This is a genomic window from Hadarchaeum sp. (SeqCode) (genome assembly GCF_038871235.1).
GTDB lineage: Archaea > Hadarchaeota > Hadarchaeia > Hadarchaeales > Hadarchaeaceae > Hadarchaeum.
Genome location: NZ_JAVZIN010000005.1, coordinates 1 through 54,443, shown reverse-complemented (window position 1 = coordinate 54,443; position 54,443 = coordinate 1). Strand labels below are relative to the sequence as shown.

At 49.3% G+C, this 54,443-nt stretch carries 64 protein-coding genes (1 of these 64 running past the window's edge); 38 read left to right on the top strand and 26 right to left on the bottom strand.

Annotation, left to right across the window (positions count from 1 at the left end; all coding sequences use genetic code 11):
- Positions 1-250, bottom strand: partial view of a hypothetical protein gene (locus tag QXT02_RS03280; RefSeq protein WP_342811916.1) — the beginning only. Its footprint begins 332 nt before the window's first position; the window shows 250 of its 582 coding nt (coding positions 1-250); the start codon lies at positions 248-250; the stop codon falls past the left edge of the window.
- 90 nt (positions 251-340) lie between these two features.
- Here QXT02_RS03280 and QXT02_RS03275 point away from each other — a divergent pair, with 90 nt between their 5' ends.
- A complete protein-coding gene (locus QXT02_RS03275; protein WP_342811915.1) occupies positions 341-1,615 on the top strand; it encodes a threonine synthase in 1,275 nt (424 codons plus the stop codon).
- Positions 1,616-1,695: 80 nt separating this feature from the next.
- Here QXT02_RS03275 and QXT02_RS03270 read toward each other — a convergent pair whose 3' ends face one another.
- On the bottom strand, positions 1,696-4,533 hold the full coding sequence (locus QXT02_RS03270) for a DEAD/DEAH box helicase (protein WP_342811913.1): 2,838 nt from the start codon (positions 4,531-4,533) through the stop codon (positions 1,696-1,698).
- Between the two features lie 16 nt (positions 4,534-4,549).
- On the opposite strand from QXT02_RS03270, the gene QXT02_RS03265 reads away from it, so the two are divergent.
- From QXT02_RS03265 to QXT02_RS03255, 3 genes are all read left to right on the top strand, one after another.
- Positions 4,550-5,107: a GTP-dependent dephospho-CoA kinase family protein gene (locus QXT02_RS03265; RefSeq protein WP_342811912.1), complete on the top strand. Its 558-nt coding sequence runs from the start codon at positions 4,550-4,552 to the stop codon at positions 5,105-5,107.
- Between the two features lie 82 nt (positions 5,108-5,189).
- Entirely contained in the window at positions 5,190-5,546 is a 357-nt protein-coding gene (locus QXT02_RS03260) for a 30S ribosomal protein S24e (protein WP_342811911.1), read from the top strand.
- Positions 5,547-5,548: 2 nt separating this feature from the next.
- A complete protein-coding gene (locus QXT02_RS03255; protein ID WP_342811909.1) occupies positions 5,549-5,716 on the top strand; it encodes a 30S ribosomal protein S27ae in 168 nt (55 codons plus the stop codon).
- Here QXT02_RS03255 and QXT02_RS03250 read toward each other — a convergent pair.
- Positions 5,706-6,953: a hypothetical protein gene (locus tag QXT02_RS03250; RefSeq protein WP_342811908.1), complete on the bottom strand. Its 1,248-nt coding sequence runs from the start codon at positions 6,951-6,953 to the stop codon at positions 5,706-5,708. The genes QXT02_RS03255 and QXT02_RS03250 overlap by 11 nt on opposite strands.
- A 241-nt stretch (positions 6,954-7,194) precedes the next feature.
- On the opposite strand from QXT02_RS03250, the gene QXT02_RS03245 reads away from it, so the two are divergent.
- The 5 genes from QXT02_RS03245 (at position 7,195) to glp (QXT02_RS03225) (ending at position 10,191) form a co-directional block, all read left to right on the top strand.
- Positions 7,195-7,617 (top strand): YkgJ family cysteine cluster protein, encoded by a 423-nt coding sequence (locus QXT02_RS03245; RefSeq protein ID WP_342811907.1) that lies wholly within the window; start codon positions 7,195-7,197, stop codon positions 7,615-7,617.
- 19 nt (positions 7,618-7,636) lie between these two features.
- Positions 7,637-7,918: a hypothetical protein gene (locus tag QXT02_RS03240; RefSeq protein WP_342811906.1), complete on the top strand. Its 282-nt coding sequence runs from the start codon at positions 7,637-7,639 to the stop codon at positions 7,916-7,918.
- An 89-nt stretch (positions 7,919-8,007) separates the two neighbouring features.
- Entirely contained in the window at positions 8,008-8,442 is a 435-nt protein-coding gene (gene moaC / locus QXT02_RS03235) for a cyclic pyranopterin monophosphate synthase MoaC (protein ID WP_342811905.1), read from the top strand.
- Positions 8,439-8,954, top strand: coding sequence for a MogA/MoaB family molybdenum cofactor biosynthesis protein (locus tag QXT02_RS03230; RefSeq protein WP_342811903.1), 516 nt, complete (start codon positions 8,439-8,441; stop codon positions 8,952-8,954). Before moaC ends, QXT02_RS03230 begins: the two co-directional genes overlap by 4 nt.
- Position 8,955: 1 nt before the next feature.
- Positions 8,956-10,191: a gephyrin-like molybdotransferase Glp gene (gene glp / locus QXT02_RS03225; RefSeq protein WP_342811902.1), complete on the top strand. Its 1,236-nt coding sequence runs from the start codon at positions 8,956-8,958 to the stop codon at positions 10,189-10,191.
- 2 nt (positions 10,192-10,193) lie between these two features.
- Here glp (QXT02_RS03225) and QXT02_RS03220 read toward each other — a convergent pair whose 3' ends face one another.
- A complete protein-coding gene (locus QXT02_RS03220) occupies positions 10,194-11,240 on the bottom strand; it encodes a hypothetical protein (RefSeq protein ID WP_342811901.1) in 1,047 nt (348 codons plus the stop codon).
- Positions 11,224-11,589, bottom strand: coding sequence for a hypothetical protein (locus tag QXT02_RS03215; RefSeq protein WP_342811900.1), 366 nt, complete (start codon positions 11,587-11,589; stop codon positions 11,224-11,226). Before QXT02_RS03215 ends, QXT02_RS03220 begins: the two co-directional genes overlap by 17 nt.
- A 199-nt stretch (positions 11,590-11,788) precedes the next feature.
- Between QXT02_RS03215 and QXT02_RS03210 the strand changes: the two genes are divergently transcribed.
- On the top strand, positions 11,789-12,313 hold the full coding sequence (locus tag QXT02_RS03210) for a nitroreductase family protein (RefSeq protein WP_342811899.1): 525 nt from the start codon (positions 11,789-11,791) through the stop codon (positions 12,311-12,313).
- Between the two features lie 10 nt (positions 12,314-12,323).
- On the opposite strand, the gene QXT02_RS03205 is transcribed toward QXT02_RS03210, so the two are convergent.
- Positions 12,324-13,925, bottom strand: a complete 1,602-nt coding sequence (locus tag QXT02_RS03205) for a DNA topoisomerase I (RefSeq protein WP_342811898.1) — start codon at positions 13,923-13,925, stop codon at positions 12,324-12,326.
- A gap of 121 nt (positions 13,926-14,046) precedes the next feature.
- On the opposite strand from QXT02_RS03205, the gene QXT02_RS03200 reads away from it, so the two are divergent.
- Positions 14,047-14,502: a single-stranded DNA-binding protein gene (locus tag QXT02_RS03200; RefSeq protein WP_342811897.1), complete on the top strand. Its 456-nt coding sequence runs from the start codon at positions 14,047-14,049 to the stop codon at positions 14,500-14,502.
- Between the two features lie 52 nt (positions 14,503-14,554).
- Here QXT02_RS03200 and QXT02_RS03195 read toward each other — a convergent pair whose 3' ends face one another.
- Entirely contained in the window at positions 14,555-14,971 is a 417-nt protein-coding gene (locus QXT02_RS03195) for a Tfx family DNA-binding protein (protein ID WP_342811895.1), read from the bottom strand.
- Between the two features lie 99 nt (positions 14,972-15,070).
- Here QXT02_RS03195 and QXT02_RS03190 point away from each other — a divergent pair, with 99 nt between their 5' ends.
- Entirely contained in the window at positions 15,071-15,643 is a 573-nt protein-coding gene (locus QXT02_RS03190) for a nucleotidyltransferase family protein (protein WP_342811894.1), read from the top strand.
- On the opposite strand, the gene QXT02_RS03185 is transcribed toward QXT02_RS03190, so the two are convergent.
- Genes QXT02_RS03185 through QXT02_RS03170 form a run of 4 tightly spaced genes read right to left on the bottom strand, consistent with a single transcriptional unit; the run spans position 15,627 to position 19,453 of the window.
- Positions 15,627-16,424 carry an XdhC family protein gene (locus QXT02_RS03185; RefSeq protein WP_342811893.1) on the bottom strand — a complete coding sequence of 266 codons (798 nt, stop codon included), beginning with the start codon at positions 16,422-16,424 and terminating at the stop codon, positions 15,627-15,629. The two genes, QXT02_RS03190 and QXT02_RS03185, sit on opposite strands and share 17 nt — an antisense overlap.
- A gap of 33 nt (positions 16,425-16,457) precedes the next feature.
- Positions 16,458-16,988 carry a DUF2179 domain-containing protein gene (locus tag QXT02_RS03180; RefSeq protein WP_342811892.1) on the bottom strand — a complete coding sequence of 177 codons (531 nt, stop codon included), beginning with the start codon at positions 16,986-16,988 and terminating at the stop codon, positions 16,458-16,460.
- Between the two features lie 25 nt (positions 16,989-17,013).
- The gene (locus QXT02_RS03175; RefSeq protein WP_342811891.1) at positions 17,014-18,102 is read right to left on the bottom strand and encodes a 4Fe-4S binding protein; all 1,089 of its coding nucleotides are present in this window, start codon (positions 18,100-18,102) and stop codon (positions 17,014-17,016) included.
- Positions 18,103-18,106: 4 nt separating this feature from the next.
- On the bottom strand, positions 18,107-19,453 hold the full coding sequence (locus QXT02_RS03170) for an amidohydrolase family protein (protein WP_342811890.1): 1,347 nt from the start codon (positions 19,451-19,453) through the stop codon (positions 18,107-18,109).
- A gap of 93 nt (positions 19,454-19,546) precedes the next feature.
- Here QXT02_RS03170 and QXT02_RS03165 point away from each other — a divergent pair, with 93 nt between their 5' ends.
- Together QXT02_RS03165 and QXT02_RS03160 are read left to right on the top strand one after the other, a co-directional pair.
- The gene (locus tag QXT02_RS03165; RefSeq protein WP_342811889.1) at positions 19,547-19,759 is read left to right on the top strand and encodes a histone; all 213 of its coding nucleotides are present in this window, start codon (positions 19,547-19,549) and stop codon (positions 19,757-19,759) included.
- Between the two features lie 22 nt (positions 19,760-19,781).
- The gene (locus tag QXT02_RS03160) at positions 19,782-21,110 is read left to right on the top strand and encodes a dihydroorotase family protein (RefSeq protein WP_342811888.1); all 1,329 of its coding nucleotides are present in this window, start codon (positions 19,782-19,784) and stop codon (positions 21,108-21,110) included.
- On the opposite strand, the gene QXT02_RS03155 is transcribed toward QXT02_RS03160, so the two are convergent.
- Positions 21,099-22,412 (bottom strand): CoA-binding protein, encoded by a 1,314-nt coding sequence (locus QXT02_RS03155; RefSeq protein ID WP_342811887.1) that lies wholly within the window; start codon positions 22,410-22,412, stop codon positions 21,099-21,101. The genes QXT02_RS03160 and QXT02_RS03155 overlap by 12 nt on opposite strands.
- Entirely contained in the window at positions 22,412-23,131 is a 720-nt protein-coding gene (locus QXT02_RS03150; RefSeq protein ID WP_342811886.1) for an acetate--CoA ligase family protein, read from the bottom strand. The genes QXT02_RS03155 and QXT02_RS03150 overlap by 1 nt, the downstream gene beginning before the upstream one ends.
- A gap of 132 nt (positions 23,132-23,263) precedes the next feature.
- Between QXT02_RS03150 and QXT02_RS03145 the strand changes: the two genes are divergently transcribed.
- Together QXT02_RS03145 and QXT02_RS03140 are read left to right on the top strand one after the other, a co-directional pair.
- Positions 23,264-23,920, top strand: coding sequence for a metallophosphoesterase (locus tag QXT02_RS03145; protein ID WP_342811885.1), 657 nt, complete (start codon positions 23,264-23,266; stop codon positions 23,918-23,920).
- Positions 23,921-23,929: 9 nt separating this feature from the next.
- Entirely contained in the window at positions 23,930-24,121 is a 192-nt protein-coding gene (locus tag QXT02_RS03140; protein ID WP_342811884.1) for a hypothetical protein, read from the top strand.
- A gap of 16 nt (positions 24,122-24,137) precedes the next feature.
- Here QXT02_RS03140 and QXT02_RS03135 read toward each other — a convergent pair whose 3' ends face one another.
- Positions 24,138-24,983 (bottom strand): class I SAM-dependent methyltransferase family protein, encoded by an 846-nt coding sequence (locus tag QXT02_RS03135; RefSeq protein WP_342811883.1) that lies wholly within the window; start codon positions 24,981-24,983, stop codon positions 24,138-24,140.
- Positions 24,984-25,117: 134 nt separating this feature from the next.
- On the opposite strand from QXT02_RS03135, the gene QXT02_RS03130 reads away from it, so the two are divergent.
- The 8 genes from QXT02_RS03130 to QXT02_RS03095 are packed head-to-tail and all read left to right on the top strand — an operon-like array spanning position 25,118 to position 33,114.
- On the top strand, positions 25,118-27,340 hold the full coding sequence (locus QXT02_RS03130; RefSeq protein WP_342811882.1) for an ATPase, T2SS/T4P/T4SS family: 2,223 nt from the start codon (positions 25,118-25,120) through the stop codon (positions 27,338-27,340).
- The gene (locus QXT02_RS03125; protein WP_342811881.1) at positions 27,313-29,295 is read left to right on the top strand and encodes a hypothetical protein; all 1,983 of its coding nucleotides are present in this window, start codon (positions 27,313-27,315) and stop codon (positions 29,293-29,295) included. The genes QXT02_RS03130 and QXT02_RS03125 overlap by 28 nt, the downstream gene beginning before the upstream one ends.
- Positions 29,296-29,733, top strand: coding sequence for a hypothetical protein (locus QXT02_RS03120; RefSeq protein ID WP_342811880.1), 438 nt, complete (start codon positions 29,296-29,298; stop codon positions 29,731-29,733).
- Between the two features lie 6 nt (positions 29,734-29,739).
- A complete protein-coding gene (locus tag QXT02_RS03115; protein WP_342811879.1) occupies positions 29,740-30,102 on the top strand; it encodes a hypothetical protein in 363 nt (120 codons plus the stop codon).
- Positions 30,103-30,122: 20 nt separating this feature from the next.
- Positions 30,123-30,524, top strand: a complete 402-nt coding sequence (locus tag QXT02_RS03110; RefSeq protein ID WP_342811878.1) for a hypothetical protein — start codon at positions 30,123-30,125, stop codon at positions 30,522-30,524.
- On the top strand, positions 30,512-31,033 hold the full coding sequence (locus QXT02_RS03105; protein WP_342811877.1) for a hypothetical protein: 522 nt from the start codon (positions 30,512-30,514) through the stop codon (positions 31,031-31,033). The genes QXT02_RS03110 and QXT02_RS03105 overlap by 13 nt, the downstream gene beginning before the upstream one ends.
- A 7-nt stretch (positions 31,034-31,040) precedes the next feature.
- On the top strand, positions 31,041-31,718 hold the full coding sequence (locus QXT02_RS03100) for a hypothetical protein (protein WP_342811876.1): 678 nt from the start codon (positions 31,041-31,043) through the stop codon (positions 31,716-31,718).
- 55 nt (positions 31,719-31,773) lie between these two features.
- A complete protein-coding gene (locus tag QXT02_RS03095; RefSeq protein ID WP_404980427.1) occupies positions 31,774-33,114 on the top strand; it encodes a glutamine synthetase family protein in 1,341 nt (446 codons plus the stop codon).
- Between the two features lie 467 nt (positions 33,115-33,581).
- Here the strand turns inward: QXT02_RS03095 and QXT02_RS03090 are convergent, their stop codons facing one another.
- The 3 genes from QXT02_RS03090 to QXT02_RS03080 form a co-directional block, all read right to left on the bottom strand.
- On the bottom strand, positions 33,582-34,832 hold the full coding sequence (locus QXT02_RS03090) for a Glu/Leu/Phe/Val dehydrogenase (protein ID WP_342811875.1): 1,251 nt from the start codon (positions 34,830-34,832) through the stop codon (positions 33,582-33,584).
- A gap of 386 nt (positions 34,833-35,218) precedes the next feature.
- The gene (locus QXT02_RS03085; RefSeq protein ID WP_342811874.1) at positions 35,219-35,464 is read right to left on the bottom strand and encodes an Lrp/AsnC ligand binding domain-containing protein; all 246 of its coding nucleotides are present in this window, start codon (positions 35,462-35,464) and stop codon (positions 35,219-35,221) included.
- Between the two features lie 104 nt (positions 35,465-35,568).
- Positions 35,569-37,134, bottom strand: a complete 1,566-nt coding sequence (locus QXT02_RS03080) for a glutamate synthase-related protein (RefSeq protein WP_404980426.1) — start codon at positions 37,132-37,134, stop codon at positions 35,569-35,571.
- A gap of 167 nt (positions 37,135-37,301) precedes the next feature.
- Here QXT02_RS03080 and glp (QXT02_RS03075) point away from each other — a divergent pair, with 167 nt between their 5' ends.
- The 6 genes from glp (QXT02_RS03075) (at position 37,302) to QXT02_RS03050 (ending at position 43,052) form a co-directional block, all read left to right on the top strand.
- Positions 37,302-38,543, top strand: coding sequence for a gephyrin-like molybdotransferase Glp (gene glp, locus QXT02_RS03075; RefSeq protein WP_342811872.1), 1,242 nt, complete (start codon positions 37,302-37,304; stop codon positions 38,541-38,543).
- A complete protein-coding gene (gene mobB / locus QXT02_RS03070; protein ID WP_342811871.1) occupies positions 38,536-39,270 on the top strand; it encodes a molybdopterin-guanine dinucleotide biosynthesis protein B in 735 nt (244 codons plus the stop codon). The genes glp (QXT02_RS03075) and mobB overlap by 8 nt, the downstream gene beginning before the upstream one ends.
- Positions 39,260-40,186 (top strand): GTP 3',8-cyclase MoaA, encoded by a 927-nt coding sequence (moaA, locus tag QXT02_RS03065; RefSeq protein ID WP_342811870.1) that lies wholly within the window; start codon positions 39,260-39,262, stop codon positions 40,184-40,186. The genes mobB and moaA overlap by 11 nt, the downstream gene beginning before the upstream one ends.
- A 94-nt stretch (positions 40,187-40,280) precedes the next feature.
- Complete coding sequence (gene aroC, locus QXT02_RS03060; protein WP_342811869.1) at positions 40,281-41,378, top strand: chorismate synthase; 1,098 nt, start codon at positions 40,281-40,283, stop codon at positions 41,376-41,378.
- Between the two features lie 13 nt (positions 41,379-41,391).
- Positions 41,392-42,264: a shikimate kinase gene (locus QXT02_RS03055; RefSeq protein ID WP_342811868.1), complete on the top strand. Its 873-nt coding sequence runs from the start codon at positions 41,392-41,394 to the stop codon at positions 42,262-42,264.
- A complete protein-coding gene (locus tag QXT02_RS03050) occupies positions 42,264-43,052 on the top strand; it encodes a chorismate mutase (RefSeq protein ID WP_342811867.1) in 789 nt (262 codons plus the stop codon). Before QXT02_RS03055 ends, QXT02_RS03050 begins: the two co-directional genes overlap by 1 nt.
- A gap of 6 nt (positions 43,053-43,058) precedes the next feature.
- On the opposite strand, the gene QXT02_RS03045 is transcribed toward QXT02_RS03050, so the two are convergent.
- Genes QXT02_RS03045 through QXT02_RS03035 form a run of 3 tightly spaced genes read right to left on the bottom strand, consistent with a single transcriptional unit; the run spans position 43,059 to position 44,453 of the window.
- The gene (locus QXT02_RS03045; RefSeq protein ID WP_342811866.1) at positions 43,059-43,340 is read right to left on the bottom strand and encodes a DUF424 domain-containing protein; all 282 of its coding nucleotides are present in this window, start codon (positions 43,338-43,340) and stop codon (positions 43,059-43,061) included.
- A gap of 11 nt (positions 43,341-43,351) precedes the next feature.
- Complete coding sequence (locus tag QXT02_RS03040) at positions 43,352-43,762, bottom strand: translation initiation factor IF-2 subunit beta (RefSeq protein WP_342811864.1); 411 nt, start codon at positions 43,760-43,762, stop codon at positions 43,352-43,354.
- Positions 43,763-43,766: 4 nt separating this feature from the next.
- Positions 43,767-44,453, bottom strand: coding sequence for an OB-fold nucleic acid binding domain-containing protein (locus QXT02_RS03035; protein ID WP_342811863.1), 687 nt, complete (start codon positions 44,451-44,453; stop codon positions 43,767-43,769).
- Between the two features lie 53 nt (positions 44,454-44,506).
- On the opposite strand from QXT02_RS03035, the gene cgi121 reads away from it, so the two are divergent.
- Positions 44,507-45,073 carry a KEOPS complex subunit Cgi121 gene (gene cgi121, locus QXT02_RS03030; protein ID WP_342811862.1) on the top strand — a complete coding sequence of 189 codons (567 nt, stop codon included), beginning with the start codon at positions 44,507-44,509 and terminating at the stop codon, positions 45,071-45,073.
- Here the strand turns inward: cgi121 and QXT02_RS03025 are convergent, their stop codons facing one another.
- From QXT02_RS03025 to QXT02_RS03010, 4 genes are read right to left on the bottom strand one after another with little or no spacing between them, the layout of a single operon-like run.
- The gene (locus QXT02_RS03025; protein ID WP_342811861.1) at positions 45,074-45,376 is read right to left on the bottom strand and encodes a hypothetical protein; all 303 of its coding nucleotides are present in this window, start codon (positions 45,374-45,376) and stop codon (positions 45,074-45,076) included.
- Entirely contained in the window at positions 45,349-46,542 is a 1,194-nt protein-coding gene (locus QXT02_RS03020) for a potassium channel family protein (protein ID WP_342811860.1), read from the bottom strand. The genes QXT02_RS03025 and QXT02_RS03020 overlap by 28 nt, the downstream gene beginning before the upstream one ends.
- Before the next feature lie 3 nt (positions 46,543-46,545).
- Positions 46,546-47,106, bottom strand: coding sequence for a magnesium transporter (locus QXT02_RS03015; RefSeq protein WP_342811978.1), 561 nt, complete (start codon positions 47,104-47,106; stop codon positions 46,546-46,548).
- A 5-nt stretch (positions 47,107-47,111) separates the two neighbouring features.
- The gene (locus QXT02_RS03010) at positions 47,112-47,672 is read right to left on the bottom strand and encodes a magnesium transporter (RefSeq protein ID WP_342811859.1); all 561 of its coding nucleotides are present in this window, start codon (positions 47,670-47,672) and stop codon (positions 47,112-47,114) included.
- Between the two features lie 262 nt (positions 47,673-47,934).
- On the opposite strand from QXT02_RS03010, the gene QXT02_RS03005 reads away from it, so the two are divergent.
- Genes QXT02_RS03005 through QXT02_RS02985 form a run of 5 tightly spaced genes read left to right on the top strand, consistent with a single transcriptional unit; the run spans position 47,935 to position 50,253 of the window.
- Positions 47,935-48,174 (top strand): sulfurtransferase TusA family protein, encoded by a 240-nt coding sequence (locus QXT02_RS03005; protein ID WP_342811858.1) that lies wholly within the window; start codon positions 47,935-47,937, stop codon positions 48,172-48,174.
- A 12-nt stretch (positions 48,175-48,186) separates the two neighbouring features.
- Positions 48,187-48,552, top strand: coding sequence for a DsrE family protein (locus QXT02_RS03000; protein WP_342811856.1), 366 nt, complete (start codon positions 48,187-48,189; stop codon positions 48,550-48,552).
- A 12-nt stretch (positions 48,553-48,564) separates the two neighbouring features.
- A complete protein-coding gene (nifS, locus tag QXT02_RS02995) occupies positions 48,565-49,746 on the top strand; it encodes a cysteine desulfurase NifS (RefSeq protein WP_342811855.1) in 1,182 nt (393 codons plus the stop codon).
- Entirely contained in the window at positions 49,739-50,113 is a 375-nt protein-coding gene (nifU, locus tag QXT02_RS02990) for a Fe-S cluster assembly scaffold protein NifU (RefSeq protein ID WP_342811853.1), read from the top strand. The genes nifS and nifU overlap by 8 nt, the downstream gene beginning before the upstream one ends.
- Positions 50,110-50,253, top strand: a complete 144-nt coding sequence (locus QXT02_RS02985; protein ID WP_342811852.1) for a hypothetical protein — start codon at positions 50,110-50,112, stop codon at positions 50,251-50,253. The genes nifU and QXT02_RS02985 overlap by 4 nt, the downstream gene beginning before the upstream one ends.
- Positions 50,254-50,721: 468 nt before the next feature.
- Here QXT02_RS02985 and QXT02_RS02980 read toward each other — a convergent pair whose 3' ends face one another.
- The gene (locus tag QXT02_RS02980; RefSeq protein ID WP_342811851.1) at positions 50,722-51,666 is read right to left on the bottom strand and encodes a Gfo/Idh/MocA family oxidoreductase; all 945 of its coding nucleotides are present in this window, start codon (positions 51,664-51,666) and stop codon (positions 50,722-50,724) included.
- 146 nt (positions 51,667-51,812) lie between these two features.
- Between QXT02_RS02980 and QXT02_RS02975 the strand changes: the two genes are divergently transcribed.
- A complete protein-coding gene (locus QXT02_RS02975; protein WP_342811850.1) occupies positions 51,813-52,586 on the top strand; it encodes a DUF72 domain-containing protein in 774 nt (257 codons plus the stop codon).
- A 79-nt stretch (positions 52,587-52,665) separates the two neighbouring features.
- Here QXT02_RS02975 and QXT02_RS02970 read toward each other — a convergent pair whose 3' ends face one another.
- A complete protein-coding gene (locus QXT02_RS02970; RefSeq protein ID WP_342811849.1) occupies positions 52,666-53,184 on the bottom strand; it encodes a VOC family protein in 519 nt (172 codons plus the stop codon).
- A gap of 475 nt (positions 53,185-53,659) precedes the next feature.
- Between QXT02_RS02970 and QXT02_RS02965 the strand changes: the two genes are divergently transcribed.
- On the top strand, positions 53,660-54,403 hold the full coding sequence (locus tag QXT02_RS02965) for a matrixin family metalloprotease (RefSeq protein WP_342811848.1): 744 nt from the start codon (positions 53,660-53,662) through the stop codon (positions 54,401-54,403).
- The last annotated feature ends 40 nt before the right edge of the window (positions 54,404-54,443 follow it).

Below are 54,443 nucleotides of genomic sequence, written 5' to 3'. Positions count from 1 at the left end.
GAAGGCTCTCCAAGTCTCTCAGAAATTGAAATATCTCTTGATGGCGCCTCAGCTTGCCTTCTTCACTGAGCCCAAGGGCGTTGCGCAGCGATTCATTGGCTTCCCTCAATAGCCTGAGTTCCTCACGCTGGGCCTCGATCTCCTGTTGTAACTTGCGCTGACGTGAGCCACCACCTGAGTAGAGTATCCAGCCCAGAAGAATTAGAATGATTGCGACAAGGAAGATTTCGATCCAGATATCAACTGTCATCCCATCTCCCATACAAGTTTGAGCGTAGGGGGATTTAAAACTACAGGGCACTTCATTATCTTCTGGGAAACAGAGAAGGCGGGTGAGAAGTTGCCCTTTTCAGAACTCAGATGTCTCAGGTGCGGGAGAAGATACCGGCCAGCCAAGGACCTATATGTCTGCAGGAGCTGCGGCGGGAAGCTCGATGTGATTTACGATTATCAGCTCATTGCGGAGGAAATCAATAGAGAAAAACTCGCCAGAAGAAAAAGTGGTGTCTGGAAGTATTTTGAGCTGCTGCCGTTGATGAACCGGAAAAATATTGTGTCGCTTGGAGAGGGGGGGACGCCACTAATTCCGGCGACAAGTCTGGCGAAGGAGCTAAAGGTGAAGCACCTCTATTTAAAGGACGAGACCAGAAACCCGACCTCTTCGTTCAAGGATCGGCCCATGAGTGTGGGCGTATCAAAAGCTGTGGAGTTTGGGGCTCGCGCAGTGGTGTGTGCTTCAAGTGGTAACGCCGCTGTAGCTCTATCCGCTTATGCGGCCAAGGCGGGCATCAAGTGTCACGCCTTTGTTCCCGCTGGCGCCCCAGAGAGCAAAGTAGCTCAGCTTTTGATGCACGGTGCTCATGTCGTTCAGCCCAAGGAGCGCAGCAATGGTGACCCGACCTACAAGCTCATGCAGGAATCTTGGAAGAAATTCGGCTGGCATCCGATCCCCAGCGGTGGGGCCTTCAACCCCTATCAGCCCGAGGGCTCGAAGACAATTTCCTATGAAGTCTGCGAGCAACTGGGCTGGCAAGTGCCCGATTGGGTAATCGTCCCCACCGGAGCCGGCACGCTTCTTTCGGGCAATGCTAAGGGTTATTTTGAATTCCAGCAGATGGGTCTGACAAGGGAAGTGCCACGCCTCGTCGCGATTCAGGCTGAGGGTTGTGCTCCGATTGTCAAGGCATTTAAGGAAGGCACGCCACCATACGAGATACAACCGTGGCCCAACCCGAAGACGGTAGCGGGCGGACTGGTTGATCCCTACCCTTGGGACGCCGATACCGCAATCCCCGCGATCAAGCGCTCCAATGGAACAGCAGCGTCCGTAAGCGACGCGGAAATACTGGAAGCCGTTAAGCGCTTGGCCAGAAGCGAGGGTATTTTTGCTGAGCCTTCCGGAGCAGCCGGTCTGGCGGGATTGAAGAGGTTGTTGGATGAAGGCGTTATCTCGGGTTCCGATATCGTTGTGGTCGAAGTCACAGGCGGTGGGCTCAAGGATGTGGCCACCGCGATGAAAATGGTTGAGAAACCGGTAATGATAGATTCAAGGCTAGAGCAGTTGCGAGAGCTGTTAGTAGAAATGGGAAAAAGCGGCACTAGGATTTTGGCTTGATCAATTGAACAAGCGTCTGTTTATAAAAATTGACTTGAATGAAAATGTATTGGCTTCTTGGAGGTCTGGTGTGGGTTGATTCACACGTCCCAGAAACGTCTGGTGCGTGAGTAAATTCTTTCCGCTTGAAGGATGTCTCGGTAAAAGGCTTCATCCGAGGAGTTTTTGCTGAGAATTCTGGCCGCAGTCTGAGGCCCAATGCCGCGGCCGGACAGGGCGATCACCGCCCGTTTTCCGTAGCTCAGGACCAAGTTTGCGGCCTGGAAAGACCGCTTAACCCGGTGTTCTTCTTCCCGGTTGAGCTTTGTCCCCGCCGCATGTTTTTTTATTGCCAATAAAAGTACGCGATTTTCTCGAGGCAGCAGGGTGATCAGCCTAGCCCCGCAGTTCTTGCATATCGGAGGGTCCTCGACGCGCCCGACTCTGGTGGTTGTAGACCATTGGTTGCAGTTAAGACAGTGAAGCCTGACAATTTGTTGGTCCAAACGCCTAACGAGAGCGCGGATGATCTCCCGCTCAGCCTTTTTGGGCAGAATTAGTTCACTCCCCGATATTTCGTTCAACACAGGCCAGGCTAACGGCGTCGGTTCTTCGCCGCTTAACGTCGAGATTCTGATGGCCCCTGATCTTAGAAGCCTGAGAATTTCCACAGTTTTCTCAACGTCGAGTTTTTCCACCGTCATCTCCTTCAGAGCCTCCTCGTAGATTGGTGTACCCTCGAAATGGACCACCAAACGACGTAAGTTTAACTGAGTCAGGTCGGCGTCCCTCTTTATCGCCCCAGATCTCTTCGCAACTTGAATTAAACGCCACCTGAACATTGGGCTGTCTTTCAAGGCTATCCTTAGGAGGGGTAACAGATGCTCCGGCTTGAGTTCAGTGATAATCGTCTTGATAAGTTCCGGATCGGCTTTAACCGCCAGCTTGAAGGCAATTCGATAGGGGTCAACCTTTACAGTGACGCTAGCCCCCGTTCTTGCTGTCAGCAGGGCCGCTAAAATCAATGCCATGGTCTGGTTGACGAGACTACCGAAGCAAGCGTGCAGGACCACAAAGTTACCGCTAGCTTCGACTAAGATATCTTCATGCGTGGGAACGGTACCGCTGGTAACTTGCTCATTAATATACTCCACCAACCAACCCGCAGCTTGGTTGTCCACTGGGTATTCCTTGGCAAGTACAGAAACTATCTCTTCGCAAGCGTGGCCCTTTTTTAGCAATTGAGATATCTTCGACCTAAGGGAACCAACTTCGTGGGCGACTTCAAAAGGCACCGGAATTAGCTCTCCTTCCCAGGCCGGAATGGCTCCCAACAGGTCGTTGCTCGGCTCGACCAACACTTGCCCACGTTCGTTATCAATTTCAATTATTTTCCAAGCTTCGCCCTTCATTATGAAGGTTAGATCTTGGTCCCCGTGATAGGCGACAAATTCCTCATCCAAAGTGCCAACTGTTTTTCCTGAGACGATGTCCTTTATCGTGTAGCGCCGGGTGTCCGGTATCATTGACAAATTGGTGAAATAGTAAGAAAATCCGGGTTTGCGGGGCCTAAAATGTTTGTCTTCTAATCTCACCATGCCTTCTGAATCAAGTTGTTTTAACACCCGTTCAGCAGTAGCCGCGTCCAAACTCTGGTATGGTCTGGCCCTTTTCAACAACGAGACGGCCTCCTCGATGCTCGGTCTGCCCCGATCCAAGGAGATCCCGACCAGTTGGTGGGCCAAGACATCCAGCGGGAGGCAGTGGAATTTTTCTGGCTCTAGTTCACCCAACAACGTTTTCTTTCCGATGATCATAGCTTCGGCAACGTCGTCCGGGCTGGCCGCGATTATAATTCCTTCCGAGCTAGCTTCGGCACGATGGCCTGAACGGCCCACTCGTTGAATTAATCTAGTCACTTGGCGCGGCGACATGTACTGGACCACCAAATCCACCGCCCCAATGTCGATTCCAAGCTCCATGGAGGAGGTGCAGATGAGTCCTCTCAGACGGCCGCTGCGGAAGCCCTCTTCAGCCTCGATCCTGATTTCCCTAGCCAAGGAACCATGGTGGATGCCTACCTTCAGCGATGGTTCGAGCAATTTAAGGCGAGATCCCAATGTTTCTGCTGTCTCCCTAGTGTTGACGAAGATCAGGACTGAGCCATGTTTATCGATCAGCTCATGAAGCCTTCTGAACCTCGCTGCCATCGTGGGGTCAACAGAGAGGCGCTCCGCAAGCCCGATATCATTTTTGGATGGCAGGGGGCTCTCAATCCTGATTTTAATCTTCTTCTCCATCGAGGCATCCAGAATCTCCACTTGGCGGTCAGAACCAACCAGAAACTTTGCTATCTCATTTTTTGAACCGACTGTGGCCGAGAGTCCAATGCGCTGAAAATTGCCGGCTATTTCCGAGAGGCGCTCCAAACCCACAGCTAGCTGAACCCCACGCTTGTCAGTGGCCAGCTCATGTATTTCATCTATAATCACCCACCGAACGCTTTTCAGGTGTTTTCCGATAATTTTTCCAGGCAGTATGGCTTGAAGAGTTTCTGGCGTCGTGATCAACATTTTGGGTGGTTCCATTTTCTGCTGCTGCCGTTCGCCCGCTGGTGTGTCGCCGTGTCTGACCGCGACAGTGATTCCCAGAGCTTCACAGATTTTCGTGAACCTGCTGAGCATATCACGGTTCAGTGCCCGGAGCGGGGCGATGTAAAGTATCTCGATTCCTGCGGCCCGCTTTTGCGACAGGTAAAGGCTAAGTACCGGAAGAATGGCGGCCTCGGTTTTTCCAGTACCGGTGGGAGCAACCAGTAGCACGTTTTTTCCGCCTAGGATAGCGGGTAGGGCCAGCTCCTGTGGCTTGGTGGGGCTGCTAATCCCCATGCCCTTGATGACCCGCCTCACCGGCTCTATCAACTGGGAAAAAACATCCATTTATTCAGCTCAAACGATGTATTTAATTGAGGTTATAAATCCAACGATGCTGATACGCATGCTTGAAAATAGAATACTGAAGCTGCCGGAAAGTCTGCGTCCAAGGCTTCAGCGACCATTGGGCATACTGTATACCAACCTAGACGATGTTTTTGATCGTCTTCGTAGAATCAGGCCCAACAGGTTGATCACGGTCGGCGATATGGTAACCTATGGCTTTCTCATTGCCGGGTTTAAACCCGACATCGCTGTGATAGATTTAGTTATCATGAGAACTCCGGCTGGTGAGGAGATTAAGTCAACATTAGAATCCTTTGAAGCCAAAGTTATTCAGGTTAGGAACCCTGCCGCCTCGATATCTCCGGAGCTCTGGAAAGCGGTGGAGTCGGCAAAACCGCCCACAAAGATCATCGTGGAGGGTGAAGAGGATCTTGCCACAATCCCGGCGGTGCTCACCTCACAGGATGGGTCGGTTGTGGTGTACGGACAGCCAAGACAAGGAGTCGTTTTGATCGAGGTCGATGAAAAAAAGCGCCAAGAATTTCGGGAGATCCTGAGCCAATTTGAGGGATGATACAACCGGCGATCTTACCCAACCCAAATAATTTAAAACGTGGGGTTTATTTTGGTATAGTTCTATTGAGAAGGGGATAAAAGTGAAGATTGAAGTGATCAAAAGGACAGAAAATCCATTGCTTAAGAGGGTCGAGGTCGAGTTTAGGATAGATCATTCGGGGGCCCCGACTCCCAGCCGACTTGAAGTCAAGCCTCAGCTGGCATCAATTCTGGGAACATCTGAGGAACTTCTGGTGGTTGAGCGGTTCACTAGCTCACATGGTCGTCAGGTGGCAACTGGGGTGGCTCGTGTCTACAGCACACGTGAGCAGCTGGAGTCTATGGAGCCCGAGTATCTGTTTAAACGCGGCGTGCCTAAGGAGGAAAAAGCCGCTGAGGCGAAGCCGGAGAAGAAGGCGCCTCCAACTAAGAGCGAATCAAGTAAAGGAGAAGGATAAATATGGCCGAGAAGGTTAAAGCATCGAAGTCGAGGCTATACAAACTGAATGGAAAAACCTTGAAGCGTCAGAGACCTCAGTGTCCCCGTTGTGGTCCAGGAGTGTTCATGGCGGACCACAAAAACCGATGGTCCTGCGGCAAATGCGGGTACACGGATTTTAAAAAGTGATTTCCACTCTTGTTCCTAGGACTTCGCTGGCAAGCTTCTGCAAGTTGTTCTTTCTGGAAACCAGTTCTTCTTCCTTCAATTTAACCCTGTTTTTGAGTTCATCGACAGTGTTTTGAGCCTCCTTGCGCTCCTCCTCAAGCTTTTTTATCAAGTTTTCCAGTTTGCCGGCTTGATCGAATACAGGGCTTTCAGATTCCTTTTTCTTGGTTTCAGCATTTTCCACCAAAGTGGCTAAATTATTTTTGATGTTCTTCAGCCTCGACGGTAGAAAACGTGTTGCGATCTCTAAGTTTTTTCTTTCTCGCTTATCTAGATCTATCTTACCGGAGTTGGCGAGGTTAGTTGTTTCGTGGAGAAGTTTCTCAAAAAGGGTTAGCTTCTCATCGGAGGAAATCAACTCTGTGGGTTCATATATACAAATTTCTAGAATCCTTCGAGTCTCTGGGCCCATTTGATATTCACCGGCGTCTAAGATTTTTTCCAGTTTTCGAAACGGCCGGTTCAACTCAGAGATTAAGCTTGTTGCCGTTTCCTTTTCTCTGTTTATTTCGTGCCTAGTTCTCTCAAGTTCTTCAGCCGATTCAGTTATCTTTTTAAATTCTGGACTTCCCTTAAGTCGAGCGAGTTGAGAAACTGCTTCATTGATTTCGGCATCAATCTTTCTGCTGTTGTCTTGCAAAGAAGCGATGTTTTCCTTAATTTTCTCCATCTCCAGCTGTATCTGCTGATAGGCTGAAATTTCCGAAATGAGATCATCTAAAGCTTTCATTTCGCCGATAATCCTGTTGAGAATCGATTGAGTTTGCGTGACTAGTTCGTACAGTTTGCGCAAGTGGAACTCAAACTCAGAATATTTTTTTACGAATACCGCCCTCACATAGCGTCCGTGTGCTTTCATAGCGTCGCCGATGATGCTAGTGGCTTTAGAAAATCTTTCATTTATCTTCGGAATAGAAGCCCCCGTGAGTTCCTGTGCGCACTCCATGATGGTGATGGCTCGCGAAATCTTCTCGTAAAAAAGCTTTCTGGCCTCAATCGCTGTTTTCACGAGACCATAATGAACCGCCTCGTCCGGGTCTGATCTATGAAGCTCTTTCAGGCTTTCAGAGAGAGCGGCACATTCTTTGTTAGTCTCCTGCACTAGGGCGCCCAATTCTGGCCTACTTTTTTTAATTTTTTCCTCCTTCAAAACTATCACTCGTTTTCGCAGAGAATCCACGGTTAATCTTTCCACCATGGGTTCAGGCGATGGAGGCCTGCTGAAAATTCTTTTTAAGAACATTGATACCAATTATCTCCAAACGTTTTTTAGTTTATTGCACCGGTCGCTTCCTTTAAATTGGTCATTTTTGAAGACTAAAGTTTTTTCAATTTTAGGCAGACGTGGGCCTGTTTGTTTCCACAAGCGGCGTAAAAATTTGGTTTTAAATTTGATCAAAAGCGAAAAAGTTATATCTTATGTTTCGAGAGTTTTAACCATGAATCTTCTCGTGCCGAAAAATATGCGCTTTGAGTGCCAGCGATGTGCCAGATGCTGCGGCGACACATCGCATCGCGGCAGAAACCTGCTTCTGACCAAAAGTGAGGTCGAGGAGATCTCCGAAAAAACTGGTTTGAGTCCTCTCGCTTTCGCGACACCGATTTCAAATAAAGGAGCTTATCAATACAAGATGAAAAAGAGGGGAGGTAAATGCCTTTTTTTGGATGGTAAAGCTTGCAGAATTTATGATATTCGTCCTTTGGTTTGTCGCTTTTATCCCTTTTCAGTTTGTAAGAAGGATAACAAATATATTTTCAATTTTGCTGATGATTGTCCTGGCATTGGGTTGGGAGAGGTTTTGTCCGAGGAGGTTTTTGAAGATTTGGTCACAGAGGCGCAGTTTAAATTAAAGACTAGCTGAATTGTTATTGGTGATTTAAATGAGGGAGGCCCCAATCTACGTTGAGGAAGAGGAAGACGATTTCGAGAGCGAGGAAGATCTAACCATGGAGATAAAGAGAAGCGTGGTGGAGTTTGTCGTCAGGAGATTCGGACTGTACAACTCGGCCGATATTGCCAAGGCCTTAAACTGGAAGGTCAGGGAGGTCAATCAAGTACTGAAGCATTTGGAGTGTTCGGGAAGAGTCAGGCGCGAAAAGATGGGGAGAACCTTCATTTGGATGCCGGTTGAGGAGCGCCACATCAGCCCCATGTATTACTAGCGACACATCAGAGTTGTGGCCGGTTTTAGGCCAATTATATCTCCACCCAAACTTATATTTCGCTACAGCGATTTTTCTAAAGTGATATCATGGTCCATATGGTCGACATTGGGGGGAAAAAGAAGGAGTTTCGAATGTCTCGTGCCAGCGGCTTCATCCGTCTTAAGAAAGAAACCCTGAAAAAAATACGATCAAAGGAAGTACCAAAGGGAGATGTTTTTGCGGTGGCGCAGACGGCGGCGATAATGGCTGTGAAGAGGACAACCGATATGATTCCTCTTACCCACCCCATCCCGATCACAGGTGTTGATGTTGACCTCAAGATTGAAGACAACGGCGTCCGTGCCGAGGTGGAGGTAAGAAGCGTCGGGCAGACTGGAGTTGAAATGGAGGCTTTAGCTGGGGTGGCCGGAGCGCTTCTAGCTATCTGGGATATGGTGAAAGGGTTGGAAAAAGATGAGGCGGGTCAATATCCAACCACAGCTATAGAAGAGATTCGCGTGGTTAAGAAGGTGAAAAGTTGAGTTTTGAGGAACACAGAAAAAAAGCACCGAAAAAGCTCAGGATCGCCGTGCTTGTGGTCAGCGACACGAGGTCGGCAGCGATGGAGAAAGGACTGGATGAAGATGTTTCTGGAAAGATCATCGTCCAGAAAGCTCGGGAGTCCGGTCATGAAGCGCTGAGGATGATAGTCCCTGATGAAAAGACGAAGATTCGCCGAGCGGTGAAGGAATTTTTAAAGGATGACAGAATCAATGCAATAATAATCACCGGTGGGACGGGCATCGCTAGGAGAGACGTCACAATAGAGACGATAACCCCGCTCTATGAGAAGGAGCTCCCAGGTTTCGGAGAGATTCTTCGCCGGGTCGGTTATGATATGGTGGGGACACCCGCTTTACTGACTCGAGCGTCTGCAGGCATAATCAAAGGCAAGCCAGTTTTTTGCCTTCCCGGAGCCCCTAATGCCGTCGAAACCGGCATGAGTTTGATCCTTCCTGAACTGGGGCACATCGTCAAGCATGCGCGTGAATGAGATGTCAGTCAGAATGCGCGGCTTCTCCCAGTACACGAGGCTTTCCGAGGCGCTTAAGATAATATTCTCTAAGATAAAACCGCTGGACTCAGAAAGCGTGTCATTAGAAAAAGGTCTGGGCCGAGTTCTTGCTGAGGACGTGGTTTCTGAGGTTAATGTTCCTCCGTTCGACCGCTCCGCCGTTGATGGTTACGCTGTCAGGGCAAGCGATACCTTCGGGGCCAGCGTGCAGAGACCGGTGGAACTGCGCGTGGTGGGTTCCGTTGAGATCGGCTTTCAGCCCAAGCTTCGTTTGAAAAAAGGTGAAGCGGCAAAGATAATGACCGGTGCCGTGATGCCTTTGGGGTCCGACGCAGCGGTGATGGTCGAGAATACCAAGCTGGATGGCAATAGACTTAAGGTGTTCGTTTCAGTCACCCCAGGCAAGAATGTCTCAGCCATGGGTGAGGACGTCCGTGCCGGCGAGATTGCCTTGAAAAAAGGCCAGTTGCTCCGCCCTCAGGAGATAGGAATGTTGGCGGCGATAGGCAAGTTAAGGATAGAAGTGGTCAGAAAACCTGTTGTTGGGATATTAGCCACAGGCAGTGAATTGGTGGAGCCCGGCGAAAAACCGCCTCCAGCGAAGTTGGTTAACGCAAACGCCCATTCACTCTCGGCCTGTGTTCAAAGTTGCGGTGGGCTACCGAAAATCTTAGGAATCGCTCCGGACGATTTCGAAGTCATCAAGCGAACTCTGCGTAAGGCGGCTGTATACGACATGGTTATTGTTTCCGGTGGCAGCTCCGTTGGGGAAAAGGATTTGGTTCCCGACGCAATAGCCGAAATCGGTGAGTTACTCTTCCACGGGGTGGCGACCAGGCCAGGGAGCCCCTCGGGTTTTGGGATAGTTGGAGGAAAACCAGTTTTTGCCCTCTCAGGGTTCCCGGCAGCGGCACTGGTGGGGTTTGAGCTTCTGGTCAGACCAGCCCTTTTGGCAATGCAGCGTCTACCTCCCGATTTTGGTCGTTGCCGTGTCCGGGCCAAGCTGGCGCGCAAGATTAGTTCTGCTTTGGGCAGGCTTGAGGTGGTGAGAGTCTGTTTGAGGCGGGAGCAGAGGGCAATTTTAGCCGAGCCGATAGCGATAACTGGCTCTAGTGCTTTCAGCTCAATGACCAGAGCAGACGGTTTTATAATGGTGCCGGAAAATGTGGAAAGACTCGAGGCCGGGCAAGAAGTGGAAGTAGTGTTGTATTCTTGAAGTCATGTGAGCGGTTTAAGCTCGGGTGACGATTGGAAGACAAACCCGGCAGTGTTTTCCATTTCCCACCAGGGAAGCATCTGGTAAAAGATAACATAATCTCCGAACTGAACTCTCCAAGCAGGGTAAGTTGATACCTTTGTCGTTACTGCGGAGGCCTGAATTTTGGCGTCTGATGGCACGACCACGATTAAGTTGTCGCTTACACGACTCCATGTTCTAGATCTGAGATGTTTGAGAACTGCTTCGGGAGCGTGCAACCATCCAGTTAGATAAGCGTTCTCTAGCGATGGGCAGGCCATCCAATTAAAGTTGTCATCAATTGCGGCGACTTCCAGAGACACAACGACCCACCAGTTTTCGATCGCTCCAATCTTGGTCAGGTTTTCACTGCCGGTGACGCGCATGATGATATCTTCGGCATCTTTTCTTATCTTTACCAGAATGGAGCTTTCACTTTCCCAAGTGTAGGCTAGAACGGCCAAATTTTCTTCAGGGTAGTGTTCCTCCGTGTTAAAATAAGCGGCAACGATTGCGGCGGCTTCTTTGGGTGACTTTTTGGAGAAGTGGTAGAACTGTGGCGGTTCTGTGGCTGAAACGCGGATCATTTTATCCGGACTTGCTGTTATGGGTGAGGCGCTGATGATGATGGTATTTCCGTTGAACATGAAAAAGATTCGGCCTCCGGGTAAGAAGTTTTCGTCCTCCACAGTGATGGTGGAGTTAACCAAGGCTGAATAAGAGACCCCCGCTCTTCTGCCCGACAGGATGTTCACCACAAAAATGCTGTTATCCTTTACGTTGATGGAGTAGGTGCTGCCACCTAGGTCCTTCGGTAGGTCCATGTAGTACAGCCCCCCGGATGTTGAGTTAAAGGCAGTCTTGGCGAGTTCATCCACAAGTGATTCAGCCTGCTGATCGACCAAGGCATTAAGCTGCTGATCATACACGGAGATGAACAAAATGGCGAACAGCATGGCTAGAGTAGAACCAAATAATATTATCAGGGGCAGATTGTGGGCGCCTTTTTCATCAGCTTGTACTGACATATACTCCATCCTCAGAACGGCGGATGATAAGGTTTAATTTTTGCCCGCTGTATTCGACCCCGCTGACTTGGATTCCTACAGGAAAACTCCTTGAATTGCTGCCAATTTTTATTGTCACTGAGTTGTCATGGAATGCGAGTTCACATCCTGCCGGAACGAAAATTTCCATATATTCAGTTGCCCCGACATCTTGAGATGCCATGGCTCTGATTCGCTCGGCCAGAGTTTGGGCTTGGAATTCAAATTCCCTCTCGGCAGCGCCCTGCTGATAATTGAAATACATGGCAAAGCCAAAGCCGATGAAAATGGCAGCGAGAACAGCCATGGCTAGATAGTCTAAGGCCCCCATGTAATCAAAGTTAATCTAGTTAGATGTTCTAAAAGGATTAATTGTGACTTCACTATTTTTCCGGTAACGGGTTACCTGGGGAAGTGGACGAGTTCCATAACTTGGTGGAAGAAGTATCACTTGAATTCATGTTGCTGAAATTTATCACGACACCAACAATAAAATTAAGAGCAAGAATTTATTCAGAATTGGGGCAAAAATGGAGGTTTTTGAGGCCATCCGGGTGCGTAGGTCAATTCGGGCCTACGAGAAGGTACCGGTCCCAAAGGATAAAATTGAGAAAATCCTTGAAGCGGCACGTTTAGCCCCTTCGGCGAAAAATGTTCAGCCTTGGTACTTCATCGTAGTCACCGATGCCGAGAAGAGGGAAAAGATCGCCAAAAGCGGCAGGTTTGCCGGTTTTCTCAAGGAAGCACCTGTTGTGATAGTTGGCTGCGGCGATACCAAGTCCTCACCAAAATGGCATGTGGTTGACGTTTCCATTGCGATGCAAAATATGGTCATAGCGGCCACGGCGGAGGGGCTGGGGACCTGCTGGGTGGGCAGCTTTGATGAGGACTTGGTTAAGGATATTTTAGGAATCCCGGATCACTATAAGGTGATTGCACTTTTGGCGTTGGGATATCCCCGCAAAAAGTTCGATCTGATGGCAAAGCTACTTCATCTGGTCCGTAAAAAGAAGCGCTTGAATCAGATAGTCGGATTTGAGGAGTTCCAAGGTTAACTTGGGAACTTCAATCACCCGTCTGTCTGGTGGGGAATTTCTCCTCTCTCTCGTCAACCCAAGCATATTTCCGCTGCAGTGTCTTGGGATAGTATTTTCTCCAATCGTAAGAAACCTTTTTAGCCCAGTTAACAAAAGCCCGCGGATCGATGTAGCTTTTGAGGGAGGTTCCCAAGTTGTAGTCTCTTGTGGCAGTTGCGAGTTCAACTTTTAATTTGGCTTCCTTTATCTTCTCCTTTAGTTTTTTCATCTGTCTTTCTCGTGCTGGCGTTTTTGGTTTTTTCATGACTTCTTCAAGCTTTGCCTCAAGTGCTTTTACTCTCTCCTTCTTTTTTTCTAACGAGATCTCCCAGTTTTTCGGAAGCTTCCTCTTGTGGTTACAGGTAATCGCAGCTTCAAGGTTTGCCATGGTGGCCACATATTTCTTTTTGAATTCAGGATCCTCTGGTTTCACCTTGCTCTTGCTAAGGAATTCTCTGACTACCTTGGTGGCGTGGTAGGTTCGGAAAACTTTTGCCGTTAACCAAGGAGCAACTTCGCCTAGAAAATCATTTACCATCTCCGAGCGAATGCCTTCAAAAATTGGCTTGTCAGGTCCGTTGATGAAGGATTTCAGGTTCCGGATTACGACGGCTGGTGGCTTGAGGCTCTTCGTCCATCTCACGGCGTCCTTTCCTAAAAAATCGAATTTTACCGTGTCCGAGTCTTCGAACTGTACATGACAGCCTCGTAGAGTTGTGGCTCCAACAGTATCTGCTTCATCCTCGTCCTTTTCGTCACCCACCCTCATCTTCAAAGTGTCGATGAGGTAGGCAACCGTGGCTATCTTGCGGCGCATGACGTCCTCTGAATTGAGGTTTTCATTTATGTGGGTTCGAACCTTGTCTATGATTTTTTCAAGTTCGTTAGCCTTGTCAAATTTGTCCTTCTCGCGTTCTTGTTTGAAAAAGGCGCTGTCAGCCACCCAGACGTATTTCAGTTCACCAGTCAGTTTATCTCTCCACTTGGCTATCCATAGAGATTCGGGCTCGAAGACCCTGCCACCCCAGCTGTGCCCTACTGGTGTCGGTGGCGTGGGTGCATCTTCCGAGAGATTGAGGATAATGTCCTCATAATTCACTCTCGGTTTCCATCTCCCTCGTAGCGGGTGCGAGCCACGCCCCATGAATATACAGGGTGGCTCCACGGTGTAGTTGGCGATCTCCACCTGCTGTCCATTTACTTCAGCGTAACCATACTTCAGTTTGTTTTCCTCCCGGGCTTTCTTTTTGGCTTCCGCGAGCTTCTTCTTTTCTTCACGGCTCATGTTTTCCTTTTTTGCTTTTTCACTTTCGACCCACTTGATGATCTCCGAGAAATCGAACTCCTCGATGGGCACCGGCTCCTCAAGGCCTAGTGCTTTCGAGAAATCGGTGCCGAAGTTTTTCGCAAAAACGGGATCTTTCACGTAGTCAGTTCCAAGTTTTTTGACCCAAGCCACAGCCATTTCCTCCTGTTCCGGGCTCAGCTTTATTGTCTTTCCCCGCAACCTAATGGAGAAGCCCATTGGCTCATAGGTAGGGATTATGACTCCGTTGTGCCGTAGCTTTTCTATTCTGAACTCCGACACCATATTATCAACTTATCTTAAACTAATCTGGAGGTATAAAAACGATTTTGAGGTTTACAGGTTAAACTTTCACCACCAACTCGCTATTTATACTTGGAAGCCATAGGGGGAGTCGGGCATATAGATGGAAATATCGAGGGAAAGTCCTTCGGCACAAACGGTGAAGGTGAAGGATCTCACGCCGCAATCAAGGCGAGTAAATCTCACGGTTAAAGTGATGAGCATCGGGGAGCCCAAGGAGATACCAGATAGATTCGGTGGAGAGCCGAAAAAGGTGGCCGACGCTCGCGTGGGGGACGAGACGGGCACGATTTTACTTTCGCTTTGGCAGGAGCAAATAGGATCGGTATGTGAAGGAGATGTTCTGTCGATAGAAAACGGCTATGTCTCTCTGGTGCAGGGCCATATGCGCCTCAATATAGGTAAATATGGAAAGATGACGAAGACGGGTCAGGAAATAAAGGACGTTAACACTGAGGTGGATCTCAGCGCGACGGAGCATCAGCAGGAGCGCAGGCCGTTTAGACCGAGACGTGACTACCGGAGCCGTGGCCACTACGGTGGCAGCCGGAGATTTTGAGCAATTTTAGAGTAAATTTTGTCCGAGGGGAGAGTTGTCATAAAGCGACTCTTTAAAGGACCTCAACCCGGCCATCACCACTGACGAAAATGATGAAGTCTTTCAGGGCTTTCCTGCGCCTGAGCCCCGCTGTCCCGAGTACCTTGGTTATCATCCTTACGATTTCAGAGTAATCGTGGGCAATCTTGATTTTCCTTAGATCGGCCTCATGAAAAACTTTTTCAGAAATTTCGTATACATTTGACCCGGCTTTGGCTTCTATTTTTATAGGCCAGTCTATCATTTCAATCAGCTTCAAAGTGTTTTTGGATTTCCTTACGTTTTCCTCGGCTGTTTTGGCTATGGAGCTGACGTTGGCCCTGCTCGTGTGCAACTCTTTGGCGATCTCGCTGAGGCTTTTACCGGCTATTCTCCGCTTAAGAATCTCGAATTGTTTTTTGGTCAGGTGGGTCATTTTTAAGTCAATCATCTTAGATTCTCATACTTTCATCAACTCTTTTTTTAATAATATTTTGTTTTCGCTCATTGGCGCGCAGGGTTTTAATTAGGTCCCATTAGATGAGATATTGTGATCGGTGCTGTTATTCTTGGTGCAGGCGAGTCAAGACGGATGGGGACTCAGAAGCTACTTCTTGAGATAAAGGGACGGCCGATGCTGGAGTGGGTGATAGACTCCTTCAAAAAGGTTGTGGATGAAATCGTGGTCGTACTGGGGCACAGACCTGAACTACTCATACCTCTTCTGAGGAGGTTGGATGTGAAGTGGACGGTTAACGTTAACTATCTGGATGGTATGGTGACCTCGGTTAAAGAAGGATTAAAAATGCTGAAAGACTTCGATGCCGTTTTTGTGGCCTTGGGAGATCAACCATTGGTCGAGGTTGACTTCTTGAAAAAGGCGATAGAGGTTTGGAAAAACGGTGCCAAGGTAGTTTGTCCAGTCGTCAAAGGTAAGAAAGGACACCCCGTCTTGTTTGATAGGAGCTTATTTGATGAAATCTTGGGCCTAGGTAAAGATCAGTTTCTGAGAGATGTCATTCATAGGCACAAAGAAGATCTCAGAACCTTAGAATCAGGAGAATGGGCAATTACCGATATCGACACCCCTGAGGGTCTTGAAGCTTTTAAATGGAAATTTTAAGACTGTTGCCGGAGGCGTTGGGTTTTCGACGCTCCTTTATTATTTCTGCCATTATGCTGATGGCAATTTCCTCAGGGGTCTCAGCGCCGATGTCTAGACCCACCGGCGTATGCACCATTTTAACTTTTTCTTCAGGCATACCTTCTTCAATTAATTTTTTAAGAGTTACAGCGGCTTTTCTTTTGCTTCCGACCATCCCGATGTAAGCCGCGTTAGTGTTGATCGCGGCTTTAAGCGCATCTTCATCGTATTTGTGTCCGGTGGCGATGACGATGTAGGTCTGAGGAGTGATCGAAGTCATTTTTATTCCCTTCTCTACAGGCTCGGGCACGACCTCAACATATTCAGGAAAGTTTTCCTTTTTTGCAGCTGGGTCGACAACAGTAACAGCGAAGCCGACATCATGGCCTAGCTTTGCCAGCTGTGTTCCAATGTTTCCCCCGCCGATGATCAAAAGCCTTGGTGCGGGATTGATGACCTCTATGTACACCTCAACCATTCCACCGCACTTCATCCCAATGCCACCTAGTTCTTCCTCCTTTAATGCCACGGTAAATGTTTTCGGCTTGCCCTCCTTTAGGGCCTCGAGGGCCTCGGCCACCGCTCCTGCTTCCACACAGTCACCACCGATGGTTCCAAAGGTTCCACCATCTGGCATGACGATCATCTTGGCTCCAGCCTTTCTCGGCGTGGATCCTTCAGTCCTGACTATAGTCACGATCGCGAAGGTTTCGCCCTTTTCTAAAAGTTCATTAATCTTCTTGAAAATATTCTCGGACATAGGTTCGAATTTAGTTCTTGATTGGTTATTTAATTAAATCTTTCTTTTGGTGGCCCGTCGCATATATCCGCCATGCAAGGCATGGATGTCCATTATGGTATAAAAGGCCTTTTTGTCGTTGGCTTCAAGAGTTTTTATAAATCGATGGGTGTCCCTTCTCCTCAGAACTATGTTGTAGACAAATTCAGTTCCTTTTAGTCCCTCTCCTTTTAATACCGTCACGCCAAAACCATTTTTCCTGAGAATATCTGCCAGTTTTGTTCGTTTTTGGTTGGGGACAACATAGGCGAAGCAATAACCCATCGCGATTTTATCCTCCAGATAACTGCCGAGATAATTTCCGCAGGCAAAGCCAAAGGCAAAGGCAACGATGTAATACCAGCGATCAAGTTGAGTTATTACCCGGCTAACTGCCAGCACCCAGACCATTATCTCAAAAAAAGCTGAAAAAGCCGCTATTCCTCGTCTACCCCTGATTATGAGAATAGTGCGCATGGTTCCCATTGAGACATCCGTCAGCCGAGCCAAGAAAATCAGCAGTGTCCACAGAATAACTTCTTCCATGATTCTACCACCCAAGGCGATGGTCTTAATATCTAATGGCTCTAGTGGGACAAACGGATACACATAGGCCGCATTCATAACACCTAGCGGCGTCAACCTTTGCCACCCTACCAATGACCCTGATGGCGTTGTAGGGACAGTGTCTTTCACAGAGCCCGCAGGCCGTGCATTTTGAGGCAATGACCTCGACTGGCTTTGGTGTTACACGCAATGGTTGATCCGGAAGATGTCGAAGTGCCATACCCTTGATCTCATTTATGGTGTTGTATCCTTTTGCCTTCATGAACTTGGCCATTTCATCGGCAATTATGCCGTATATTTTATGTCCCCGGATAATAGCCGCGGTTGATAACTGAACGGCAGAGGCTCCGGCCATGATGAACTCAATGGCATCCCTTCCAGTAGTAATTCCACCCACACCGATTACCGGTATCTTGACCGCGCGGGCAATGTCGGCCACGCACCGAACCGCTAGGGGTTTTATGGCCTGTCCTGAGAGCCAGCCATAGCCGTGGGCGCTTCCGAGCATGGGCATGGCATTTTCTATCTCAATGGCGAGGCATGGACCCAAAGTGTTTATTGCAACGATGCCATCCCCGCCTGCCTTTTCAACAGCCTTGGCAAACTGGCTGATGTCAAGCACGTTTGGGCTGAGTTTGACGAACACAGGAATGTCAACTACTTCCTTGGCGGCTTTTGTGGCCTCGGCTATTGGGGTGGGGTCGTTTCCCAAGTAGTGGGTAGAAATTTCCAGCGCGTCTACACCTGCCGCGGCTACCTTGGGCGCGAGTTCTCTGATTTCATCGGCCTTATAACCGATGCTCGCTATCAGCGGGACACCCGCCTGTTTGGCCTTTTTGTATTCAACTTTCAACCACTGTTCCACTGGAAGGTCGGACCAGAGCTCGGCATTTAGAATGCTGTCTTTTATCTTTACAATACAAGGGCGTGGTACTTGGGCTGGAGTAACGCTGATAGTTTTGGCAACAAGGCCGCCAGCTCCTCCTTCCACAGCTTTGAGCATGCTGTCAGCGTCACGGACGGTTGGCCCGGCTGCGGGCATTATTGGGTTCTTGAATTTCAATCCACAAATTTCAACGGAGAGATCCACCATTTTATCATCTCTTTTTTATAGCTCCCAACTTTTGCCAGAGCTTCTCGGCGGATTTTCTCGAGGTCTTGATTACTTCCTCCTCTTCCATCGATAGCATCTTTCTGTCCCGCATAAGTATGTTTCCACCAACTATTACCGTTTCGACGTCATTACCGCTGGCAGTGTTGACCAGATGTCCGATCACGCTTTCAGGGACAATAGGCGTTGGTGCTCTTTTGGGGTTAACGATAATTAAGTCAGCCAGTTTTCCAGGTTCGATGGAGCCGAGCTCGTTTTCAAGTCCGTAAAGTTCCGCACCTTTGATGGTGGCCATCTCCAGAGCCTCCATGGCGGATATCGCCCGGGGGTCTCTGAGCCCAATTTTATGCAAAAGGAAAGCCGCACGAATATTTTCGAAGCCGTCAAAAATATAACCGTCGTTTCCTAGGCCAACTGAAATTCCCATGTTCAGCATCTTAACCACTGGCGCTACGCCCACCGCATTTAACATGTTGCTCATGGGATTGTGGGCTACCTTGGCCCCGGTCTTCTTGATTATAGCCAGTTCTTCATCGTTGACATGCACACAGTGCGCCAGCACGACATCAGGGCCGAGAACTTCCGCATCTTGGAGCCTTTCAACTGTTCGCTTTCCGTAGCGCTCGTAGTTGTGATATAGATCACATAGTCCCTCAGAGACGTGGATTGTCAGCGGAACTTTGTAGCGACTGGCCAGCTCTCTGACGTATCTGAAAAGCTCATCGGATACGGTGAAAGAGGCATGGATGCTGAACATCCCATGAACTCGGTGCTTCCTTTCCTTCTTTGCCTTCAGGATGAATCGTTCGTTTTCCTTGGTTCCTCTTGCCCCCTCGGCGTGAGTGTGTCTTTCTGTGGCTTCAAATGAGATGATGCCTCGCATACCCGACTGCTCCACAGCAGCTGAAATTCTGTCGAGGACCCCGGGAAGGGCATTGGGGCCCGAAAAGGTGTCGGCAAACAACGTGGTCCCGGTTTTTATGAACTCGAGACAGGAGATTAGAGCGCTAGCGTAGGCGTCCTCCTTAGTCATGGCTTCGTCCATAGGCCACCAGACTCGCTGAAGTATTTGTGAAAAATCGGTTGGCGGCTCTATCCTGAGCGGGGCAGCCCGGAGCAGCATCCCGTAAAGGTGGGTGTGTGAGCAAATGAGCCCCGGCATGACGATTTTTCCTCTGGCGTCTATCATCTCCTCAGGTTTGCTCTTTGTAGTTGAGCCTTTTTTGACGGAGACAATCCGGCCCTCATCAATAGCTATGGAGCCCTCGGCAATGATTCTTCGATCTTTATCCATCGTTACAATAAGACCATTTTTTATCAAAAGTTCGACCATTCAACCCCTTAGTGAAATGGTTGTGGTAGGTTTAAACCTTAGTGAATAGACAACAGGTTAAAATATCAGAATGTTCCACTGATTTAAGAGAAAATGCCGGAGTTTTTGATAGCTACCATGATTAAGCTGATCAAGAGGGCAGCTAAGGTTCGCGTTTCGCGGGACGCCGCCCTAGAGTTGAGTGTCGTCCTTGAGGATTACGCGCTGAGGGTGGCTAGGGAGGCCGTAAAGCTCAGGGATCATCGTGGGGCTAAGACATTAAGTAAAGAGGATATAAGAGCGGCTGTTGCGGCCATACCCAAATAATTTTTGTCTGGGGTGTATTTTTTTGAGTGATTTAGTCCTTCGTAACGGAAGAATAGTTCTGCCTGAGGGCATGGTGGAGGGCGAGATTTCAGTTGAAAATGGAAGGATATGCAGAATTGCCGTTAGCGGTCTTCCCAAAGGAGATGAGGAGATAGACGTCAGGGGCAAGGTAATAATACCAGGAGTGATTGATTCCCACGTTCATTTTTATGACAAAAAGTTTATGAATCGCGAGGATTTCGCCAGCGGTAGTTCTGCAGCCGCAGCCGGAGGTGTGACAACGGTAATTGTCATGCCGTTAGACACACCCGTTGTTTCCGGCTCTAGCATAGGGGAAGCCATTGATTTAGGCTGCAAGACAAGCGTCACCGATTTTTCCTTACACGCGGGTAACATGAGTTCGGAATCGATAAAGAAAGTTCCAGAGATCAGCTCCTTTGGTATAAAGTCATTTAAGGCGTTTACCTGCGAGCCCTACCAGATGACTTATGATTACATCGAAGAGTTGATGTGTTATGTTAAAGCGATCGGCGGGGTAACGATCATACATGCGGAGGACCAGAAGGTCCTTGGCAAGAACCTAAGGTCCTTGAGAAAGAGAAAAGATCCTCTGGCCCACGCTATTTCGCGCACAAACGAGGCGGAGGAAAAGGCGGTAAAGAAGGTCCTCAAATCAGCTGAAAGGACGGAATGCTGGACGCATATCGCCCATGTCACCACGCGTGAGGGCTGTGAAGCCGTTAAAAAGGCGAGGGAGAGAAGGGTACATGTAAGCGCTGAGACCTGTCCTCATTTCTTAATTTTCACCACAGAGGATATGGAAAGATTGGGACCCTATCTGAAGGTGAATCCATCCATTAAATCGGATAGAGATCGGGCCGCGCTTTGGCAGGCACTTAGAGAAGGAGTTATAGATATCGTTTCTACAGATCATGCGCCTGCTCTCAAAGAGGAGAAGGAAAAGGGTTGGGTCGACATTTGGGAGGCACCTGCAGGAGTTCCCGGGGTTGAAACCCTTTTGCCCATAATGCTCAGTGAGGGCGTTTCCAAGGGCAGGCTTACTCTGGAGCAGCTGGTCAGTTGCATGTGCACCAAGCCGGCAGTGCTGTTCGGCCTCTATCCCCGTAAAGGAGCCATTCAGGAGGGCGCCGATGCTGACCTGACTGTTCTGGATCTTAAAAGTGAGACCAAAATTTCAGCGGATAGGCTCCATTATAAGGTGGGTTGGACTCCCTTTGAGGGCATGAAGGTCAAGGGAATCCCCGTTATGACGATATTGAGAGGCGCGATAATTGCCCAAGGCGGAGAGGTTGTTCAGTCAACTGGCTACGGCCAATTTTTACCTAGGTGAGTTCAAGTAGGTTGGAGTTTTTCTGAGCAATTTTCCCCAGCACCTTAGAATATCTATGGCTTCCGCAGCTTCTTCGACTTGGGAGTAAATTGGCAACGTAGATTCGGATACAATCTCCTTGAAGGCGGCATTGTCATTGGCACAGAGCGCAACGTTAACTAAGGGCTTTTCTTTAATTTTTTTAGCGATCTCCGCGATTTTTCGAAGATCCTCGAGGCCGAAGCTGGTGAGTTTCATTGAATTTATCATCACTATTCCATCTACCTCTTCGTCTGAGAGCAACAGTTCAGCAACGCGTTTGTATACATCACCATCTGCCATTTTTCCCAGATCGATAAAATTTGATATTTCGGCCTGCGGGTGTTGTTTTCGTATTTTTTCTACAGTTTCTGGGGACGGTTTGGCCAGCACCATGTTTTTTCTCGAGAGGTGTGTTTCAAAAAGTTCCGCGGGCCCGGAGGCGTTGGTGATGACGGCGACTTTCTCTCCATGAAGGGATGGCTGTCTTACCAGCGCGGCAGCTCCGTTCAGCATCTCCCTGATGTCGCGGACGATGATTCCACCCGCCTGCTTCACCGCGGCCTCTAGTATTTCTGCACCAGCAACTGACCCGCTGAGAACTATCACGGGCTTTTCTGGGACGGTTTCAGACAAGGCCCTTATGAACTTCCGACCGTCCCTGACTTTTTTTAAGTAAACGCAAATGCACTTGGTTTCTTTATCCTTTGAGAGGTAGGTCAGGATGTCCGATTCATCAATCCCAAAATTTTCATCCACGTTAACCAATTTGCCGATTCCCGTGGTCGTTGCTAGACTAAGCACATTCCCAGCGATGCAACTATCCTGTGAAATAAAAGCAACATCCCCGCTGAAAATCTGCCACCTTCCCGGGACGGCGATTAAGCCATTTTTTGTGTTGATCACCCCAATTGATTCCGGTCCGATGATTAATGTTTTTTTTCTCGTCTTTTTTGCCAATTCTTCCCCTACTTTGCTTGCTACTATTACTAGGAATTTCGGCTGCCTTGAAAGTAATTTATGCAGGTTTCTAGCCAGTAATTTCTCAGGCAGCACGGCAACAGCCAAGTCCAAACCAACCTTGATTTTGCTCACGCTTTTGTAACAGCTCTGGACCCTACCGCTGAGGTCAACTAGGAAAACCTTTCCCTTTTTGTAGCTGGAGATATTTTGCACCAGCGAATGAAACAGTTCCGAGAAAATCTTTTCTTCCCCGGTTAGTTCTGAAGCTCCAACTAGAAATATCGATTTAGGTTCAAAGAGTGGTTTGAGCTCGGCTGACATTACTTGCCCTCTCCAAGGACAATCCGAGCATCCACGGCCACTGCCCCCTTCCCCTCGTTGAAGACAAATACTGGATTTAGGTCCATCTCCGCAATTTCTGGGAATTCATAGGCCAGCTGTCCAACTTTCTGAATTAAGCTGGCCAAGGCCTCAATATCCGCCGGTGGAGTGCCTCGGATTCCAGCTAAGACAGGATAACCCTTTATCTCCTTAATCATCTCCTTGGCTTCTTCAATGGTGAGGGGTGCGAGCCTGAAACTGATGTCCTTGAGCACCTCAACCCAGATTCCACCCAATCCGAACATAACGGTGGCTCCGAAGGAGGGGTCTTGTATCGCTCCAACGATGACTTCGCGGGCGGGGGGCAGATACTCCTGGATAGTTACCCCCAGTATTCTTGCCCCGGGCTTGTATTCCCGAGCATTTTTTATGATTTCGTTGAAAGCCTGCTTTAGCTCTAATTCTGAGCTTATTCCTACCATAACCCCTTTAGCATCACTCTTGTGGATGATGTCAGGTGAGGCTATCTTTAATACCAGAGGGTAACGAATTTCTCGACCAATTCGGACAGCCTCGTCGACATCCCTTGCTAAGGCGGTTCGGTTGACGGGTATTCCCCACGCCTCCAAAAGGCTTTTTGATTCCATTTCGGAGAGTTCCCGCCGATTTTCAGTTTTGGCCGAATTTAAAATTTCCAATATTTTCTGTTTGGAGGTCAAACGGATCACCGGAAATCAAAACTACTTAGCACCAATTCATATAAGTTTTTCCAGCCGGGGCGTCCCCATGGCTAGGTGTTGGAGCAAACACTTTTAATATTGGCAAGTATTCTCTTACTTTTAGGTGTTTATGTGAAGTTACTGGCAGCAGCTGACTTTCATGGGAACTCAGGGGCAGAGAATAATCTCTCCAAGCTGCTCCAAGGTGGCTATGATTGCTTGGTTTTAATCGGAGATCTCACCAATTTTGGGCCGCCTGAGGTGGCGGAGAGTCTGCTGGACTTGGTTAAGGAATCAGGTACAACCTGTTTTTGCGTGCCTGGCAACTGTGATCCAAAGTCGATACTTCAAGTTTTGGATAAAAAGGGGGTAAATCTTCACGGCAGATGCGCTAAGCTAGGCGATTTAAATTTTTTAGGTTTGGGTGGTTCAAACCTCACACCGTTTAACACACCGTTTGAGCTTACCGAGGCGGAAATACAGGAAGAGCTGGCTGCAGTCTCTTGCGAGACAGTGGGGGAGTTGGTTCTCGTGACCCACGCTCCGCCGCATGGTACCAAGGTAGATCGGATCAGAGAAGGAACCCATGTGGGTAGCAAAAGCATCCGCCAGTTCATCGAACAAAGGCAACCCCTGCTTGCCCTCTGTGCCCACGTCCATGAAGGTCGCGGGATTGACCAGCTGGGCCGCACACTTGTCGTGAATCCAGGTCCAATGGTCAAGGGGTTTGCGGCCGAGATTGTAATTGACGAAAGTAAGAGAGCCAACTTTCGCCTGCTTGAAATCTGAGGTAGAAATTTGAAATCAAGGAGAACTCCCGGCCACTGCCCCAGATGTGGCTCAAGTAGATTGAGATGGGCATCGGGACTGCCCCAGCTTTGGTCCGTTTATGATTGTGTTGACTGTGGCTATCGAGGGCCACTTATTATCGAGAATGGAGAGCTGGCCAAGAAAATCAGAAGGCGCTGGTTGAGTAAAAAGGGAAAATAGTTCAGCAAGTCACTTTTCAGCCCACAGGTTTTAGTCCCACATCTAAGACGATGTGATAGCATCGTGTGGCATATGAGCGAATCCTTCTTGCCCCCAGTATGGTGGCTTCAAATCCTCTTTCAGCAGCTTTAATTCTGACGAAAGCGGTCGAAGGCCCGAAGATATCAGGTTCCTCACCATAGTCGTAGAAGTGGATCACGCCGCCGGTGGGCTTCAGTGTTTTTAAAGCTACATCAAAAAAATCACGGGAAAGCTCAGGCAGGGGCATCAGCACGCGGTCTGCTCTTCCAGCGAGTTCTTTTTCCACAACTTCGCGAGCGTCGCCGTGGATAGCAACCACGCGGTCTCCAACCTTGTTGATGCGTATGTTGGTCTGCATGTATTCAAAGGCATGGGGGTTGATGTCGATGGAATAAATGCGGGCAGCTTGACTGTGCTTGGCGATGATTATAGAATAGCTGCCGACACCGGCGAACAGGTTCACCACGACTTCACCCGGTTTTACTAGTCTAGCCACCCGGAGCCTTTCTGTTGCCAGCCTCGGTGAAAAATAGGCCTTTGCCAGATCAACCTTAAAATCACAGCCAGATTCACGGTAGGTAGTCTCCGTCCTGTTTTCTCCGGCGATTACCTCCAGCTCCCGAGTTCGAAATTCGCCTTTTACCGGGGAAACCTGATTGAGGACCGTTTTCACGTTTTTTTGTACTTCCATCAGCGCCTTTCCAATGAGGTGTTTTTTGGGAAGCAGCGGCTCGGGCAGCTTGACGATGGCGATATCTCCGATAACATCAAAGGCCCGGATCAACTTTAGCTCATCGTTGGAGAGGCAGTTCTTTAGCCTTGCGCGCAGGTCCTCAGCCATTTAACCCCAATAGCAATTACTGTAGCCGGAAAAAGAATTTGTTGTCAGGTTACCAATTTTCTGCTCTTAATTAAATGACCGCCTTTCGTACAGGCGTAGCTTTATTTTATCGCTCTTAGAGTATTATGGTCGGTATGGAATGCCCAAGTTTGGAAATTAAAGATTCCGGTCCGTTGAGGGTGGCAGAGTTTGATTGCCACGGTTGCGGTTTTGTGTGCACGCTTAACGAACCAAAGTGCCGCTATTGCGTCCTCAGCCGGCTGCGTGCGGAAACGGAGGTTGATCAGGTCACCCTTCTACAACCAACGGTGAGGATTTATCGCACACGTGAGCTTTCCAAGCTGGCCAGAACAATAGCAGCGGCGGAGCAGCTTGCTCTCGACCGCTCCCTTTACGGTGGAAAGGAAGGCGATGGAAAGTGTAAAAAGTGCATCGAGACCCGGATGGCCGCCCTGACGGAGGCCTTGGATAAGATAATGGCAGATCCCCATGATCTTAGCCCCATTGATAACAGCTTGGTTGTCTCTAGGATTAAGAGCAGTTCTGAGTGCAAAAAGTGCAGCGAGGAAAATTATTTCAAACTAGTTGACACCATAAAGGTAACGTTGGGAAGCAATCCGATGTTTAAGCGACTTTCATCGAAAAATTACGATGAAGTTTTTTCTGCCAGAATCAAGCCTTTCTTCATTGAGGGCTTATGGAATCCTCCGCCTCGCGAAGCCAGCTTGTTAGAAAGTTACGATTTATCAGATGGCCGTGGCAAGGTGAATATCTACGAGCAGCGAAACAACCCAGTCCCTTTTTACGAGCTGGTTTTGCCCGAGTTTAGCCTACCCGCCGATCAGCTGGAGTTGTTGGACTCCGCCTTCAGAATAAAGATTGAGGAAGCCCCCGGCCATGCTAGGTTTGCCTACTCGACCCGCAGCTACTCGTTTGCCGAGGAATGGTACAATGCACTGTTGCATATTCTGCGAGAGAAAAAGGTTTCAGTACCTGCTGCCAGCGTTCGCAGGCTGGCGGAGCTAATGGCCAACTGGCTGACCTATCGCCTGCTTGAGCCCTTTAGCCACGACGATCGTATCACTGATATCTTCATTGCCGCACCGCCGGAGATCCAGCCGATATACGTGGAACACGAGCGCTGGGGTAGATTGGAGACCGGCATATATTGGACCACTCCCGCGCTGCTCGGCTTGGGTGAAACGCTGGCGTCTAGATTGGGAACATCGTTTGACGAAATCCGGCCCCAGCTGGATGCGGAAATACCTGAACTGGGGATGCGTTTGTTTTTGAGCCGCTATCCCGCCATATGGACTCGCAGCGTTGATATCGCGGTTCGGAAGCGCCGTTCCAAGCCATGGACGCAGCCGCTCTTCTTGGAGCGGGGGACTCTTTCGCCACTGGCAAGTTCCTTTCTAGGCAATGTCTTGAGAATCGGCTCCAGTGCCTTTGTCATCGGAGAAATGGGCACGGCGAAGACTTCCCAAGTCGAAACCTACGTGCCGGAGATAGGCCCGCACAACAGGATCGTAGCCTTTCAAGACACGGAGGAGTTACACATCGAGGACTTTGTTTCTCACGGCTATAAGCTGGCCAACGTCAGGGTTTCGGACCCGGAGCAGCTTGAGCGGCAGGTGAATGCCTTTCTTAGAGGTGGCTCCAGCTATTGGTTGATCACGGAGGTCAGGGCAGCGGACGCAGTAAGGGCAGCGCTGGGCGCTGCCGCTAGACAGGGCTCCCAGCCTGTTGTGGCGAGCTTTCACGCTAGGAGTAAGCGGGAGATGTTTGACCTCATCGTCCACATAATGGGATTGCACCAAGCCACCTTCAAGTACATTGATTTTATCATAAGCACGGCGAGGTTTACCTCACCAAGCGGTACCATCAGGAGAATTGTTGAGATTTCCGAGGTTCTTAAGGACTGGAAGGATGAGCCCAGCTATTCTGAGCTGTTTGTCGATGATCGTAAGCACGATAGGCTGGTGCAGTCAAAGCTTTTGATTGGTCCCAGCGGTTTGCTCAAGAGGTTGAACTCCAAAGATCTATCTCAAGTAGATATCAAGCAGGCGACAAAAGCGATTAGGTTTCTGCCTCCGGAGAAAGGCGGTAGCCAGCTAATACCAGCGCTTTGTAAGCGGCTGGCAATTGAAGAGGAAGAATTTCTCGCCTCAATCTTGGCAGAGGCAAAGATGAAATCCGACCTCTTGATGCTGGCCAAGAAATCCGGTGATTCCAGCTGCCTTGAGCTACCCTTTGTGAGCAGGGCCTATAACACCTATTTCTACCTACAGAAGCAGAATGCTCCTGATTACTCAAAGGTGCTGGAGGCTTGGCGATCTTGGCTGAAAAAGACCTGATCTCTCCTCTTGAAAGATTTCCTATACCGAGCGATGTTCGCGAAGCCCTTCAGAGGGTCCTAGGCCCACGAAAGAGAGGATTTTATGAGAAGTTTTGTTGTGTCGCCGGTGGCATCTTCGGCTTTTTCACGAAAAATTCGAGGTTGAGTCAAAAAACCCTGCGCGAGTTGAAAGAGGCAGGTATAAAAGTTGAGCCTAAAGATTGGGCCGCGGGCTTGGTTCTATCCATGGTCATTCCCATAATATCCTCTCTCCTGATTTGGTTGTTGATTATCTTTACTGGCGGTGACATTATTGGCTCTCTTTACTTGCCGATGGCTGGATTTTTAATTGGCGGAATTTTTATGATGGCTTTTCAGAATTATCCTGCTTCGGTGGCGGCTCAGCGCCGCGCCGATGCTCAGGGAAAGGCCATAAGGACGGTGATGTTGCTCAGTTTCTCCCTCTACCATCGTCCTGATATCCGAGGAGCCACCGTGCAGGCGGCTGACATGAGTGAGGGTAAACTGGCTGAAGACCTTCAAAGGGGCCTGCTCGAACTCGATGAACGCCGCAGGTATGAAACGGTGCGTCATCTCCTGACGGTGGTAGCCAATGAATGGGGTGAAATAGACGACAGCGTTCGTCAGGCTATCTTTGATATTCTAAGATCTACTGGAGCCAAAGATGAATCAGCGAGACTGGCCGACGTTGCTAAGGCTCCAGAACGGGTTTTAGAAGGTGCCGAGGAGCAACTGACCAAACGTTTGAATAGCCTCGTTATGCCCACGCTCGCCTTTCTTACCTTTAGCTCACTGGCCATAATCAGCGTCGTGGGGCTATCACCTATTTTTGGAGTCATCGGGTTTAATTTCGTGGATTTGAAATTTTTCACTGCTGTAGCCTTGGGGTTGGTAATCGCCTTCTTGGCTTTTACTCAGTTCATGATGGGACATCGTCCAGCTACTATACAAATTTCTACCCTTCCTGAGGACGATCCTCGCCTGCCGCCACCTGGCAGATTGATGGTATTTGGAAAAAAAGTTCCCTCACTTATTGTTCCCTTCATAGTTTTTGTGGCGATTGCTTGGCCCGGGGTATTGTATTTATTTGGAGAAACCGGGGGACCGCTGGGTTACATAGTTTTCAGCTTCTCGACATTTTGGTTCGTTTGGGCCGCAGCCGGAGCCATAGGCGTTTATGCGTATCTTTACGTTTCGAAAAGGGCTAGGATCCGCGACGAGGAAAGACGAAAGCTGACCGACTGGGGTAACGCGTTGAATACCATTGGATCAAGAATGCTGGATGGCAAGCCGATGCCGCAGGCGATGGCTGAAGCGGCCAACTTGATGGCCGGCTCCCCCCTAGCTTATGAACTCAAAGAGGTGAGTGCGAAAATGGAGAGATACGGGTTGAATCTCCATGAGGCATTGTTTGAGAGAGGCTATGGTGGCCGTTACAATCCCATAATAAGGAGCTTTCTGGAGATGATTTCCCGAATCAGGCGCGACAGCGAGGCAGCGGCCGGCAGGGCCTGCATGATGGCTGCAGAGTTCCTGCGGACTCTTCATCGCGTTGAACGACGTTTCCGGGAAAAGATTGACGAGGCCATGGGAAACCTGTGGCTGGTGGCTTCCCTTCTCATACCGGTGGTGTGTTCGATGTCAGTTTGGGTGATGGACTTCATGTCCGGCATGAAGTTTTCGATGGCGGCACAGGCGGCAACCGCGGGTGTTACCGGCATTCCCTTTCTTCTTGGAGCGATGGGGATAATGGAGATTGCCCTTCTCAGGTTGGTCATGGGAATCACCGCGGTGGCTCTGAGCTTTATAATTGCCAGATATATAGCTAACATCAGAGCCGCCGGCGACAGGGTGGAGCTATGGTCCTCAGTGGCAAAGTCAGTCATAGTGTCGGCAACTATATTTACCCTCACAAGCTTCTTGCTAACGTTAATAACGGTAGGAGGTGGTTGAGTGGCAAAGGGACTTGATCAGTGTGGCGTCGAGCCGCTTGCGATGAAACTTTTTGCCGGCATCGTGCTCTTGGTTATTGGTTTAGGGATAGGCTACGCGGTGTATACTTGGGCAGGGAGAGGAGCAACCGGGATGCTTTCCTTCACGGTTAGTCTCTCACCGACAAGCGCCACGGTTAGACCAGGAAACACAATAACAGTTAATGTATCGGTGCAGCGCATCGGTCCCTATGATAAAGATGTATCTCTTTCAGCCTCAGGAGTTCCGGCAAATGTTACGGTAGGTTTTTCACCCTCCACTGGTGTGCCGGCCTTTGGGTCCACGATGACGATCGTTGTCGGAAGCTCGGCACAGCCAGGTACCACCACGATCACGGTTAAGGCAACGGGAACTGATGGGGTTCAGCAGACGGCAACATTTGATCTCACGGTGGAGTAGGTCTCCATGCCGGCCCTGCGCACCTTAGGTTTGGTCATCCTGAGTGCCTTTGCGATAGCAGTCGGCATTTTTGGATTCCTTTTAGTTCGGGGGTTGGTCGAAGAGGGGGTAGCTAAAGAAGCGGCGCTTAGGGTGGCCGAGGCGTGCGGGACGGTGATATCCACTGGCGGCACGCAGAACGTAAGAATAAACATCCCAGGCAACTATCACATGCGATTTATAGAAAATCGAATTTTTATCGACGGCTACGGTGTTCCGGCGGATGGTTTCGTGATGACATTTTCTGAAGACTCACCTGAACTGGGTCCCGGAAGCCACGATCTCTCAATTTCCATCCGAGATGGCAGGCTGGTGGTAAGACGGATCTGATAAGAATTTTCAAGTCGGTCTTGGCAGTTCTCCTAGCCATAGTTTTTCTTACTCTGCTGGTTTCAGCTTACAGCCAGCACCAGAGCATGCTCTCCACAGCTGGATTGATTGACACGGCCACATCGATCACGAATAACTTGGTCCTTAACAGCTTGGCCCACGTGGAGGGCATTAGACCACGCGAATATATCGTTGACGTTGAGAGGATCTCCTCCCTTGATTTTAGGCAGGAAGTCGGGGGGGAAAATTTCTCCTACCAGATAAAAATTTGCTACAATCCTGATGCTGAGACCATTTTGGGTCCCTTTGGCCCGTCACCGCCAGATGGTAAGCCGATCAGTGCGATAACGGTGCCAGTCACCCTTTATCAGGATGGACGTTTGCTTTACGCTAAAATGGAGGTTAAAGTGTGGCGAGCCTGAAAGGGAAACTAGTCCCGGAGAATAGAGGAGTAAGCGATATTTTATCGATAGCTTTCATGTTTTTGATCGTGGTATTTGCCGGGGTGCTTTTGCATAGTTACAGGTTTGGGGCCATAAATTCGGCGGTTAGCAGGCAGATGCAGCTGAAGGCTGAGTATCTTTATAGAACCCTCGAACTCTCTCAGGTGGAGAACTATTCTCTGAGTTATCTTGGCGCAGTAGCCGAGAATGCTATTGGCGTGTCGCCTCAAATAGTTCCGGCGGATTACCTGAAATCGCGGCTGGATGTACTTTTCTCGTATTTGCGCCCGCCGGGCTATGGCGTCATTTTTGAACTCACCTATGAGAACTCGACTTGGGTACAGATCAGTCCCGGAAATATTGGCCCACCTGGACCGAATGTTGAGAGATACACCTTCTCGGGAAAATATACTATCGTGATTGCCGGAGCGGGCGAGAACAGGGTGGCACAGGCAGATGCCCGTGTAACGCTCTTTAAACTGGGGTGAGTGGCTGATGGACGAACTGGGATCGGCTGAGCTGCTGGCGATATTCACTGTGTTTGTGATCCTTGCTGGGATAGCTGCCTTGAACACATTCGAATCCAGCTATACACGTCAGATAGAGGTTTTACAGGAAAGAATGGCCGTTGATACCACCAGGGCCGTGGCTCTGGTCATTGAGGCGGAGTTGAACGATTCGCTCAGATCAGCGATTGCAGCGGCCATGTTTGAGGTGGGTAAGTTTGCCGGATCTAAGGCAGAGGTGGAATCCCGGTTGCGCAGCTACTTTAACCAGCGCATTGCCGCGGGCTGGTCGTACTCCAATTTCGAAAACATCTACGTGCCGCTAAGCGATGAAAACTCGCTGCAGATTGAGTGGCTTCCCGATGGTGGACTCCGCGCCTATGGTTACCTAGAGGCGAGCTTCAACCACGTTTCGGGAGCCAAGGCCTACGGAGTCAAGCTGGATGCCGGCGTAGTTCCGCGCTACGGGAGGATGCTCTATCTGGCCAACCTAGCCTACAGCTGGGCCCAGCGGGCAGCCGACATCGCGGCATTGGAGAAGGAGCTCAATGAAAATTATTCTGCGGAGATGTTTTCCTTCCGCATTTACCGAGAGAATAGTGCCCTGAAGCTGACCATTACAGAGTTATACGGCGGCCGGGCGATTACTCCGGAAAATGAGGGTTGAGAAGTGTATTTTCCATTATACAGAATCACCAGTTATAAATACCGAGGACAAGGAGATGAGTGGGGTTGAGAGGATGTCCAAGGCCGAGATAATTCAAACAGTGAAGAGGGAGGGCATAAAGTTCATCCAGATGCAGTTCACCGATATTCTTGGCACGGTTAAAAACGTCACCATTCCCGCCACCAAGATTGAAAAGGCTCTGGATGAAGGGGTCTTCTTCGATGGATCGTCGGTTTTAGGCTATGCCACCATCGAGGAATCTGACATGCGCCTGATGCCAGATACGGAAACTTTTGTGATTATTCCTTGGTTGCAGGACACTCTTAAGACGGCGCGGATGGTTTGCGATGTTTATGATCATGAGGGCAATCCCTTTGAGGGGGATCCGCGGGCGGCATTAAAAAGACAGCTAGAGAAGGCCAAGAAAAAAGGCTGGACCTTCAACACGGCTCCGGAGTATGAGTTCTTCTTCTTGATGTTAGATGAGCAGGGTTTGCCAACGACTAGACCTTCGGACTCAGGAGGATACTTTGACCTGATGAGAGATAGGGGTGATCTCATCAGGAAGGAGATAGTTAACTATCTTAATCTGATGGGTTTTGATGTGGAGGCCTCGCACCATGAAGTTGCTCCCGGGCAGCACGAGATAGATCTCATGTACGCTGATGCCATGACTTCAGCCGACCGAGTGGCCATGATGAAGTACGTCACCAAGAACATCGCCTATCGCCACGGCCTTTACGCCACCTTCATGCCCAAGCCCATCTACGGCGTCAATGGCTCAGGGATGCACGTCCACCAGTCGCTTATGACCCCTGAGGGAAAAAATGTATTTTACGACCCAAAGGGATCCTACAAACTGAGCAAGTATGCACTTTACTTCATCGGTGGGCTCCTGAAGTATGCCAAGGAGACTTGCGCCATCTTGGCTTCAACAGTAAACTCCTACAAGAGGCTGGTGCCAGGTTACGAGGCCCCGGTTTACATCTCTTGGGCGAACAGAAACAGGAGCGCTTATATCCGCGTTCCGGCGGGGAGAGGATCCCATACACGTATCGAGCTTCGCAACCCAGATCCGGCGGGCAACCCTTATCTTCAGTTCACGGTGATGTTGGCAGCAGGGTTGAAGGGAATTGAGGATAAGATAGAGCCGCCTGAGCCGGTGGAGAAGGATATCTACCACATGAGCTCCGAGGATCGCGAGGCCTTGGGTATAGAATCGTTGCCAGAGAACTTGGGTCAGGCTCTGGATTACATGCGTCGGAGTGAGTTGATAAGGGAGGCGCTGGGTGAACACCTTTTCAAGCACTTTATCTATGTCAAGGAAAAGGAGTGGGAGAGTTACCGGGCACACGTAAGCGACTGGGAGCACAAGTTTTTGTTGCCGGCGCTGTAGCTAGGGATAGTTCCACCATACTCATTTAAATAATTTCAATTCGCGATCGTGCATAATGAGCCAGAGAAATTTGATGAGGTTACAATAGGCCTTCGTGTGATAATTTGGAATAATTTTTGTGCGGGGACGATCACGAAACTACTCCGCGGCGGCCCGGTTACCCTGCCGCGCTTTCGTTTCGTGATCTTTATCCGACATCCATGCTTCGGTGCACACCGCTGTGCACCTTATCCACGGCCTCCCCCAGCTGCGCTGAGTTTTTCCGTGGATCCCCCGCACCCGTAGGTGGAGTTCAGCCTGTTCTGTCGGCTTATCCCCGCGATTGCAGTTAACAAATTTTTTGGTAATAAATTTTTCGAAAATTAAAATGCGCTTTTAACGGTGATCTTTCATCTATAATCAAGGTAAAATCTAGACGATCACATTTGGTTCGGCTCAACAATTAAATGTTTTTCTGGATTTGGGTCTTACGGGAATAAGCCGAGACTTTCTTGGGCATCTACAACTCTTTTGATCCCAAGCACATAGGCCCCGGTTGCTAAGTCGACCCTGTATTCTTCTGCTGTCTTGACGACATCATGGTAGGCTTTCACTAGATAATTTTCTAGCTTCTGGTTGACGACACTCTCACTCCAGTGTTCACGGTGAAGGTTTTGTAACCATTCAAAGTAGCTGACGGTAACACCACCAGCATTGGCGAGGATATCTGGAATAACGTGCACTCCTTCATTGTACAATATTTCTCTTGCCTTGGGCGTGCTCGGACCGTTTGCCCCCTCGCAGATAATTTTTGCCTTTATATTGTGTGCGTTTGATTCAGTTATCGCGTTTTCCATCGCCGCGGGAACTAGAATATCGCAATCAAGTTGCAGAAGCTCTTCATTAGTGATCTCTTCTCCATGAGCGAAACCACGAAGTTTGCCGGTTTTCTCCTTATGCTCCATTACAGCGCGCACGTCGAATCCCTTTGGATCATAGATTCCACAGGTAGAGTCGCTCAGAGCTATTATTTTGCAACCCATTTCCTCGAGGATTTTTGCTGCCCACTGGCCTACATTTCCGAAACCCTGAACTGCGACTGTCAGACCTTTCATATTCATTCCGAGCTGTTTGGCGGCTTCTCTGGCACAGATTGCCGCACCCCGCCCAGTGGCTTCTCTTCTCCCTTCAGAACCTCCAAGCTCTATCGGTTTCCCAGTAACAACTTCTGGAACTAAATGTCCCTTAAACTGGCTGTAAGTGTCCATTATCCAGGCCATCGTTTGAGCATCTGTATACATATCAGGTGCCGGGACGTCTTTATAGGGACCGATATCGTCCAGAAGCATTGCAGTATAACGTCGGGTTAATCGCTCCAGTTCTCCTTTTGATAGTTTTTTCGCGTCCACCGCGACGCCGCCCTTTGCGCCACCGTAGGGTAAGTCCACAACCGCGCATTTCCAAGTCATCCACATGGCCAGAGCTTTAACTTCCTCTTGGTCGACCTTAGGGTGGTATCTTATCCCTCCCTTGAATGGTCCTCGGGCATGGCAATGCTGGATCCTATAGCCGGTAAAGACTTTTATTTCCCCGTTATCCATGCGGATTGGAACGGATACGATAATTTCTCGGCGTGGATGCTTCAACCTTTCTATAGTGGAAGGGTCTATATTTAGTAATTTTCCAACTCTTTCGAGTTGGTCTATGGCAGCCCTGAAGGGGTTTGAATTTGAGGGCATGTTTTTCCCAAAGATGATGATTGTTCTTCTTTATAAACCTTTAGAAGACTTTGACGCTATTAACATATTAATCTCATCAAGATTATGAAGCTCCTTTTGCCACAGCCTGATGGTCAACCTCATAATTTGTTATACCAAAAAAGTTCGGAGCCTTTCCCAATCGCAGGTCAGAAAGCAACAACCCTAATTAGTTCTGATTTTTCGAAATAGCACTCGCTGTAGATGCACCAATCGGCGCAAAGCACATTGAGTTACGATCGGACTCCTGCTAGTGATGAGATCAAACGGTTGGCCTCAATCACGGTTTGGCCAGCAGCTGCTTAGGTAGTCATCAGGGACCTTGAGGCATCAATAGATTAGCTGTTTCCGGCCGCAAACCGGATCTTTTATCCCTCGTGTACTACAAATGTTTCGGTGTTTGTCACACCATCAATTGATCTGATTTTATCCCCAACTAAGCGCGTCAGCTCGGCCAAAGTTTTTACCTTGACTCTTGCCACCATATCGTATCGTCCGAACACAGGGCAGGCCTCGACTACCTCCGGCATTTTTTCCAATTTCTCTTTGATAGTTAAGACTAAGTTCTGATACTCGCCAACACCGATTTTTATCATAATAAAAGCCTCAACCATTTTTCCCCGTTGTTATTTTTGGAGAATTGTTTTTATAAAAGCTTTAGTCAATTTTCTTTTCTTGGTCTTTTGTGCCCACCGATGGAATATAACTTTTGTGACGACTATTCCAATATCTGCTCAAACACATCGGCTTCGGTCTCGTCCATTAGCGGTATTCCAGTAACCCTAGAGGCCCGTTCAGTTAATGCCGCAAGGTCGCTTCTGTTGATTAACATGAGATTCCACTTTCTCGCGCCGGCAAGCAGTTGCTTTAGTCCGACACCGATTCGATCGCATAAATATGTGTAAAGGCCTATGGCAGCGAACGGTATATTGCTGAATCTATCGCCGTGTAGCTCCTTTATTTTTGATGCCGCTAGGAAAAATTTGTCCGGGGTGCTTCCATATTGTTCCGCAAAATCACGTGGCAATTTGTTTTCCTTAGCCAGTTCCACAAAATAAGAAGATTTCATCACTGCTGTTAGCGGAGCTCTGGCCATGGTGATGGCTTTTATGAATGGTCCTTGCCCGAAATTGCTCATTGCAATACTTTTGAAAATTTGTCCCTCGCTGATGAAACCACCTGCCATGCTTATGTCAGGGACGTACCGGCCTTTTTTCTTGAGTATTTGAGCGCACTTAAGAACTTGAGCTTCAAGATAGACCGTTGGTGTGCTCATTTCGTTCATCATCGGCACAGGGCTCATGCCCGTGCCACCACCAGCCCCATCAAAGGTTACATAATCTACCCTTGCTTCCGATGCAACTTTCATAGTCCATGCAGTATCGATGGGTCGATAGGCTCCTGTTTTCAAAGTAACTTTCTTTGCCCCTTGATCCCTCAGCCATTCAACGTCTTCCACGAAGCCCCTCTCCGTCGGCATTCCAACCCGGCTATGGCGCTCAAAGCTCTTGAAAACCCCGGCTTTAAACGCTTCTTGGACAGCTTTATCTTCTGGGTCAGGCAACACCACGTATCCACGCTTTTTCAGGGCGATGGCTCGCTCAAGTGAGGTTATCCGTATTTCGCCACCAATGGCCTTAGCCCCTTGTCCCCACTTTCTCTCGATAATGTTGACCTCGAGCTTAGAAATCGCATAAATATCAACGCCCCCTCGTTGATCCTCCACATTAGTTTGTACAGAAATATCACCATATTTTCCGTCCCAAAATTCTCTGAACTTCTTAACCCTGTATTCGAGTTCTTTGGAGTAGGTTACCTTGCCATTGGCGTATTTAGATTCCGGATCCACCCCGCAGACATTTTCTCCAATAACTAGTATCACACCAGAAAGGGCGGCCCCCACGGCCAGAGCATCCCAATTAAGTTTTGCCACGGGTGTGGAACCAAATGCGCCGGTAACAAGTGGCACTTTGAGGGGGATGCCCCCCAGTTCTGATTCGATGTTCACGTTTTCAAATAAAGCAACGTCTGGATCAGGAGATATACCCTCAGCGCCCCTGAGTCTAGAAAGGATGTTAAAATGTGACCAATCCAGATCATAGTTCTTTAATGATGCGGCCGTGCTTTGTCCAAAATAACTTTGAGATGGGTAGAGAACCTCTCTGCCGCGAAATGCCGAAAGACTGATCTCGCAGAGAACGGGGCATTCTTTAATACAGATAGGACACATTCCACTTGTCGGACTTACATCCCGAACTCGGGTTCTCGTTCCAGAAATTGACATACCATTTAGGTACGACGAATCCTTTTGAACCCTTTCAGTCATGATGTTTACTTTACAATCAAGTTATAAAAATTTTTTTAAGGCGTTGTTGTTCCCTCTTTTGTTAGCCATATTTGTTTAACCAAAAGTGAAATAATAAACTTTGTTGTTTAATAGTATGCGATGAGATGGCCGAACTTGGCGTAATTTCTCTGGAAGAAGCGAAAGCTGCGCTGGATAAATTTTGGAAACCTAAACCACGCGATGTTTATGTCTCATTTTCTCATGCAATAGGCAGGGTTAGCTCAACAGAGATAAAATCAAAAATAGATGTTCCACCATTCGACAGGGCGACCTATGATGGTTTCGCGGTAAAAGCCTCAGATACATTTGGGGCGACTGAAAGCTCTCCTATTAAACTTAAGTTGGTTGGCAGGGTTCTGGCCGGAACTTGGCCCCGAATGCATCTCCGGCCGGGATCAAGCGTAGAGATAACGACAGGCGCCCCACTTCCGCGGGGAGCTGACGCGGTGGTAATGTCGGAATATGCTGTGGTTGAAGATGGGTCGGTGAATATTTATCGGTCAGTGTCTCCTTGGGAAAACGTTACTAGCCGCGGATCGGACATAAAGAAAGGCCAGATTGTCATCGGACGTTTAAAGCAGCTTAATCTTCTGGACGTTGCGGTTTTGGCAGCGATAGGTGTCAAAAAAATTATGGTTAAGGACAGGCCAAAGGTGGCGGTGATCTCCACAGGGTCTGAGTTGGTGGAGCCGGGAGCAAAGCTCAGGAAGGGAAAAATCTACGATGTTAACGCGACATCGCTCTCTGAGTCGGTGAGGGCCTGCGGCGGCGAACCAGTTTTTCTAGGCACTATTTCAGACAGATTCTCAGCCATAAAGGCTGCGGTCAGTAATGGCATTAAAATCGCCGATGTAGTTCTGATATCCGGTGGTTCGTCCGTTGGCACAGGTGATCTAACACCTCGAGCCATAGCCACCCTTGGCAGACCAGGTGTGATCGTTCATGGTATTGCCATGAAGCCGGGCAAACCGACCTTTATCGCCGTGGTTAAAAACAAGCCCATCTTCGGTCTGCCCGGATATCCCGTGTCCGCGCTAATGGTATTTGATCAGTTGGTTGCTGATTATCTCCACGAGCTTTCAGGTATTCCACGGAGCCGGCAAAGCGTTGTTCAGGCAAAGCTGGCAACAAAGTTGCTTTCAGCTAGGGGGAGGCAGGAGTTTGTTCCGGTAAAATTGGTGGAAAAAGATGGTCAGAAGTTAGCGGAGCCCATTCTCAAAGGATCAGGTGCGATAACGTCGCTCTCAACTGCAGATGGTTACATTGAAGTGCCGCTTGAGCGGGAAATTGTCGAGGAAGGGGAGAGTGTGGAAGTGAAGCTTTTTAGGGGGTGCAGTCTTGTATAAAGTTCTTTCGGTGACTGGATTTCACGGTGCTGGAAAGACAAAATTAGTGGTTTCGATTGTGAGGGAACTGGTCAAACGCGGTTATCGTGTGGGCACCGTTAAACACATTCCTGAGAAGCACTTTACTATCGACCAAACAGGTAAGGATACCTGGGCACACGCCAAGGCTGGTGCAGAGCTGGTGATTTCCCTAGCTCCAAGTGAGATAGCTAGAATTGAGAAACGTTCGGCCGGACTTGAAGAAATATTGAAAAGTTTATCGGGGGTCGATTTCGTAGTTGTGGAAGGTTTCAAAACTTTTCGTGGATTGGCGAAGGTAGTTGTGGCAAGAAACCAAGCCGAGGCCGAAAAACTCGTGGATGGGCTTACCATAGCCTGTGTTGGTTTCCGGTGGCCCACGGTGCCATCGTTCGATTTCAAGCAGGTTAAGGAAATAGTGGATCTCATTGAGCAGAGGTCCTTTCCACCACTTTTTGCTCTCAACTGCAGGCGATGTGGATTCGATAGTTGTGAGAAATTTGCTGTGGCAGTTGTCTCCGGAAAGAAACGATGGGAGGAATGCGAAGCCTTGACGGGCAGAGTCATTTTAAAAATAGACGACAAGCAAATCCCACTCAAACCATTTGTTCAGGAGTTGTTGGCTGGCGTGGTTAAAGGAATGGTAAGTTCACTGAAGGATTCTCGGGGAAAAATCATTGAGATGAGGGTGACTAATCTTGATAGATAGATATGGCCGTTACGTTAACGGGCTCAGGATTTCAGTAACTGAGAACTGTAATTTCAACTGTTTTTACTGTCATCGCGAGGGGTGTCCTGAGAGTTCTCGAGAGATGTCCCCCGATGAAATTGGTAGCATAGTTAAGATAGCCTCTGAGTTGGGCGTTGGGAAGATCAAGATCACCGGCGGGGAGCCCCTCCTGCGCGATGATATAGTGGATATCGTTGCTGCTTCAGCTAAGCCTGGGATCAGAGAGATTTCCATGACGACCAATGGTGCCTTGCTTTCAGAGAGGGCGCATGAACTTGCGGAGGCAGGACTGGACCGGGTCAACATAAGCTTGGACACGCTCGACGCCGAGAAATTTGCCAAGATCACTCAGAACGGGTCACTGGAGGAGGTCCTCGACGGGATAAACGCTGCACTGGAGGCTAGACTTGTCCCCATCAAATTGAATATGGTTTTGCTCAAGGGGATAAATGAGGATGAGATCGACAGGATGATTGATTTTGCTGGTGAACGAGGTATGATACTCCAACTCATAGAGCTGGTGGATTTGAATGGAGAGGATTTCCAAGAGCATCACTTGGCCCTTGAGGAGATTGAACGAAAGCTTGCCGCCAAGGCGATCGCGGTCAGGACGAGACGGCTAATGCAGTCGCGCAAGAGATACCTATTACCTAATGGGGAGGTTGAAGTAGTACGCCCGATGCACAACACAAGGTTCTGCGCTCACTGTCACCGATTGAGGTTGACGCCCGACGGTTACCTCAAACCATGTCTGATGAGAAATGACAATTTGGTCGATATTCTGTCATGGGTGCGGGCCGGGGATGTTGACGGGGCAAAAAAATCATTCGTCGAGGCGGTGGGCAGACGTGAGCCCTACTTTAAGAGAACAGAGAAGTGTCCGCACGCCCTGTGAATTATCTCCACGAACCACGACAATTTGCGGTTTTGAGGGCTCGATTATAGATGGTGATTTATAGATTGAAATCGAGGATTCCTCTGGTGTGGTGATGGGGGGAAACACCTTCGGCAAGATTTTTAAGATAACCACCTTCGGGGAAAGCCATGGCTCGGCAATCGGAGTGGTTGTCGACGGGGTTCCGGCAGGGATGCCGCTGAGCGAGGCCGATGTTCAGCGGGAACTGGATCGGCGTCGTCCTGGGCAGTCAATTTTGACCACGCCGCGGAAGGAGAAAGATAAGGTGGAAATTCTCTCCGGTGTCTTTAAGGGAAAAACTACTGGAGCCCCCATCTGTATGGTCGTCCGTAATCTTGACGTTGATTCTAAACCATATGAGAGAATTAGGACAAAGCCTCGCCCAGGGCACGCAGATCTCACCTACTGGTTAAAGTATGGCCATGTTGATTATCGCGGTGGCGGAAGAAGCTCCGCTAGGGAGACGATAGGCAGGGTTGCGGCCGGGGCCGTGGCAAAGAAACTTTTGGCTGCACATGGTGTGGAGATCTTGGCCCACACCGTGGAGGCGGCGGGCGTTTCTATAGATAGACAGCCAACGCTCGAGGAGATCCGAAGAAACGTGGAGAAAAATCCGATTAGGTGTGCTGTACCTGAAAAGGCGGAGATGATGATGAAGGCAATTCTGGAGGCCGCCGCAGAAGGTGACAGTACCGGAGGCGTTGTTGAGGTTCAGGCGCATGGGGTACCGGCAGGGTTGGGAGAGCCCGTGTTTGGGAAACTTGATGCCGAGATAGCTGGGGCGTTGATGTCAATCGGCTCAGTAAAGGCGGTTATCATCGGAGAGGGGGATAAGCTTGCGCGGATGCGAGGCTCAGAGGCAAACGATGCCATAGTTATAAGAGAGGGCAAGATATTCACAGCCACTAACAGGGCGGGCGGAATTCTGGGTGGAATTTCAACTGGAATGCCGATTGTGGCTCGTCTGATGGTTAAGCCTACGCCATCGATATCGAAACCACAGCGAACGGTTGATCTAGCAAAAATGAAAGGGACCGAGATACGCCTTGAGGGGCGCTTTGACCCAAACATATGCCCTAGGATAGTGCCGGTGGCTGAGGCGATGTTGGCCTTGGTTCTGGCTGATCACATGATTCGTGCGGGAAAAATTAATCCGGACAGGTTTAGTTGAAAGGGGGTCTGGTTTGGGAAGAGGTGTTGGCATCGCTTCCGCCTGTGCTTCCGCCACGGTGGTCAATGCCATCGCAGCTGGCAAGGGGGCAGCTTTTGGCGTTGATTTAAGAGTTCAGGCGAGGGTTAGACTGACCAAGGGGGGAAAGATCTCGGGTCGAATACTGGGTCAGAGGAAAGAAAGCCCGAGGCTGATTGAGATCTGTGTTCGAAGAGTTCTAGAAAATTTGGGAATGAAAAAATACGGTGCTGTTGTTGAAACTACCTCCGAGATCCCTATCGCGGTGGGATTGTCAAGTAGCAGCGCGGCGGCTAACGCGGTGGTCCTAGCTACCTTTGCAGCCTGCGACCAGAGGCCCAAACCAGAACAGGTGCTTGAAATCGGGATTGAATCTGCCTTTGAGGCTGGAGTCACGGTGACCGGTGCTCTCGATGACGCGGCAGCATCCTTCTACGGTGGCGGGGTCATCACCGATAATTTGAAGCGCAAAATTTTGAAGAGATTTAAGGTGGATCCAAGACTAGTCGTGGTGGTTCACGTTCCTCCGGTCAAGTTTTACACGTCCAAGGTGAGTCCGGAAGATCTACGCCATATCTACCGAGCAGTTCAATCAGTCCACCGAATGGCCCTGCGGGGTGAAATCTGGAAGTCCCTGACCATCAATGGTCTGCTGTACTCTACTGCGCTCGGCCATGATCCAATGATAGCTATCGAGGCCATCTCCAAGGGTGCCGTAGCCGCCGGATTAACCGGCACCGGCTCTGCCACCGTGGCCGTGGCGGAGCCGGATAAAGTTGTGGATATAGTTAAGGCCTGGCGCGCGTGGCGGGGCAGGATATTGATCACCAAACCTGCGATTGAAGGTGCGAGGGTGGAGGGAGTTTGATGGGTGGGGATAATCTGAAAGAAATACGGCGCAAGATAGATGAGATAGACGAGAAACTGATTAAGCTACTCGCGGAAAGGCTCAGACTCTCAGAGGACATCGTCGCGTTGAAGAAGAAGCTCGGGGCTGAGATCAAGGATGAAGTTCGAGAACGCCATGTGATTGACCGAGCCCGCAAACTTGCCCAAGAATTGGATGTAGACCCTGATTTTATCGAGAGCGTGATGAGGCTGGTCATGGCCCAGATGGTCGGGGAGGAGAGATTGCGTTGGGGAGGTGTTGGGGTCTGGAACCGGGTTCAGCAGGCTTTCCGGGACTATCCAGCCCAGATGAGTGTGGCCAAGGTGATGTTTAAGTACGGACTCAGAGTTATGGAGGATGGCACTATTGCTTGTGGCAGTATCAGAATTCCTGCGGTCCAGATAGCCAAGGAGGCGGGTGTTGACAGAAGGGTAGTTGATTTCACTGCTCACCGTATACTCAGCGACCCCAAGCTTCGCGAAATCTTTGAGAATCTAGAGCCAATTGCCTATCTCAAGGGGTTTGCACAGCAGTTAGGTCTGGGCGTGATAGAGATCATACCTGAAGATGCCACGAGGCCAGGAATATTGAAGGAAGTTACGGGAGTTATTGCCAAATTCGGCCTCAGCATCAGGCAGTCCGTGGCCGATGATCCCAACTTCGTGCCCCAGCCAAAGCTGACCATAATCACCGATGAGCCGGTGAGGGGAGAGATCATCGAGGCGCTGAGAAAACTCCCCAGCGTCAGGAGCGTAATAGTTTATTGACCCAGTTCAGAGCCTGACTAGCTGAGCGTGGGGTACTCCAGCTATTCTGAGGACGTTATTTTTGTCGACAATTCCGGCTTCAATCGCGTGGTTAACTATTGAGCCCAACATATTGGCGATGGTCGCATTACGCAGGGCTTGGATGCACTCATCAACGGTGGCTTCTCTTCCAGAATAGAATGATTCCTTGACCTCGATCTGGAATTTTCCCTCTTTGAATTTTTTTCCCAGAAGCTCGCGGTCGCAGATGATGACCAAGTTTTCACCCTGCGTTTGAATTATCTTCAATAAGGGCAGGCTCACACTCCCCTGACTGGGTTACGCGCCCCGCAGGCCTCACACCTCAGGACATACACCCTCTCTCTTTTTTCCAATCTAGTATCAGGCTTTCCGCATTCCTTGCAGAGTACAAACTCTTCAGCATAGCGGCGAATCCTGTCCTGAACCGTAACGGCTGAGAACTTTCCTTGGAACACCGCTTGTGCCCCCTGAATGTCACCGGCGGCACCGAGTTCCCTGAGGAGATACTTCATCAGATGCTCGGGCTCCCTGTTGAAGGCCGTGGCAATGGTCTTGAAATTCCTGAGGATGGTTCGATTACCTACCGTGGTGATGTCAGCCTCAGGTATCTGGAAACGGGAACTCTCGAAGACAGTTTTGGGTATTTGCTCGATTGCCCTTTCCAGTAGCTTTTCATAGTCCTCTTCCATTCCTTCACCTCGCCAGTCTGAACTTACCGGTTGCGGGTTCAAATACATCACCTTCGACGAACATGACTCTGAGGGCGTCGTTTATCTGGGCCAAGCTCAGGTTCAGTTCATTGGCTATCTTGATTGGGTCCACCCCAGATCCCGTGTCAAGCTTCTCGATGGCGATGGCCACTTTTTTCTTGAGTTCGTCGGGTACTACGGGAAGCGGCTCTTCTTCAATCTCCGCGGTTTCAGCAATCTCCGCAGGCGCGGTTATATTCAGCTCTTTTGGCTCCTGTTTGACGAACTTTGGCTTTACCCCGGCGGCGAGGGCCTCTCTTCTCATTGCAATTATCTCAAGTTCCCTAACTAGTTCCCAGTTGGGGTCTTCGACGCGGATAAGCAGTTCGGGGACGAGGTAAATTTCACCGTTGAATTCCCTGACCCTGCCCACGACGTCGATGATTTCTCCCAAGTTGAATTTGTCAAGCTCCTTGGCTGTCTCCTGCCAAGCTCTGAGGCTGATGGTTTCGCTCCCATCGTCAATTCTCAATGTCGCATAGCCCTGATCTTCTCTGATGAACTTGTCGACTACGGTTCCCATCACCCGAACTCTGGTGACTTGTTCTCCCCACGGGGTCAGAAGGTAGCTCGGCTGTGTGCCATCGGGAGAGCGAATATACTGACCTAGCACAACGTCCTCTATTCTCATCTTATAAGCCGCGGGCCGCATTATAATCGTGGAATATCTAGAGGCGAAGACTTATGAGCCTTCCGCGAGGGGTCATGGTTTACAGAATCAGGGGTTCCTTTGGTGTTCGGGTTCTTGGCTTGGCTTCAGGGACTTTCAATGTGGACAGCGTGGAAGGATTTGTTCGCAGGCTGGCCAAGACGGACGCTGAAGTGGGGACGGTCACCCAAGCCTTCAACTCCCTGCGGGTTGCCGGGGTGGAGCATCTCGTCCACGCCTCGCGCTTGGCCATTATCGCCTTTGAGAGCGGGCGTGGCTTTGCCAGTTCCCTTGCCATAGAACTCATCTGCTGGGTAGCCGCTGAACGTCAGATCTACCGCGCCTTTGAGAAGATGGGTGTCCGCAGCGGCAGAAATGATTTGGCGCTTGTTTCGGTCGGCAGTTCGGCTTCACAAGTGAGAAAAGCGATATTGAAAATTTTTAAGGATCTCGGCGCAATTTGGGATAATTCCCTAATGGAGATGAAGTCGGAAAAAATCCCTGAGATCCGGAGAGCCTTCTCGATTGCCCGAGAAGCTGAACTGGCCCCGATTCAGAGCATAGTGCTGGAGCGCATCGCTCTGCTTGCGTTGGAGAAATAGCTAGCTGGGTCGAAGGAACTCCAAGAGCTTCTCAAATTCCTCGTCCTTGGCCACGCCCACGATTCTGGAGCAAGCTGGCATGATGGGTTTGTTGGAAGTCACGATGTTTCCGTCATCATCAATGGTGACGTATTTGCCTGCCAGCTTTTCCTTGGCCTCGATGGCAAGGCAGAGTATCTCTCGTTCCGAACCTACATAGAGGTAGTAATAGTGTTTGCCTTGATGGTGGTAGTAAAAGAGCCAGCCTTGGTTTCTGGCGATGCTCAACAGGTCCTCTATGTCGTTGCACCAGATAGTTCGCATATGGTACAGGCCTCCTTCTGGAACTTTTCAATCCCCTCAAAAGACCCGCGCACAGTCACAATGTCGTCGGCCTTGAGCTTAACGTTGCCACCAGGTGTGATAATGTGCTTATTGCCTCTCTTTATCACCAGCACGTAGACGCCAATGGTGCCCCAGAGGTTCAGTTTTTCCAGCGTTTTACCCGCAAACCTTGAACCGGCAGCTATTTTTACCCGACAGATTTTTTCTAGAGATTCAGAGAGCGCCTTAGCGAAGACCGGGTGAAGCTCTATTTTTCTGATGACGACATCAACAATGGAATCGGCTGCATCGGTTATTGATTCCATATATCTCGCCATCTGGAGGACGCTGTTTAACTTGGCGATGTTTTTCTTCTCTTCCGCAGCGATCTTTAAGGTATCCAGCCAAGTTTGATAGTTAAACTTGTTGAAGGCTTCCTCTATCTCCCTGACTTCCTCCGCAACTTCCGTCGAGCCCAGCATGAGCGAGGAGTAGGCTAAGTCCACGGCGATGTCGCTCAAGTCACGCATCTTGGCCATCTCGTTACGAAGCTTTTTCAGCCTAGTTTCGGCGGTGAAAGGTTCGAATTTTGCTCCGGCCATTTCATGAATGATTCTTATCCCGTAAAGTGGACCCTTCACCACCAGCTCATCCTCAGCTTGAAGCTGTGCGTCCTTCCTTATTGGAGCCACCCATTCCCCATTTCTTTTGATAGCCAGTACCCAGACGCCTATACTAGATGGCAGTTTGATCTCGCGTAGAGATTTACCGTCCAAATTTGACCCAGGAGAGATCTTTAGCTTAACTATTTTCTCATCAGCGGCGCGCAGGGCATCCTTTATCACCGGATGAATGCCCATCTTCATGCTGATCAGGTCGGCCATGTCGCCGGTGGCATTAGAGATGGCCTCGGCGGAGCTGGCCACCTGCAGTATTCCGGTTATCTTATGGGCTTCCTTGACATTCCTGGCCGCTACGGCGGCCATGATCCTTATGGTGTACATCAGCTCATCCATCTTAGACTCCAGCTGGTGGACGAGATTGGCTAACTCCTTGCTTTCGTAGAGTAAGGCTGCGTAAGCAAGGTCCACCATGAGGTCAGAAGTGTCCTTCATCTCGGTCAGGAGCTCGCGCACGCTCCTCGGTTTATACTCTGGGAGCTGCATTTTCTACACTCCTATTATCTTCATCGCCATAATTAAACATGTAACTCCGATAATATCACCAATCGAGGTGACGATTGGAATCACCACGTTGTCTGGATCTAGGCCCTTGGAGAACGAGACGAAAGCGAGCCAGACGGTGCAGAACATCGTCACGCCTATTGCCACCATACTGGCTAGGAAAAAGGCGCCCATGATCGCGACTGATTGAACCGGGTTTATTCCGAAGATGAGAGCCATGGCGAAGAAGATAACGCTGGTGAAAACAAAGACACCTAAGCTCATGAGCCAAGTAGCTTGGACATTTCTTCTGAGTACCGCTTGTTTACCAAATTTAGGATCGATGGTACCGATGTGCAGCGCTGAGGTTAATCTCGAGCCAAGTATGCTGCAGACGTTGTTGTTTATACCGTTGATCGGAGGAACCATCACCAATATCAGCGGCAGCGTCTTTATGCTCTCCAGCTGCGATTGGAGGATGAGTCCCGCGCTTAAGGAGATCACTGCGCAGAGGATGAGCACCGGGTAGCTTTCCCACAATATTCTTTTGAGGCTGTAGGCGGTCATCTTCCTCACACCGCCAGCACAACGATGAAAATTGAGACCATGGTGATCAAATCACCGATTGTGGCCATCAGTGGCGCTGTAATGTTGTCTGGATCCCAACCACGGATGTAAGAGAAAATGGAAACGGCGACGGTCAGGACAGCTAAGATGACGCCTGAGATGAAACCGGCGGCCACTGCGACGAGAATGAGCGTGATGAAGTTAATGGCGCTTATTCCAAAGAGCAGGCTTATCAAAGAGGCGATTACCCCGATGGTGGCCGAGGCGATTAGGCTGAGGATCAATGAAGAGGCCACATTAATTTTTAATTCTTCGGTCATCGAAAACTTGGGCTCCAAGATACCAGTGTGAAGGGCAGTACCCAGTCGGGAGGCTAACGCGCCGTTGACGTTCCCCCTCAGGTCCAAAAGCGGTGGAATTATCAGAATGAGTCCGGGCAGAGTAACGGTGAGCTTCTCACTCATCCCCTCCATTATGTTTCCGGTTAGAATTTCGATGATGGCACACAGAATCAGGACGGATAGGCCTTGGATAACTATTGGTCTTACGTTGACGCTCTGAGGCATAGGTCTCCCTTAAAAGGCGTTGGTCGGCTTTCTATATACGTTTTTTAATTTCTGAGAGTCAAAACCACCAGCTGTAGTTTCAGCTGATGAAAAATGATCCAAGGTCAAATCTCTTTTTGAATGTTTTTGTATTGATCAGAACAATGGAGATTTCCACCGCAGTGACGGTAGTGATTTGAAGAATTTTAATCGTTTTTTTAAGAACGAATCGATTTTCAGTGATAACTTTATAATATAACAGGGGCATAATTTCAAGGGGACGATGCCCGCTGATGAGAAGCCGAAAACTACCTTGGACTGTCTGGGGTTATACTGTCCGGAGCCAGTTTTTAGAACGCGCATGGAGCTGGATAAACTGAACTCTGGTGAGGTGCTGGAAGTTCTGGCTGACGATCCTGCCGCGGTGGAGGACATCGGCAGCTTAGTTAAGCATCTTGGACATGAGATTTTGGAGTTCAGCAAGGAGGGCGGAATCCTCAGGTTTTTGATTAGAAAAAAATGAGGGGGTGGTATTTTGGAGAGGAAAAAAATTCTCTACCTTCAGACCAGCGGCGTTGACACACCCGAGCGGACCTATGCGCCCTTCATCTTGGCAACAACGGCTGCAGCGATGGGAATCGAGGCAACAATCTACTTCCTGATAAAAGGTGTCACTGTGGTCAAGAAGGGTGAGGCGGAGAGGATCAGGTTGGGCAGCTTTCCTTCGCTAAAACAGGTGATGGACCAAGCCGTGCAAGCCGGGGTGAAGCTCGAGGTTTGCGAGCAGAGTTGCATGCTGCTAGGATTGGGACGAGGTGACTTTGTGGACCAAGCCAAGATCGTCGGTGCGGCCACGCTAAACGACCGAGTTTTAGAGGCAGACGCCGTGATATGCTTCTGATGAGGTAGTAAGATGAAGAGGGTTTACCTTGATCACGCCGCTGGGAGGCCGGTGGATGAGCGGGTTCTCAAGACCATGTTGCCCTACTTCACCCAGAAGTATGGAAATCCCTCAACAGTTCACACTCCGGGCAATGAAGCTCGTGAGGCAATGGAGGAGGCGCGGGGCAAGGTCGCGGAGTTGATTGGGGCAGCAAAGAAGGAGGAGATCATTTTCACCTCTGGAGGGACTGAAAGCAATAACTTGGCTATCAAAGGAGTAGCGCTGAGAAATCGTGATCGAGGGAATCACATCATCACCAGTTCCATTGAGCACATGTCGGTGATTAACACCTGCAAGGAGCTGACGAAGCAAGGTTTTGAGGTCACCTATCTTCCGGTGGATAAGCATGGCGTTGTGGATCTGGAGGCGCTGAAAAGAGAGCTCACGGACAGGACCATTCTGGTCTCGATTATGTATGCCAACGGAGAGATAGGCACGATTGAACCAATTAAGGAGATCAGTGGCATAATCCACGAGCGTGGTGCGCTTTTACATGTGGATGCGGTGGCCGCAGTGGGTCAGGTTCCCATAGATGTCAAGGCCGAGGGTATCGACCTGCTCTCGCTTTCATCTAACGACATTTATGGTCCTAAGGGTGTCGGGGCCCTTTATCTTAAGTCCGGGGTACGAATCGTACCGTTAATACAGGGCGGCGGGCAGGAGCGTGGGCTGAGGTCGGGAACCGAGAACTTGCCAGGCATAGTGGGGATGGGAAAGGCGGCGGAGATAGCCAAGGCCGAGATGAAGGACGAGTCCCGGAGGCTAGCGGGACTTCGGGACAAACTAATTAGGGGTATCTTGGATAACATTCCCGTATCGTTCCTAAATGGGCACCCGACCCACAGGCTGCCGAACAATGTCAACGTCAGATTTAGCTACATCGAAGGAGAAGCGCTAATCCTAAGTCTTGACATGGAGGGGGTGGCTTGCTCTTCAGGATCAGCCTGTACTTCAAAGACGCTTGAGCCCTCTCATGTGCTGCTGGCCACGGGACTGAAGCATGAGGAGGCACACGGGTCGCTGCTGTTCACCCTCGGCAGACAGAACAGCGAGGAAGACGTGGACTATGTGCTGGGCTTATTACCTGGAATTGTGAAAAGGTTACGTGTGATGTCTCCACTTACCCCAAAGGAGTTGCTTGTGGATGTATAGTGAAAAGGTGATGGATCACTTTAGGAATCCGCGCAACATGGGTGAAATTCCGGACGCTGATGGCGTTGGGACGGTTGGCAACCCCGTGTGCGGAGACATGATGACGATCTATATCAAGGTGAAGGACAACAGGATAGCCGATATCAAGTTCAAGACCTTCGGTTGTGGCGCCGCAATAGCCACAAGCAGTATGACAACCGAACTTGCCAAGGGAAAGACCATCGAGGAGGCCTTGAGGATAACTCGGGATGACGTGGCGAAGGACCTTGGGGGATTGCCGCCAGTGAAGATGCATTGCTCTAATTTGGCCGCCGATGCTCTGCATGCAGCCATAAAGGATTATCTAGCCAAGGGAGGTAAAAGATGAAGAATTTTATAAAGTGCGAGCTCTGCCAAGCTGAGATTCAGGGAAAAAAGTGTGTTTTTGCGGTTCACAAGAGGGTTATCGGCGGCAAGGAGTACTTCTTTTGTTGCGAGAGTCACGCCAAACGTTTTGAGAAAAAATGACGGGAAAGTGAGAAAAAATTCTTTTCAGGGCTTGAGATTCCAAAATAAAAAGCGGCAGGGACTCGATCCCTCCACTACTCGTCCAGCGAGCTCACGAATCTCGACCACTTCGTTTACTCGCCGTCTTTTCGTGTTGGGATCTTTTTCCTGCAGTCGCTGTCTCGTCCCGTTCTTCCACGGAACTTACCCGCGTCCTTCCCCGGTTTTTCGCCCGGGTTTTTACACGGGTCCCCGTTGCCCGTAGGCTCCGGTTTGACCACCTCTGCAGGCTTTGATCCCTGCCGCACTATTCTTTCCGCGTCTTTGTTTTTAAAGATTTTTTGGAAAATTGAGATATTTCAAAATTGGGAATTGCGAAAAAAGCGATAATTTTTGCCAGTTAGACCTTATAGTTCATGATTTTTGAAATTTGGATGTTTAAAGAGACGAGGAAACGGTTTAGTTATCAATGGGAAGAAATTGGTGAAATTAAGATTTGAAGGAGACCGGATTTTCGCTTTGGGATGATTTCAAAATTGCTAGCGACATCATCAGCGCCTTTTTCGCGTCCGTTAAGTTTACTACCGGTTCTTCCTTTTTCAAAACCACCGATCTGAGAAAATACTTATCCTCAGTCTTGTGGCTACAGCGCTCGGTTCGAGATAGCTGTAAGGACCATTCCTTTCTCTCTCCCTCTGTTCTAAGAATTACCTTTTCAGGTCCGTCGACGATCACAGCGTTGCCCTCATGGTCCAGAATTTCCATCTTCAGCGGCGGACCTGCTTGAGGACTGTCGTCGCTAGTGAATTCGTTGCTCCAGACTACATTGTTTTTAAATCTGATCACGTTTGTCACTTGGTATCCTAATGTGCCGTACTTGGGGAGCTCCAACCATCTGATCGAGGCTGAAAATGAGATGGGTTCTGACTTCAAGATCCAGCGGGCCAGATCCATGCAGAAAATGGTCATCATCGGTATGGGTCCACCATTAGATATGTTCCAAGACCATGAATCAGGTGACCATTGCCTAGCCAAGCTGTCAGCTGGCACGAACTCTTTGAAGCCGACAGACACTGGGCTGCCGATCTCACCAGCTTCGATGAGATCCTTTACCTTCCTGAAGCAGGGGACAAAGCGGTAGTAGAGTCCCGGCATTACCTTAACTTTTTGTCTTTTTGCCAGTTCACTGAGTTGGTCTATTCCTTCCAGTTTATCTGAAGGTGGGCATTCTAGAAGGGCGGTCTTTCCGGCTCCTATGATTTCGGCGGCAACGGGTACCATGAATCTGGGAGGTATGGCGCAGATGACCGCCTCGACTTCAGGATCGCTGGCCATTTTTTCAATTTCGGTATAAAACCTCTTGATCTTGAACCCAAGTCCATCCGCGAACTTCAAATTTTCCATGTTCTTCAGGAAACTTGGACCAGGCAGCAACTATCTTTGCCTCCGGGATCTCGACCAAAGCCCTTGAATGAACCCGGGCCATAAATCCTAAACCGGCGATCCCGACTCCGACCTTTTCCATAAAACATCGTTTGTTGGACATGGTTTAAAAATTTCCGAACTGTTTTTCTGCTGGAGTGCGGATACTAAAGATGATGAAGATCGGCTGTTGCGGGTGGGGCTTCTATAAAGGTGGGCTGAAGGCCTACGCGCGAAAGTTTCCCTTGGTCGAATGTCAGCAGACCTTCTATAAATTGCCGATGCTTAAGACCGCCCAGCGATGGCGCGGTGAGGTTCCGGATGATTTCGAGATAACTGTGAAAGCCTGGCAGGCCGTTACTCATCTTCCCTCGAGCCCGACCTGGAGGCGCTCCGGGCTGAAGCTGACACCAGAGCAGGAGAGGAATTACGGCTGGCTCCGACCGACCGAGGAAAATCTTGAGGCCTGGCAGCGCACGAAGGAGATCTGTGTCGCTCTAAGGGCGAAAATTTGCGTCATACAGACCCCGCCGAACTTCAGATGTACTGAGGAGAATATTAGAAATATGGTCAGCTTTCTGAGAAGAATTGACCGAAGCGACCTTATCTTAGCATGGGAGCCGCGTGGGGACTGGCTGGAGAACGCTGACAAGGTGAAGAGAATTTGCCGAGAACTGGATTTGGTGCATGTCGTTGATCTCATGCGTCGCTGGCCAGTTTCAGAGCATCCGGTCGCCTACACCAGATTACACGGCCTAAACCCACGCGAATATGATTATCGTTATTGTTACACTGGGGCTGAACTCGAAGAACTGGCGAAAAAAGTCAAGGAACTGGAGGGAACTCATGAGGAAGTATATGTTTTGTTCAATAACACGGAGATGTACAAAAACGCTTTAGAACTGAAGAAAATCATTGAACGAATGGATTGAAAATTCATCTTTCTAAAAAAGTGTTGGTGCCGTAAATTTTCACTTTTTTGTCAAGAGGTTAACAGATAATTTTTGAAGGTCATCGCAACTCTGCAGGAGGATAGACGGCCACCGGAGGTATTACGCCTCCCTTACCAATTCTTACCAGCTCGTAAATTATGCCCAGAATCGGCTCCGTGTCCAGATAATAGAACTCAACGCCTTTACACTTGCCAGACATAAGAACTTTGATTCCCATAGCCTCAAACGCATCAAGTTCCTTTTTCAGATCTCCTTTTTGGTATTTGGCTATGTGGTGAAAACCTTCGCCCCTCTTCGCCAAAAATTCTTCATAAAGGTTTGGTCCTTTCAATGGCTCGATTAATTCTAACTCGATACTGCCTACTTTGGCCAGCGCTATTTTCATGGAGTATTTTGCGGGCACACCACGGAGTTTGGTGTCCCTGAGGTTCGGGGGTTCATATCGGTGAATTTTCCAGGGCCCAATTCCTAAAGTTTCCCAATACCTTTTAACGGCGTTATCAACATTTTTCGTGACAATTCCGATCTGTGAAATTTTTCCAACTTTAATTTTTGGCTTATTAGGGATATGGGGCATAGCAGTCAATTTAAGTTCGAGCTAAACATAAAAAGGCTTTCAGACAGCATTCGTAAAAAAGAATGGATTTCAGGCCTAAATTTTCGAGCCGCAAAGGCTTAGACCAAAGCCGCCCGGTTCAACGAGTTCCCGTATTCTCCGCCAAACCGCCGAAAATTTGTTGGTGCTCGGTATGGGTGGGAAAAAGCGTTGGGGGCCTGTTTTTCAACAGTTTCCTTTATCCCATTTTTTTCAAGCAGCGGCCTGATGGTTGGACTTGGTGAAACTTAGGGGTGATTCAGCCAGCTGTACATAATTTCTACAGGTAATCCTCCAATCTGATTTCAAAATTAAATCATGGAAAAATTCTTTGAATACCACGGCTTCACTTTCGTTGAGGACATATTTTTAGGATAGGCGTAAGGTTGGATTGAGAACGAAACTATTATTTATACTCGGTCGTATTTTATATTAGGAAAAAGTTCGAGGGGATTATTTGAAAAGAGTATTGCCGGCGATGTTGTTTGTTGTACTCCTTTTTGGGATAATAGTGGTGCCAGTGCTCGCGAAGTCAGATAGTCTAGGACCTCCAGACATCGCGCAGAAGATATTCATTCACCGCGCGAAGCCGGATAATCCCGGGAAAGGAAAGCCAGGCGGCGAAGAGGGCTTTTATAAACTCTTAGGTGCAAAGTGGAAGAGTTTCCCGGTCCATATGGAAGTTAACCCTGCTAACCCTTCTGGCCTTGGTGAAACGTTTGTACTAACGACCATAGGAACGGCGGCTGAAGAGTGGGACGACGGTGCGTACAGCGGGTGGGGAGGAGTCCCTGTGGACCTATTTGACAACACCATCACAATTACAATTAAAGGCTATGACGACCTCGCATGGACGAGCGACAAGCTTGACGGCAAGAACACGATAGTTTGGGGTAACTATCCCACTAGCGGTGTTATCGCCGTGACGATCGTCTGGTACAATACCAAGACGAAGACGATCCTCGAGTTCGACATGGTCCTTGACACGGACTATGCATGGGGGGACTCCACGACGATGGCAAGCGTGATGGACCTTCAGAATATAGTAACCCATGAGTTAGGACATGGGGCTGGATTAGACGATTTGTACCAAGACCCCGCGTACCAAGAAACTATGTACGGCTACAGTGATTTAGGCGAAATAGTCAAGAGGAATCTGTATACTGGCGACAAGGCTGGTATCACCAAGCTATACGACTAAACTCTGCCTTTCTTTTTGTTTCTTCTTCCTTTCTCCGAAG

What these genes read in the sequence shown, in the direction of transcription:
- QXT02_RS03085 (WP_342811874.1), bottom strand. Translation starts at nt 35,464, where the DNA reads ATGGTTGAGGCTTTTATTATGATAAAAATCGGTGTTGGCGAGTATCAG.
- aroC (WP_342811869.1), top strand. Translation starts at nt 40,281, where the DNA reads ATGGGGGGAAACACCTTCGGCAAGATTTTTAAGATAACCACCTTCGGG.
- nifS (WP_342811855.1), top strand. Translation starts at nt 48,565, where the DNA reads ATGAAGAGGGTTTACCTTGATCACGCCGCTGGGAGGCCGGTGGATGAG.
- moaC (WP_342811905.1), top strand. Translation starts at nt 8,008, where the DNA reads ATGGTCCATATGGTCGACATTGGGGGGAAAAAGAAGGAGTTTCGAATG.
- QXT02_RS03255 (WP_342811909.1), top strand. Translation starts at nt 5,549, where the DNA reads ATGGCCGAGAAGGTTAAAGCATCGAAGTCGAGGCTATACAAACTGAAT.
- QXT02_RS03215 (WP_342811900.1), bottom strand. Translation starts at nt 11,589, where the DNA reads ATGGGGGCCTTAGACTATCTAGCCATGGCTGTTCTCGCTGCCATTTTC.
- cgi121 (WP_342811862.1), top strand. Translation starts at nt 44,507, where the DNA reads ATGAGCCTTCCGCGAGGGGTCATGGTTTACAGAATCAGGGGTTCCTTT.
- QXT02_RS03180 (WP_342811892.1), bottom strand. Translation starts at nt 16,988, where the DNA reads ATGGAAGAAGTTATTCTGTGGACACTGCTGATTTTCTTGGCTCGGCTG.
- QXT02_RS03245 (WP_342811907.1), top strand. Translation starts at nt 7,195, where the DNA reads ATGAATCTTCTCGTGCCGAAAAATATGCGCTTTGAGTGCCAGCGATGT.
- QXT02_RS03115 (WP_342811879.1), top strand. Translation starts at nt 29,740, where the DNA reads ATGCCGGCCCTGCGCACCTTAGGTTTGGTCATCCTGAGTGCCTTTGCG.
- glp (WP_342811902.1), top strand. Translation starts at nt 8,956, where the DNA reads ATGTCAGTCAGAATGCGCGGCTTCTCCCAGTACACGAGGCTTTCCGAG.
- QXT02_RS03100 (WP_342811876.1), top strand. Translation starts at nt 31,041, where the DNA reads ATGGACGAACTGGGATCGGCTGAGCTGCTGGCGATATTCACTGTGTTT.
- QXT02_RS03090 (WP_342811875.1), bottom strand. Translation starts at nt 34,832, where the DNA reads ATGCCCTCAAATTCAAACCCCTTCAGGGCTGCCATAGACCAACTCGAA.
- QXT02_RS03035 (WP_342811863.1), bottom strand. Translation starts at nt 44,453, where the DNA reads ATGAGAATAGAGGACGTTGTGCTAGGTCAGTATATTCGCTCTCCCGAT.
- QXT02_RS03010 (WP_342811859.1), bottom strand. Translation starts at nt 47,672, where the DNA reads ATGCCTCAGAGCGTCAACGTAAGACCAATAGTTATCCAAGGCCTATCC.
- QXT02_RS03080 (WP_404980426.1), bottom strand. Translation starts at nt 37,134, where the DNA reads ATGTCAATTTCTGGAACGAGAACCCGAGTTCGGGATGTAAGTCCGACA.
- QXT02_RS03005 (WP_342811858.1), top strand. Translation starts at nt 47,935, where the DNA reads ATGCCCGCTGATGAGAAGCCGAAAACTACCTTGGACTGTCTGGGGTTA.
- QXT02_RS03175 (WP_342811891.1), bottom strand. Translation starts at nt 18,102, where the DNA reads ATGGTGGATCTCTCCGTTGAAATTTGTGGATTGAAATTCAAGAACCCA.
- QXT02_RS03040 (WP_342811864.1), bottom strand. Translation starts at nt 43,762, where the DNA reads ATGGAAGAGGACTATGAAAAGCTACTGGAAAGGGCAATCGAGCAAATA.
- QXT02_RS03050 (WP_342811867.1), top strand. Translation starts at nt 42,264, where the DNA reads ATGGGTGGGGATAATCTGAAAGAAATACGGCGCAAGATAGATGAGATA.
- QXT02_RS03185 (WP_342811893.1), bottom strand. Translation starts at nt 16,424, where the DNA reads ATGTCCGAGAATATTTTCAAGAAGATTAATGAACTTTTAGAAAAGGGC.
- QXT02_RS03220 (WP_342811901.1), bottom strand. Translation starts at nt 11,240, where the DNA reads ATGTCAGTACAAGCTGATGAAAAAGGCGCCCACAATCTGCCCCTGATA.
- QXT02_RS03135 (WP_342811883.1), bottom strand. Translation starts at nt 24,983, where the DNA reads ATGGCTGAGGACCTGCGCGCAAGGCTAAAGAACTGCCTCTCCAACGAT.
- QXT02_RS03195 (WP_342811895.1), bottom strand. Translation starts at nt 14,971, where the DNA reads ATGATTGACTTAAAAATGACCCACCTGACCAAAAAACAATTCGAGATT.
- QXT02_RS03240 (WP_342811906.1), top strand. Translation starts at nt 7,637, where the DNA reads ATGAGGGAGGCCCCAATCTACGTTGAGGAAGAGGAAGACGATTTCGAG.
- glp (WP_342811872.1), top strand. Translation starts at nt 37,302, where the DNA reads ATGGCCGAACTTGGCGTAATTTCTCTGGAAGAAGCGAAAGCTGCGCTG.
- QXT02_RS03265 (WP_342811912.1), top strand. Translation starts at nt 4,550, where the DNA reads ATGTATTTAATTGAGGTTATAAATCCAACGATGCTGATACGCATGCTT.
- QXT02_RS03015 (WP_342811978.1), bottom strand. Translation starts at nt 47,106, where the DNA reads ATGACCGCCTACAGCCTCAAAAGAATATTGTGGGAAAGCTACCCGGTG.
- QXT02_RS03270 (WP_342811913.1), bottom strand. Translation starts at nt 4,533, where the DNA reads ATGGATGTTTTTTCCCAGTTGATAGAGCCGGTGAGGCGGGTCATCAAG.
- nifU (WP_342811853.1), top strand. Translation starts at nt 49,739, where the DNA reads ATGTATAGTGAAAAGGTGATGGATCACTTTAGGAATCCGCGCAACATG.
- QXT02_RS03250 (WP_342811908.1), bottom strand. Translation starts at nt 6,953, where the DNA reads ATGGTGGAAAGATTAACCGTGGATTCTCTGCGAAAACGAGTGATAGTT.
- QXT02_RS02970 (WP_342811849.1), bottom strand. Translation starts at nt 53,184, where the DNA reads ATGCCCCATATCCCTAATAAGCCAAAAATTAAAGTTGGAAAAATTTCA.
- QXT02_RS03200 (WP_342811897.1), top strand. Translation starts at nt 14,047, where the DNA reads ATGGAAATATCGAGGGAAAGTCCTTCGGCACAAACGGTGAAGGTGAAG.
- QXT02_RS02985 (WP_342811852.1), top strand. Translation starts at nt 50,110, where the DNA reads ATGAAGAATTTTATAAAGTGCGAGCTCTGCCAAGCTGAGATTCAGGGA.
- QXT02_RS03210 (WP_342811899.1), top strand. Translation starts at nt 11,789, where the DNA reads ATGGAGGTTTTTGAGGCCATCCGGGTGCGTAGGTCAATTCGGGCCTAC.
- QXT02_RS03170 (WP_342811890.1), bottom strand. Translation starts at nt 19,453, where the DNA reads ATGGTCGAACTTTTGATAAAAAATGGTCTTATTGTAACGATGGATAAA.
- QXT02_RS03020 (WP_342811860.1), bottom strand. Translation starts at nt 46,542, where the DNA reads ATGCAGCTCCCAGAGTATAAACCGAGGAGCGTGCGCGAGCTCCTGACC.
- QXT02_RS03165 (WP_342811889.1), top strand. Translation starts at nt 19,547, where the DNA reads ATGCCGGAGTTTTTGATAGCTACCATGATTAAGCTGATCAAGAGGGCA.
- QXT02_RS03025 (WP_342811861.1), bottom strand. Translation starts at nt 45,376, where the DNA reads ATGCGAACTATCTGGTGCAACGACATAGAGGACCTGTTGAGCATCGCC.
- QXT02_RS03155 (WP_342811887.1), bottom strand. Translation starts at nt 22,412, where the DNA reads ATGTCAGCCGAGCTCAAACCACTCTTTGAACCTAAATCGATATTTCTA.
- QXT02_RS03205 (WP_342811898.1), bottom strand. Translation starts at nt 13,925, where the DNA reads ATGGTGTCGGAGTTCAGAATAGAAAAGCTACGGCACAACGGAGTCATA.
- QXT02_RS03095 (WP_404980427.1), top strand. Translation starts at nt 31,774, where the DNA reads ATGAGTGGGGTTGAGAGGATGTCCAAGGCCGAGATAATTCAAACAGTG.
- QXT02_RS03130 (WP_342811882.1), top strand. Translation starts at nt 25,118, where the DNA reads ATGGAATGCCCAAGTTTGGAAATTAAAGATTCCGGTCCGTTGAGGGTG.